We start from the raw sequence: 57,671 nt of genomic DNA, 5'->3' as shown, positions 1-57,671 counted from the left end.
ACCTCTTGAGACGACTTTCCAGCCTAATCCTCGGGCGAATACTCCTTCCTTTGGATGGCGTGGTGCACGTTTCATCACATTCTCCTCCGGCTGGTCCAGTCCCAATGCCATCGCAGGCAGTCCATCTGTCACAAGGTTCACCCACAGGATTTGTATCGGCACTAATGGGAGCGGCAAGCCAAGGATCATCGCGAATAGCATGACCAAGATCTCTCCCACATTGGACGCAAGGAGGTACCTGATGAACTTCCTGATATTTTCATAGATGTTCCGGCCCTCTTTAATGGCTGCTTTTATCGTTGCGAAGTTATCATCCAGGAGTACGAGTGAAGAGGCTTCTTTTGCTACATCTGTACCTGTTATCCCCATCGCGACCCCTATATCCGCAGCTTTAATGGCTGGCGCATCATTGACGCCATCACCTGTCATCGCAACGATGTGTCCTCTATTTTGCAATGCCTTGACAATCTTAAGTTTATGCTCAGGCGAAACCCTTGCAAAAACCGAGACGTCGTCGACGATATCCTCGAGTTCTGATACGGACATTTCTGATAATGCCTTACCATCCAGAACTTTGCTGTCCTTCGTTAATATACCTAACTGACTGGCAATCGCCTTCGCGGTGATGACATGGTCACCAGTGATCATCACTGTTTTTATTCCTGCATCGCGGCATTCTTTTACAGCTGTTTTCACTTCAGGACGCGGCGGGTCGATCATCCCTTGTAATCCGATGAAAACCAGGTCCTTTTCGGCTTCATTTTCATGGAGCACTACAGTGTTTTGCGGAATTGGCTTGAAGGCAATTGCAATCGTACGTAATGCATTGCCAGCCAGTTCATCAATAGCCCCCTGGACTTTAGCAGTCAAGTCTTTTGTCAGGCGCTGTTGTCTTTCGTCCCACAGAATCGAATCACTCAATCCAATCAGGACATCCGGAGCACCTTTTACAACGGCGAATTTCCGGCCCGTTTTATCTTTTACGATCATACTCATCATTTTCCGCTGGGAATCAAATGGGAACTCGTTCACAATTTCAAATTGTTCCAGCAGGGTTTCCCTCCTGTAACCTGCTTTCATCGCGGCAACCAGCAGCGCTCCTTCAGTAGGGTCACCGTCAATTGTGTACTCACCATCTTTATCCACCATTTCTGCGTGATTGCAGAGCATACCGAACGTCAGCAGCTGCTGCAATGATTTCTCACTGTGCGGATCAATGCTTTTGTCTCTGTGGAAGAACAATCCTGTCGGCGAGTATCCTACTCCATCGACAGTCCAGGTTTTATTCCCGCTCCACAAATGGGTAACGGTCATTTTGTTTTGTGTCATCGTTCCCGTTTTGTCAGAACAAATGACAGATGCACATCCCAGAGTCTCCACTGCCGGAAGCTTCCTGACGATTGCATTCTTCCTGATCATTCTCTGGACACCAAGCGATAACGCAACAGTAACGATTGCCGGCAGTCCTTCAGGAATGGCTGCTACCGCCAAACTGACACCTGCCAGGAACATCGTATATAGGTCATGCCCTTGAAGCACACCAATTCCTACTACCAATAAGGTTAAGAAAAGTGCAGCAGTAATCAGGATTTTCCCTAATTGTTCAAGCCTGCGCTGAAGTGGTGTTTCCTGGGCTTCAGCCGTTTGCAGCAGGTCAGCAATCTGGCCCATTGCGGTTTTCATTCCTGTTGCCACAACCACACCAGTTCCGCTTCCCCTGGTGATCATCGTGCCCATGAACGCCATATTTTCCATATCACCCAGTCCCGGGTTAGGTATCCTCAAAGGACTTGTGTTTTTTTGCACCGGAACAGATTCACCCGTTAAAGCTGACTCTTCAATTTCCAGGCTTCTTGACTCAATCAAACGAATATCCGCACCAATTCTGTCCCCACTTGTGAATTTAAGGATGTCACCAGGCACGACTTCTTTTGAAGGAATCTTTGTCCACTCACCATCCCGCAATGCATGGACTTGCGGTGCAGAAAGCTCTTTGAGGGCATCAAGTGATTTTTCTGCCTTCCTTTCCTGGAAAAATCCCAGGATACCATTTACGAGAACAATGGCTATGATGGCAATCGCATCAACTATTTCGCCAAGCAAGCCTGAAATCAACGTCGCTGCAAGCAGCACCAGTACCATGAAATCCTTGAACTGGCTGAAAAATAATAACAGGGCCGATTGTTTCTCCCCCTCGGCCAATGCATTATATCCATGCTGTTCACGTCTGCGTTTTACTTCCTTTTCATCCAATCCTTCTGTAAAATCGGTTCTTAAGGCACTAACTATTTCATTTTCATTCATCTCATGGAACTTCATGGGGCCATCACACTTCCTCCTTGTTTGTCCTACTCTAAAGAAAGCTTATTCAGCCCTGTCCAAAAAAATGATAAGATGTTAGATATAAAAGCGGAAGCGCCTTGGTCTGCCCCGACAAGGTTTTAGATAAATAGAAAAGGATGTATTTCTTATGTCATTTGACGGATTGTTTACAAGAGCCATAACAAACGAACTTTCTTCCCTACTTAAAGGGGGACGAATTAATAAAATTCATCAGCCGTATAAAAATGAAATTATCCTGGCTGTGAGGGCAAACGGTGTTAACCATAAGCTGCTTTTGTCTGCTCACCCGAGCTACGCCAGAGTCCAACTCACAAACGAGCAATATGATAACCCTAATGAACCGCCAATGTTCTGCATGCTCCTGCGCAAGCATCTTGAAGGTTTCATTATCGAAGACATCAAACAGGCCGGCCTTGATCGGATGATCATTTTTGAAGTGAAAGGCCGAAATGAGATCGGCGATATATCCTATAAACAATTGATTGTTGAAATCATGGGACGCCACAGCAACATCATCATCGTCGATCAAAACAGGAATATGATTCTCGATAGCATCAAGCATGTTTCATTTGCCGTAAATACACACAGGGCCATTATGCCCGGGCAAGAGTATGTCATGCCCCCTCAGCAGGAAAAAATGAATCCTTTCGAGGCACAGGAAGAAGATGTTTTAAGGTTGATTGATTTTAATGCAGGCAAAATCGATAAGCAGCTAGTTGCAAATTTTGCTGGGGTTTCGCCTGTATTGGCGAGGGAAATCGTCTTTAAAGCAGGTCTTGCCAACCGAACGACCATTCCAAATGCGTTTATTTCAATGATGAATGAGCTCAAGGAACATCACTACAAACCTTCCATTACCAATGGCAGCAATAAAGAGGCTTTTTACCTATTTCCACTTGAGCATTTGAAGGGAGAAACGAAGTCCTTTGATTCTCTGAGCAGCCTTCTCGATCGCTTTTATTTCGGAAAGGCAGAACGCGACAGGGTCAAGCAGCAGGGAAATGATCTTGAGCGGCTGATTGCAAATGAAAAGGAAAAAAATGAGAAGAAGATCAAGAAGCTCGAGATGACACTTGAAGATGCGAAAAAGGCTGAGGAGTATCAATTATATGGAGAGCTGCTTACCGCCAACATCTTTATGGCCAAAAAAGGCATGAAGGAAATCACCGTTGTAAATTATTATGATGAAAATGGAGCTTCAATCAGTATACCGCTGGAGCCGCGGAAAACACCGTCGGAAAATGCCCAAAGATACTTCACCAAATATCAGAAGGCAAAGAACTCTGTGAATATTGTTAAAGAACAAATTGAAATAGCAAAAGCTGAAGTTTCCTATTTCGACTCTCTACTGCAGCAAGTGGAGGCGGCTTCTCCAAAGGATATTGAAGAAATAAGGGAAGAATTGATTGAGGGTGGATATATCAGGGCCCGGCAGAAAAAAGGCAATAAGAACAAGCCAAACTTAAAGCCGCTGCTTGAAAAATACCAATCCTCTGATGATACCGAAATACTCGTCGGAAAAAATAATAAACAAAATGATTACTTAACAAACAAGGTCGCGGCACGCGATGAAATATGGCTCCACACAAAAGATATCCCGGGATCGCATGTGGTTATCCGCAGTAAAGAGCCATCCGAAGAAACGATTTTCGAAGCTGCACAGATTGCAGCCTATTTCAGCAAAGCCCGGAATTCCAGCTCTGTCCCTGTCGACTTCACCAAAGTGCGCCATGTGAAGAAACCAGCCGGGGCAAAACCTGGTTTCGTCATTTATGAACAACAGCAGACCGTATACGTTACGCCGGATGAGGATTTGATCCTGAAATTGAAACAGTAAAAAGTAAAACCCGCTAGTTATTATCTGGCGGGTTTTACTTTTTATTCCGTGCCTGTTATTATCCTTTGCAGTCAGGCAACCGCTTCTTTTTTCTTTTTATATTGTTTTACGAAGCCGAGGACCGCAGGTATCAATGCCGCTGAGGAGACCATTATCAGCGTAAGAGATAAATTCTCTTCTACCCATGAAATATTTCCAAGGATGAATCCCGCAGTAAGCCAAAAAAATGTCCAGAGTAATCCTCCTAAAAGATTGTAGCCTAGAAATGTTTTGTATTCGTATCCAGTGAATCCTGATACAAAAGGTAAGGATGTTCTCATGAGCGGCACAAACCTTGAAGCAGTAATGGCTGTCCTTCCATAATCAGATAAAAAGTCTTTTGCCCTGCCAATTGATCTACTAGGCATAAAACGGTATAGGAAATAGTTATCTGAATTTAGCTTGCCAAGCTGCCTGCCAATGAAATAATTCTGGCTGTCACCTAATATAGTTGCAGCTGCAAATAGCATAAACAAGCTTTTGATATCTAAATCTCCAATTGCCGCGAGGGTTCCGCTCGCAAAGACCATTGAATCCCCTGGTAAAAATGTCAGGATTACAAAAGCCGTCTTAAAATAAACGATCAAAAATAACATTATATAAATTGCTGCCCCATATTCATCAATATAGTAATGGAGACTACTATCTATGTTTTTCAGCAGCTGAATGATCTGTTCCATATGATTTCCCCCTACTATATTATCATCATGAAAAGTAAAAACTGTCTAAACCCGTAAAGGACGGAAAATAAGAAAAGCTTATATTTATATTGAAACATATTTATAGGTTAGTTTACCAAATGGTTTCCCTTAAATATCTTTGCTTTCACTAAAATAGGAAAAGCGCATCCTTATGTGGATACGCTTCAGTAAAATTCTATTCTTCATTTGATGTAACATAACCGCTTACGGCTTGTTCCAAATCTTCTTCCTGGTCTGTATAAAAGTGTAAATTCCCGAGTCCCCACTTACTGTCTTGATAGCCAAACCACAGGGACACATCCTTGATGAGTGTTTCCTTCTCATCGCTTTTCACCACTAAATCAACCGTCCCTATCGGATATGTATCATCGAGTTCCACACTCAGATTTTTGTAGTCGACGATATAAGTGCCCTTCTCCTTTAAAGACCTGACCCGTTCACTCCAAATTCCTTTTGCTTCTTCATATGGGATCGTTGGGGCTAAATCCGATGCCTCATCATAAAAATGGATCCCATCAAATGCAGTTTCATAATTTTGTTCTATTAAATTTTCCAATACATGTTTTGCCGCCTTTTTACTTTGCAGCATGTCGGCAAAACCAGGAAGAATAAATGCACTTAAAAGACTAAATCCTGCCATGATCGCTATAATACCAAATATTTTCTTCATATTTCGCACCTCGTTATTATCAGAAAATTCCATCGGTTAATTTTAGCATATTCTGCAGGTATTTAACCATATTTTTCTAAAAAATCAAAATGCAGCCAATTAGGCTGCATATGATCATACTTTTTTAGCTGCTCTCCATTCAGATGGATCCTTCCGCCATTCTGAGAGACTATCAAGATTATTCTTTGTAATTAATCCTTTTTCTTCAGCCAAGCTTGCTAGAGTTGTAAAGTCAGTGAGAGAATAAGAGGAGATATTTGCAGAGCCAAGCTGCTGCTTCCCTTTTTCCAATTCATATGTAAAAATCGAGACAACCCCTAATACGTCGCATCCAGCTTCTTGCAATGCCGCGACGGCCTCTATGACGCTGCCTCCAGTTGAGATTAAATCTTCAACAACGACGACCTTCTGTCCTTGTGTCACTTTTCCTTCAATTTGATTCCCTTTTCCATGTCCTTTTGCTTTTGAGCGGACATAGCTCATCGGCAAATCAAGAAGTTCACTGACCCAGGCAGCATGAGGTATTCCGGCTGTAGCCGTTCCCGCGATCATCTCAACATTCGGAAAATGCTCAACAATCAAGGTTTTCAGTCCTTCAGCAACCCTTCTGCGAATAGAAGGATAAGACAGCGTGAGTCGGTTATCGCAGTAGATCGGTGACTTCATTCCCGAAGACCATGTAAATGGATTGTCAGGCTGAAGGCTAACGGCTTCGATTTCCAGCAATGCTTCTGCTATTTCTCTTTTCATTGATAAACACCCTTCCATTCATTTTTTATCTTCAGGTAGCTTTCAAACGGATTTAGAGCACGGGTAATTGGCCTGCCGACGACGATCGCTGATATCCCTTGTTCTCGTGCAAATTCAGGCGTTGCCGCACGCTTCTGGTCCTGCGAACTGCTGTCCGCCGGGCGGATACCCGGTGTTACGGTCAAGAATTCTGTACCCAATTGGCTGTGAATGAACCTTCCTTCATGAGGGGAACAGACAACTCCATCCAGACCAGACTTTTTCGCTAATGCCGCATAATTCATTACCGACTCTTGTAACGTCACACTGACCAGCTGTTCAGAATTGACCTGGATTTCTGATGTACTTGTCAGTTGAGTGACTGCAATGCAAGCTGGACGCTTAAACCCTGCAGGAGTACCTGCATCAAGTCCTTCGATTGCTGCTGCCATCATTTCCGAACCTCCTGCGGCATGGACATTGACTAAGTCACACCCCGAACCAGCGAGTACCTTCATCGCACTTTTTACAGTATTAGGGATGTCATGGAGTTTCAGGTCAAGGAAGATTTTATGATTCTGCTTCTTTAACTCATCAATGATTGACGGCCCCTCGGCATAAAAAAGCTCCATTCCAACCTTCACAAAAAGCTGTTCATTTCCAAATGGTTCAAGGAACTCAAGCACCTGTCCCTTATTCGGGAAATCAAGGGCGATAATAAGCGAGTCTTTCATTCTTCTTCCAGCTCCTTCCGGTTAATTCTGAAATATGCTCTGCACCAAGCTTGGCAAGATATTCAGGCAATTCTTCAATGATTTTCGGGCATACAAAAGGGTCCACAAAATTCTGGGTTCCCACAGCTGCCGCACTGGCTCCGGCAAGGAAAAACTCAATGACATCTTCCGCTGACTGTATTCCTCCCATTCCAATGATTGGGATCGATACGTGCTGGCTGACTTCATAGATCATCCTGATGGCAACAGGCTTCACGGAAGGCCCTGACAAGCCGCCGGTTTTATTCGCAAGGATTGGCTGACCTGTTGCCAGTTCAATCCTCATGCCCAGCAATGTGTTGATCATTGTGATTCCGTCCGCTCCTCCATCCTCAACAGCCCTGGCGATTTTGACAATGTCAGATACATTCGGAGAAAGCTTCACATATACTGGCACTTCAGATACTTCTTTTACCTTTCGGGTCAGCGCCTTTGCCATTTCCGGGTCCGTGCCGAATGCGATTCCGCCAGTCTTGACATTTGGACAGGAAATGTTCAATTCAAGAGCATTGACATTCGGAGCCTTGGATAATTGTTCTGCAACCTTTACATAATCATCTTCTGTCGAACCAGCAATGTTCGCAATGATAGGCACATCAAATTGGTCAAGCCATGGAAGTTCTTCAGTAAGTACCTTTTCGAGTCCGGGATTCTGCAGTCCGATGGCGTTGAGCATCCCTCCTGGAGTCTCGGCAACCCTAGGTGTCGGATTTCCGAATCGAGGTTCCGGCGTCGTAGCTTTTACCATGATTGCTCCTAAGAGACTCAAGTCGTACAATTGGCTGAACTCCCTGCCGAAACCGAAGCAGCCTGAAGCAGGCATGACTGGATTTTTCAGGTTCAACCCTGGCAGCTGAATCGATAGCGAACTCATATGACAACCTCCCCTGCTTGAAAAACTGGTCCATCGCTGCAGACCTTTTTATAGGTATATCCCTGTGGATCTTCCTTTGTATGGCAGACACATGCGAAGCAAGCACCAATTCCGCATCCCATCCGCTCTTCAAGTGATAAATAGGTTTTTCGTGCATCATTCCTGTTTTCGATTGCCCTCAACATCGGTGTCGGGCCACAAGCAAAAACAAAGTCTGCCTCGAGAGCTAATCCATCGAGAACATCGGTGACAAACCCTTTTTTTCCATATGATCCATCCACAGTGGCCACATAGACTTCCCCAAATTCAGCCAGCTCTTTTTCGTAAAATACATCATGAGCTGACTGGAATCCGATAATGGTCATAACATTCGCTCCTTTACGGGCCAGCTGCTTAGCCAGCTCATACATGGGAGGAACACCAACACCGCCGCCGACAAGGATAGCTGTCTGTCCCGGTTTTGCTTCATCCACTGGGAAACCATTGCCTAAGGGTCCTAGTACATCAACTGTCATGCCTGTCGACTTACCGGCTAGCAGGGAGGTTCCTTTTCCCTGCCTGCGGTAAACAATCGTGAACGAGCCCTCATTGATTGAAGCGATACTGATCGGCCTGCGCAAAAGCGGGTCAAAACCATCTGCCACCTTTACATGGACGAATTGTCCGGCTTGTTTCATTTCAGCGGAAAGCTCACCAACGAGAACCATTTCAAAGATGTTTTTGGCAATCTGTTTATTGCTCACTATTTTGCAGTTTTCCTGCCTGATCATATGGTAACACCCTCTCTTGCTGGCTCCATCGGCTTTAGGGCATCTGCTGAAAATGTCATAGATTCAATGACTCTTAAAATCGCTTTCGCTGTATCCAGTGATGTCAGGCATGGTACACCATTTTCAACAGATTCACGGCGGATCCTGAATCCATCACGTTCAGGCTGCTTGCCTTTTGTCAGCGTATTGATGACCATCTGCGCCTCACCCCTGCGGATCACATCAATCAGGTTCGGTCCGTCAGCGCCAATTTTTCCGACTGTCTTCACCTTTATGCCGGCATTCTCTAGATATTTCGCTGTCCCCTCTGTGGCCATCAGTTGATAGCCAATGCCCGAGAACCTCTTCGCCAGCGCCAGGGCTTCTTCTTTATCCTTATCTGCTACTGTGAGCAGTACTGTGCCGAACTCCCTGAACTTCATACCAGCTGCAACCATTCCTTTGTACAAGGCTTTTTCCAGAGTGGTATCTTTGCCCATAACTTCCCCGGTAGACTTCATTTCGGGTCCGAGTGTGATGTCAACCCTGCGTAATTTTTCGAAAGAGAACACCGGTACCTTCACATAAACTCCATCCTGCTCATGAACAACTCCTGTTTCGTAGCCTTGTTCTGGCAGGCTCTGGCCAAGAATGACCTTGGTAGCAATCTTTGCCATCGGAACATTCGTGATTTTGCTCAAGAATGGTACCGTACGGCTGGAGCGCGGGTTGACTTCGAGCACATAGACTTCTTCATTAGCAATGACATATTGAATATTCAGCAGCCCGACAATGTTCAATCCCCTGGCAAGATCGATCGTATAGTTTACCAGCTTTTGTTTGACTTCCTCGCTGAGGCTTTGAGGCGGGTAGACACCGATTGAGTCGCCAGAATGGACGCCAGCTCTTTCGATATGCTCCATGATTCCCGGAATCAATACGTTCTCACCATCGGAAATCGCATCGACCTCCACTTCTTTTCCAGTCAGATAACGGTCGATCAGCACAGGATATTCTGGATTGACTTTCACTGCGTTTTTCATATAGTGCAGGAGCTCTTCTTCTTTATAGACAATCTCCATCGCCCTTCCTCCGAGTACGTAGGATGGACGTACAAGGACTGGGTAACCGATTTCCGTTGCAATCAACGCAGCTTCTTCGACTGATTTCGCGGTACTTCCCTTTGGAAGCGGGATCTGGAGGTCGGATAATGCATGCTCAAACTTATCTCGGTCCTCAGCCCGATCCAGGTCCTCAAGGCTTGTTCCGAGTATTTCCACTCCCCTGTCTACAAGCTTTGAAGCCAGGTTTATCGCAGTTTGCCCGCCGAATTGAACAACTGCTCCAACTGGTTTTTCGAGATTGATAATGTTCATGACATCCTCGATGGTTAATGGTTCAAAGTACAATTTATCCGAGATGCTGAAATCGGTAGAGACCGTTTCAGGATTATTGTTGACGATGATGGCCTCGTAACCCGCTTCCTTGATGGCTTTGACGGAGTGAACAGTTGCGTAATCGAATTCAATTCCCTGTCCGATCCTGATTGGTCCAGAACCAAGTACAATGACGCTTTTCCTTTCTGTCACTGCTGATTCATTTTCTTCTTCATATGTGCTATAGAAGTATGGAGTTTCTGATTCGAACTCAGCGGCACAAGTATCGACCATTTTAAATACCGGAGTCAGGTTTTGCTCAAGTCGCCACTGATATACTTCCTGTTCTTCCACATTCCACAGATCGGCAATGACCTTATCGGAAAATCCTTTGCGTTTTGCTGATCTGGCTGTTTCAAAGTCAAACTTCTTGTCAGCAAGCTCTTGCTCAAAAGCTATCAATCTCTCTAATTTATGAAGGAAGAATAAATCAATTTTGCTCCAGCTATGGAGAGTTTCAATCGTAATGCCTCTCCTGATTGCCTCTGCAAGGTAAAATAATCTTTCGTCTCCTGCCTTGCGGATTCTCTTTTCGAGCAATTCATTGCTGATTTCACTTTGATTATTCAAAGAAAGGTGGATCACGTCAGCTTCTAAAGATCGGATCGCTTTTAACAGTGATTCTTCAAAAGTGCGCCCAATTGCCATAACTTCACCAGTTGCTTTCATCTGAGTTCCAAGTGTCCGGTTTGCCGATTCGAATTTATCAAATGGCCAGCGTGGGATTTTGGTTACGACATAATCCAGCGCAGGTTCAAAGCAGGCATATGTTTTGCCTGTTACAGGATTCAGCATTTCATCAAGCGTCAATCCTACAGCAATTTTCGCTGCAAGCTTAGCAATTGGATAGCCTGTCGCTTTCGATGCCAGAGCAGACGAGCGGCTGACCCGAGGATTCACTTCGATGACATAATAGTTAAAGCTGTCAGGGTCGAGTGCCAGCTGGACATTGCAGCCACCTTCGATTTTAAGGGCCCTGATGATTTTCAAGCTGGCATTCCTAAGCAGCTGGTACTCGCGGTCGCTCAATGTCTGGCTTGGTGCCACTACAATGGAATCTCCTGTGTGGACACCAACTGGATCAAAGTTTTCCATATTGCAGACAACAATGGCATTGTCATTGCTGTCACGCATTACTTCATATTCGATTTCCTTGAAACCGGCAATACTTTTTTCGAGCAAGCATTGTCCTACCGGGCTGTTTTTAATCCCGCTAGTCACAATTTCAATCAATTCTTTTTCATTGCTGCAGATGCCCCCGCCTGTTCCTCCCATCGTAAAAGCTGGGCGGACAATCACTGGATATCCAACTCTCTCAACAAAGGTGTAGGCTTCATTAAGGTTGTGGATGATGTCACTGTCTGGTACCGGCTGTCCTAACTCGTTCATCAGGCTCCTGAACAGCTCCCTGTCTTCTGCCTGGTTGATCGCTTCAAGTTTCGTGCCGAGAATTTCCACGTCGCATTCTTCCAGTACGCCGGCTTTCGCTAGTTCCACAGCCAGGTTTAAACCTGTTTGTCCCCCAAGTGTCGGCAGGATTGCATCTGGGCGCTCCTTGCGGATGATCCTTGCCACAAATTCAAGAGTAAGAGGCTCTATGTATACCACATCTGCGATTTCCGTGTCAGTCATGATAGTTGCAGGATTCGAGTTGACGAGGATTACCTTATAACCTTCTTCACGCAATGCGATACAAGCCTGTGTTCCTGCATAATCGAATTCTGCTGCCTGGCCGATGATGATCGGGCCTGACCCAATAACTAAAATACTGTGAACATCTTTACGCTTTGGCATATGTGACATCCTCCTTTTTTTCTGCTTCAACTAGCTCGATGAATTGGTTGAATAGTCCGTTCGCATCCTCCGGTCCTGGTGACGCTTCAGGGTGATATTGGACTGTGAATGCTGCCGCGGTCTTATGGGCAAGCCCCTCAACAGTTCCATCGTTCAAAGCTATATGCGTAACCTCAAGCTCTGTTCCTGTGACAGAGTCTTCTTTAACGGTATATCCATGGTTCTGGGACGTCAGTGCTACCTTCCCTGTTCGTAAATCCTTTACAGGATGGTTCGAACCGCGATGACCGAACTTCATTTTCTCTGTATCTGCTCCGCAGGCTAGCGCGAACAACTGATGGCCGAGACAGATTCCGAACATAGGAACCTTACCCAGCAACCCCTTGATCATTTCAACTGCTTCTGGCACATCCTTCGGGTCCCCAGGTCCATTTGACAGCATGATGCCATCCGGACTAAGACTTTGAATCTCGTCGGCAGTCGTATTAAAAGGGACTACAACCACATCACAATTACGATCATTCAACTCTCGCAAAATGCCGTGCTTCAAGCCGAAGTCGACCAGGACCACCCTGTGGCCGCGGCCAGGACTCGGATAAGCTGTCTTCGTTGATACTTGCTTCACCTGATCATTTGCCAGGCTTTTGTTCTTTAATGTGGCAATGACTTCATCAGGCTTTTCATCCAACCCGCAGATGGATCCTTTCAATGTCCCATGCTGGCGAATGATCTTTGTCAACTTTCTGGTATCGATCCCGGCAATGCCAGGAATGTTTTTCATTTTAAGGTAAGCGTCCAGAGGAAGTTCAGAGCGCCAATTGGATGGAAAGTCAGCATTTTCCCTTACGACAAGACCACGGACAGCCGGACTGATCGATTCAAAATCATCCCGGTTGATTCCATAATTTCCAATCAGGGGATAGGTAAGAGTCACAATCTGTCCGCAGTATGATGGGTCTGACAGGATTTCCTGGTAGCCTGTCATTCCTGTGTTAAACACCACTTCCCCAATCGTCGCCTCTTCACTCCCAAAGCCTTCTCCAATAAAAACCGTGCCATCTTCCAAGATCAACTGCTTTTTCATGCGGTCACAACTCCCTTTTCCCAGACTATTTTTCCTTCAGCGATCGTTAGTACTGGCCATCCTTGGCAGGTCCAGCCAGCGAATGGTGTATTTTTTCCTTTCGATAAAAATTCATCTGGATTGATTTCTTTTTCTTCATCAAGATCAATCAATACGATATCTGCTGGTGACCCTGCCTTCAGCTCACCATAAGGCAGTCCGAATGCTCTCGCGGGTTTGACAGTCAAAGATTCAATCAATTGCTTTAAGGTAATGACATTTGTTTTGACCATATGTGTATACAAGAGAGGAAATGCTGTTTCCAGCCCGACAATCCCAAAAGGAGCAAGTTGAATTCCTTCTGCTTTTTCCTCAATTGTATGAGGGGCGTGGTCGGTGGCGATAAAATCGATGGTCCCGTCCAGCAGCCCTTGTATCAATGCCTCCTGGTCTGCCTTGCTCCTCAGAGGCGGATTCATCTTGTAGTTGGCATCATTGCCGGTAATGTCATCTTCATTTAAAAGCAGATGATGCGGTGTTACCTCTGCCGTAACCTTTATGCCATACTTCTTCGCATCGCGAACTGCCCTGACCGATTCTTTCGTGCTGATATGGCAGACGTGGTAATGGCAGCCTGCCTCTTCGGCAAGTAAAATGTCCCTTGCTATATGTACTGATTCGCACACTGACGGGATACCGTTGATGCCCAGTTCAGCGGCTTTCCTTCCTTCATGAAGTGAGCCCTTATTGATCAATGTATTGTCTTCGCAATGTGCAACGATAGCCATATCGAGTTTTGCTGCCCTTTTCATTGCCTCAAGCATCATTCCTGCAGATTGGACACCCACACCATCATCCGTCAGTGCGAAAGCTCCGGCTTCTTTTAGTCCTGCGAAATCAGTCAGCTCCTGGCCAAGCTCCCTGACTGTGATCGATGCATAGGGCAAAACTCTTGCGGAAGCTGTTTGCTTTATTTTTTCCTGAAGCCATTCCATCTGTTCTTTTGAATCAGGAACAGGCCTCGTATTCGGCATTGCAGCAACAGTTGTGAATCCTCCTCTTGCAGCCGCCAGTGTACCAGTAGCAATCGTTTCTTTCTTTTCACCGCCCGGTTCACGAAGGTGGACATGCAGGTCTACAAACCCCGGTGCAACCAGCTTGCCGCCAGCGTCAATGATTTGTTCAGCTTCAGTAGATAAACAAGATTCGATCTTGGTAATTTTTCCGTCCTCTATTAAAATATCTTTTACTTCAGTTCCTGCTTCAGTAAGCAATCTGCCATTTTTGATCAACATTGTCATTTTTCATTCCTCCATTCCTATTTTCAAGAGCTCTTTTCAACACTGCCATCCTGATGTACACGCCATTTTCCATTTGCTTAAAAATCCTTGATTTCGGACTTTCAACCAATTCATCTGCGATTTCCACTCCGCGATTGACTGGTGCCGGATGAAGGATGATGCTGTCTTTTTTCATCATCTTTTCTCTTTCAATAGTTAAACCATAGTTCCGGTGGTATTCATTTTTATCAAATAGCAGCTTGCCGTCATGCCGTTCATGCTGGACTCTCAGCAACATGACCACATCCGCCAACAGAATCGCCTCGTCTACTGACATATAGGAGCAGCCATGTGGAAGCTGGTTTTGGTCCACCCAGTCCTCAGGACCTGAAAAAACAACCTTTGCTCCGAGCCTTACAAGTGCGTCTGCATTAGACCTTGCAACGCGGCTATGGAGGATATCACCGATGATCGTGACCGTAAGCCCTTTGAAGCTTCCGTATTCTTGCTGTATTGTCATCAAGTCAAGCAAGGATTGGGTAGGATGATGGCCCTTCCCATCGCCGGCATTGATGATTGGAATCGAAATCCCATTTTCAAGTTCAGAGAAATAATTGTCCGCACTATGCCTGATCACCACTGAGTCGGCGCCGATTGCTTCAAGTGTTTTGACGGTGTCATACAATGTTTCTCCTTTGAGGACACTTGACGTCTGGACCTCAAATGGAATCACCTCAAGTCCCAGCTTGCGTTCAGCCACCTCAAAGCTAGATTTTGTCCTGGTGCTTGGTTCGTAAAATAAGTTGCTGATAAACAACTTTTTATCAGGCTGCCAGGTCTTCCCGCTGGAAAATTCACTAGCAGACAATATGATTTCATTTATCTCTTTTGTACTGAGTTGTGATGTTGTCAGTAAATCCCATTTCATGTCAAGTTCCCTCCTTTTTTCAAGAAAAAAGCACCCTGTTTTATGTTCAACAGGGTGCTTAACCATGAGCTGGCCGGCGTAAACCCGTAGTGTTCGGGTTTACGTGCATCTTGAATAAGCCGGTTCGCTCATAACACCCTTCTAAGCCTCTCTGGACTTTTTTAAAAGGTGGTACTATGCTACATCGTTCTTTTGCTCAGTTTTTTTTCAGTTTCCATTTCAAACATGTCTTCTTCTAGTTCTGGACGTCCAGGAAGCACTAGGTTAAGGATGACACCAATCAGGGCTGCTAAAGCCATACCATGGATTTCGAAGTTTTCATTCAGCTTAATGAATGCTCCGCCAATCCCGATTACAAGGATGACCGATGAGACAACCAGGTTGCGCGTGTTGCCAAAATCGATTTTGCTGTCCACAAGCATTCTCAAGCCTGATGAAGCGATGATCCCGAACAGCAGGATGGAGACGCCGCCCATAACCGGTGTTGGGATTGAGCTGATCAATGCCGTAATTTTACCGATGAATCCAAATACCGTCGCGATGATGGCTGCGCCAAGCAGGACATATACGCTGTACACTCTGGTAATCGCTAGGACTCCGATGTTTTCGCCATAAGTCGTCTTTGGCGGTCCGCCGATCAAACCGGAAATCATTGTCGCCATACCATCACCCATGATGGAGCGGTGAAGACCCGGTTCTTTTATATAATCTCTGCCGACAACTTTGCTTAGTACAAGCTGGTGGCCGATATGCTCGGACAATGTGACGATTGCGACCGGAACCATCAGCATGACGATTTCCCAGCTGATGCTTACATTATAATGAACGAATGGGATGATAAAGTCAGGCATCTCAAAAACGTTCGCTTCTCTTACTCCACTTAAATCCACGATGCCAATTGCCATTGAGTATAGATAACCGACAATGATGCCTGCAAGGATCGGGATCATGCTGAGCATGCCCTTTCCGTAAATCGAGAAGACGATTGTAGCTGCCAGCGTTACCAGAGCTGCCGAGAAGTGAATCAAGCTGTACTCAGTAGTGCCTGGGACATTCATTGCCATGCTGACCGCTGTGCCAGCTAGTGAGAGACCGATGACAATGATGACTGGGCCGACTACGACTGGTGGCAGCAAGCGCATGATCCAGCGGTAGCCTGCCTTTTTAATGATCAAGGCGACAACTCCATATACAAGTCCTGCCAGGAAAGTTCCGATCATCGCCGCACCTGGACCCCCGCCTGCTTTAGCGGCAATGACTGGTGCGATGAAAGCGAAGGATGAACCAAGATAGGCTGGAACCTGGAATTTTGTGATGATCAGGAAGGCGATCGTTCCAAGTCCGCTGGAAATCAAAGCGATTGCCGGGCTTAAGCCGACCAGGTAAGGTACAAGGATTGTCGCGCCGAACATGGCGAATAAGTGCTGAAGGCTAAGTGTGAACCATTGGAATGGTGATGGTACATCTTTTATGTCTAGGATTGGTTTGTTCATGTTTATTCCCCTCTCTCTTTGTATAAAAAAACCCTCTTTGCCAGTAGATACAAAGAGGGTATGGGTCTAAAAAAACCCGCACAAAGCCATCAGCCATGTGTTCCCCCTTTTCAGCCTCTCTGGACTGCATTTAAAAGGGCATTATTTATTTTTCAAAAATGCTTACGCGTTCTTCTTCATCTACTTCCTGAAGCTCGACGACGATTCTTTCCGAGCTTGATGTCGGTATGTTCTTCCCTACAAAGTCTGCCCTGATCGGCAGCTCCCTGTGGCCTCTGTCGACCAGCACTGCAAGCTGGATTGTCGCCGGACGGCCAATATCGATCAAAGCATCCATACCAGCGCGTACTGTCCTGCCTGTATAGAGGACATCATCCACCAGGATCACCTTTTTATTCGAAATGTCGACCGGAATATCCGAACCTTTTACTTCAGGCTCCTGGTCATTCGTCTTCTTTGTCAGGTCATCGCGATATAATGTAATGTCGAGCTCACCTACCGCGATTTCTGCGCCTTCAATCTCGCGGATTCTTTCGGCAAGCCTCTTCGCGATATAAATTCCTCTCGTACGGATCCCGACTAGGACACAATCTTCAATTCCCTTGTTTCTTTCAATGATTTCATGGGCAATCCTCGTCAGTGCCCTGCGGATTCCCTGGTTGTCGAGCACGACCGCTTTTTCTGCCATTTGTTTTCACTCCTTCTCTATTTACGATTGAAAACGGAAATACATTCGCAAAAAAACCCTCTTGTCTGTTTAGGCAAGAGGGTAAACGTGTAGTATTAATATGCAGCAGGGCATATCAAATGCCTGTTGCAAATCCGTTTCCTTCTCAGCCTCACGGGACTGTCTTTAAAGGACTTATTAAACTATAGTCATCTTAAAATAGATGTTGAACTTTGTCAACGATTTTCTCTTAAATCGTCTAAAAGCTTTACGAAATACTCAGGCATTGGTGCTTCAAACTCCAGATACTCGCCTGTCCTTGGATGCTCAAAGCCAAGAAGCCCGGCATGCAATGCTTGTCCGCCAAGATCGAGCGTTTTTTTCGGACCGTATTTCGGATCTCCTGCCAAAGGATAACCAATATATTTCATATGCACACGAATTTGGTGTGTCCTGCCTGTTTCAAGCTGGCACTCAACAAAGGTAAAATCCTTAAACCGTTCGAGAACATTAAAATGCGTGACAGCATGTTTGCCATTATCAACCACTGTCATGCTCTGGCGGTCTTTTTGATCCCGCCCGAGCGGTGCATCGATCGTTCCATGATCATGGTGGATATTTCCATGAACGAGCGCCTTGTATTTGCGAGTAACACTTTTCGCTACAAGCTGGTTTACCAGGCTTTCATGTGCCATATCATTCTTCGCCACCATCAGGAGCCCGGATGTGTCTTTATCAATCCTATGGACGATTCCCGGGCGAAGCACACCATTAATGCCTGATAAGTCCTTGCAATGTGCCATCAGCCCGTTAACAAGCGTCCCAGTCATATGTCCAGGCGCGGGGTGGACAACCATTCCCTTAGGCTTGTTCACAACAAGGACATCTGCGTCCTCATAAAAAATCTCAAGATCCATTTCCTCAGGAATGACATCCAGTACTTCGGGATCAGGGATGCTGATTTCAAGCTTGTCATCCAAACTGCATTTATAATTTGTTTTGATTTGTGCACCATTTACAAGAACGTTTCCATCCTTGATCCATTGCTGTACCTGGCTCCTCGACCAATCAGCGTCGAGTGTCGAAACTACTTTATCTATTCTGTCACCAGCCTGTTCCTCACTGATGATGTGTTCCATTTTCTCCATAAGCTTTTCTTTTCGCCTCTCTCTCTTCCCTGATCATGTCAATCATCAGCAATCCTACACCGATCACCAGCGCAGAATCCGCGATATTGAAGATAGGGAAATCGTATCCAAAAATATAGGTGTTGATGAAATCCACCACTTCTTTTCGGTATACCCTGTCGATGAAATTCCCAATCGCCCCGCCCAGCATAAAACCAAGCGAAACACCCAGCAAAAGCTTGCCTTTTGCGGCTTTTTGAATATAAATGACAAGGCCAATAATAACTATCACAGTGATGACATAAAAGAACCACATTTGCCCCTGAAGGATTCCCCACGCAGCACCGCGGTTTCGGTGCGAAGTGATATATAAGAAATTCTCTATGACCTTTATGCTCTCACCAAGCTCCATGTTTTTGACAATAAACCATTTAGTAACCTGGTCAAGCAAGATAACAAACAGTGCAATTATGTAATAAAACACAAAGGTAACCTCCACATCCACAGCAATTCATTACCTTTGCATTTTAGCACATATGTGATTAAAACGACAGATTTTATAAGTTTTAGTGATGTTTCTGACTTCGAAAGGTGGTAAAACACTTACTAACAGAGAAATTTCTATTATGTAAGTGGTTTTGGGTGATGAGTATAACATGTATTGAAGTGTCCAAATTGTTTATTGGCGAAAAAATATTTTTATTGGCGATTTTCGATTTTTATTGGCGATAATTTTATTTTATTGGCGATAATGTGCTGCTTATTGGCGAAAATCGATTTTTATTGGCGACTTGGAAATTTTCAATATTGTTTTCCAATAAATCCAATCTTTACCTTTAAAAGAAATCTTGGAGATCATATTTCAACTCCTCCGCCATTCCGGATTGGCATGAAAACTCACGAATAAATAGGTTTCCGGTAGTATTGCTCAATATCGTCCAGTTCGACAGCAGATCTTGCTGTTGGGATGGTCTGCAAAAACTCATATGGCAAGTATTCTCCGGATATTTCACATTTCCCGTACTCGCCATTTTCCATTTTTTTCAGTGCTGCTTCGATATCGCGAAGCTCATCTTTAATATAATGTAAAATCCTTTCGTCTCTCTGTCCGTAATTCAGGTACGTTAACAATTCTGTTTTCGTTTCGCGGAGCTCATTGTAAATGTAATCAAGATTACTTTCCATATATCTGCCCCCGTTCCTGTTTACAGCTATTATTTCCCGTAACTTTTTACTGACTCAGTTAAAGTTTTTACATGTACTGCAGGATTTCCCAAGCATAGAAAAAACTCCGGGCATAAACCCGGAGTCTCATTTTAGCGTATTAGTAATTTTCTTTGACTACAGTTGCACATCGCTCACAAAGTGTTGGATGTTCTTCGACTTTACCGACCTCTGGTGTAACGACCCAGCATCTTTCACATGTCTCACCTTCAGCCTTTGTAACAACAATCGCAGTGTTTTCAAGCTTGATTGCGTTGTCAGGGGCCTGGGCGTAGCTTCCAGCCACTTCGAAGCCTGAAACAATGAACAGTTGGCTAAAGTTTTCAGAGATTGAATCCAGAAGCTCTTTTGTGCTGTCATTGACATATAGAGATACCTTAGCTGTCAGCGATTTGCCGATCACTTTTGAGTTTCTCGCTTCTTCAAGTGCCTTGAGGACATCATCACGCAGCTTCATGAACGCATTCCATTTATTTTCAAGCGCTTCTGCATTTTCGATTTCCTTCGCTTCAGGCATATCTGTCAGCTGGACGCTGTCTTCTTTAGTTGAAGGAATGAATCCCCAAACCTCATCAGCAGTATGAGAAAGGATTGGTGCAGTCAGCTTAACCAATGCAAGCAGGCTTTCGTGCAATACGGTCTGGATTGCGCGGCGATCAGAATGATCTGCTGCTTCGATGTAAAGGACATCCTTTGCAAAATCAAGATAAAACGCACTCAAGTCAAGCGTACAGAAGTTATTGACCGCATGGTAGACACCTGCGAACTCATAATTGTCATATGCATTGCGCACATATTTGATCAGTTTGTTCAGCTTCACAAGCATGAACTGATCAACTTCACGTAGCTGTTCGAATGGAACTGCATCTGTTTCAGGATTGAAATCAGAAAGATTACCAAGCAAGAACCTGAATGTGTTGCGAATTTTACGGTATACTTCAGCAACCTGTTTAAGGATCGCATCAGAAACACGTACATCGGATTGATAATCGACGGAAGCAACCCATAGACGGAGGATATCTGCACCCAACTGGTTCATGACCTTTGCAGGAACGACAACGTTGCCGATTGACTTACTCATCTTGCGGCCTTCGCCATCAAGTGCGAAACCATGGCTCAGTACACCTTTATAAGGAGCTTTTCCTGTTACCGCCACTGCTGTTGATAATGATGAGTTGAACCAGCCGCGATATTGGTCAGAACCTTCTAGATAAAGGTCTGCCGGACGCTGAAGATCATCACGCTCTACAAGTACTGCCTGGTGTGATGAACCTGAGTCGAACCAAACGTCCATGATGTCTGTTTCTTTTGTAAACTGTCCATTAGGGCTGCCAGGATGGCTGAAGCCTTCAGGGAGCAATTCTTTCGCTTCTTTTTCAAACCAGATATTGGATCCATGCTCACGGAAAAGGTTTGAAACATGTTGTATTGTTTCATCGGTGATGATTTCCTGGCCGTTCTCAGCGTAGAATACCGGAATCGGAACGCCCCATGCACGCTGACGGGAAATACACCAATCACCACGGTCACGGACCATATTGAATAGTCTCGTTTCGCCCCAGGCCGGAACCCATTTTGTTTCTTCAACCGCTTTTAGCAATTCTCCGCGGAAATCCTTGATGGACGCAAACCACTGTGCTGTTGCACGGAAGATGACAGGTTTCTTTGTTCTCCAGTCATGCGGATAGGAGTGAGTGATAAAGCTTAGCTTCAGTAAGGCACCTGCTTCTTCCAGCTTTTCTGTGATTGGCTTGTTTGCCTGATCATAGAATAAACCTTCGAAGCCTTCAGCTTCAGCTGTCATTACACCTTTGTCATCAACAGGGCATAAAACTTCAAGACCATACTTCTGGCCAACATGGAAGTCATCTTCACCGTGTCCAGGTGCAGTGTGGACACATCCTGTACCAGCATCGGTCGTTACATGGTCACCTAGCATGACAAGGGAATCGCGACCGTATAATGGATGCTTGGCAAGAACACCTTCAAGTTCTTTACCAACAACTTTCTTAAGTGTCGAAGCATTTTCCCAGCCGATTTCGTTCGTAACAGCCTCAAGCAGTTCTTCGGCCACAAGGAATTTTCTTCCGTCAGCTTCTACTACAACATAAGTCAAATCAGGATGTACGGAGATTCCAAGGTTAGCTGGGATCGTCCATGGAGTAGTCGTCCAGATGACGATTTCAATATCCTGGTCTAGAACTCCTTTGCCGTCTTTTACAGGGAAGCCAACGTAGATGGAAGCTGAACGCTTATCCTGATACTCAATTTCAGCTTCTGCAAGTGCAGATTCACTTGATGGAGACCAGTAAACAGGCTTCTTGCCTTTATAGATGTATCCCTTTTTCGCCATTTCTCCGAATACTTTGATTTGCTGTGCTTCATATTCTGGCTTCAAAGTGATATATGGGTTTTCCCAGTCACCGCGAACGCCCAAGCGCTTGAACTGTTCACGCTGGTTGTTGATCTGCTCGTAGGCATACTCTTCACAAAGCTTCCTGAATTCAGCGACAGTCATTTCTTTGCGTTTTACACCTTTGTTCGTCAATGCCTGCTCAATAGGCAATCCATGAGTGTCCCAGCCAGGTACATATGGCGAGCAAAAACCGCTCATTGATTTATAGCGGACGATAAAATCTTTGAGGATCTTATTCAATGCGTGACCCATATGGATATCACCGTTTGCATACGGAGGTCCATCATGCAGGATGAACAGCGGGCGATCTGCCGTGTGTTTTTGAACTTTTTCGTAAATATTCATTTCTTCCCATTTTGCCTGGATTTCAGGTTCCCTGTTCGGCAAATTTCCGCGCATTGGAAACTCGGTCTTTGGCATGAGTAAAGTGTCTTTGTACTCCATTCGATTGATCCTCCTATTTTTACCATTGCAACCATGAAAGAGAACGATTTTGGAAAATAAAAAAAACCTCCTCATCCCTGAAAAGGGACGAGAAGGTTTATATTCCCGCGGTACCACCCTAAATAGACAAGACATTATCATCCTGTCCTCTTAGCATTCTTAACGCGAATGTCACGCCTGCACTTACTGATCCTTCCTGGATGTTCAGCTCGGAACTATCGGGTGATTTTCTGGCAATCCGCTTGTAATGGGCTCTCACCTTCCCCATTTCGCTGATAAACAAGCAACTGGAACGCCATACTGTCCCTGTCATCGTTTCTTTCATCTATTGCACTTTGTTATGAAATTATATGCGAAACAGCGTGCCTGCGTCAAGCCAGTGAGTCTTCTTCTTCTCTTGCTGTCGCTTTTAATTCTGTTGAATCCAATTCATATTCAAGCAAGTGATCCCAATCATCCGTATTCAGCATATCAAGCTGGGCTTCGATCAACATCTTGAATCTTGTCCTGAATACTTTCGATTGCTTCTTCAGTTCCTCAATTTCGAGTGCGATCTTGCGAGCTTTTGATAATGACTCGTTAATGATCCTGTCAGCGTTCTTTTCCGCTTCCTTGATGATCAGCTTCGCTTCCTTCTGCGCGTTGCGGCGGACTTCTTCTCCTGCTTCCTGCGCAATAACAATTGATTTATTCAATGTTTCTTCAATATTTGTAAAATGGCCAAGCCTTGAATTCATCTCATTCAGCTTTTCTTCCATTTCTTTTTTCTCTCGGATAATTAGTTCATAGTCCTTGATCACCTGGTCAAGAAATTCGTTGACTTCATCTTCATCATACCCGCGAAATCCCTTATTAAATTCTTTGTTGTGTATATCTAACGGCGTTAAAGGCATGACGCCACCTCCCATTTAGTTATAATCCTTTATGTACTTAAAGCTATGATTCGACAAATAAACTAAAAATCCTTCTACTATTACTATATAATTATTTTTTCCGTCCAGCAATAACTCGATATTTATCTTTTTTTGTTTTCCCTTCGATTGTGATGATTTTCGCACGGCCATAACCCCGAGCAGAGATGACGTCCCCTTCACCGCATTCAAAGGCTGTGTTTTCAATGGCTGTCCAATTGACTTTAACATGCCCATGCTGGATCAGCAGCTGGGATTTTTGCCTGGATAGATTGAATAGAGCGGACATGACAGTATCAAGTCGCATTGAGGAAACAGTAGTCGTCACTTCATTCCATTCTTCAGCAATGCCCACCGCTTTTTCAAGCGGGAGTTCTGACAAGCCAATCGATGCTCTGCCGATTGATTCTAATTGAAGCCTTATGTAATCAGCTATTTCCTCAGCAGCAAAAAATTGCACGGTATCTCCTTCAATCAGGATATCTCCGAATTTCCCACGCTTCAAACCGAGTGACATCAGGCTGCCCAAAACTTGACGGTGTTCAATATTCACAAATTTCTTTGCATAATCAATCCCAAAAAGCTTTACCTGGAAATCCTCATCTTTAGCTTCCAGGTACTCTGGAAAAAGAAATGCCCTTTTTCTTTCGGTCCCTGGAGCACCGCCAAACAGCTCCCATTTCACATCATGATGCTTGCCGATGACTGTTGCAAGGATCTGCTGTTCACGCGGATCCAAAAAATCAGTTAGTTTCGGAGCATAATTTTGCTCAACATATTCTTTCCAGTTAATCACCTGATCGATAAATTCCCGTTCCTCTGGACGGAAATGCTGGTAAATACTCATTACTGTACTCCTTTTTGTTGACTCGATATAAGAAAAGCGGAAGCGCCTTGGTCAGCCCCGACAAGCGCTGGAGGGCGTGACAGTGAAGTCGTTCTTTGACTTCATTGGCAGGACCGAAGCGTCTCGAGGGGCTAGGCGCTGGAGCTGGACAATTCTCTAAGTTGAAATGATATAAAATCTGAAATTATAAAATAAACAGGGCCTGATTCAGACCCTGCAAGAGATAAGAATGATCCTTATTAAAACCATGCTGCCAGCTGATACAAGCCAGAGACAGCAAAACGCAATACAAGGAATGCAACGATTGGTGAAATATCAATCATGCCGATTGAAGGAACAATCCTTCGGAAAGGCTCCAGGAAAGGTTCGCAAATCCGCGCTAAAAATTGTCCGATTGCCGTTTCCCTGGCGTTAGGGAACCATGACATGAAAATATAAATAATCAGGGCCCACTGATAAAGATTGACTAGCTGAGCAATTATGCCTATTACTAAATCCATTTAATCTACCACCTCGACTCTTGGTAATCCCGCTCCTGCATCAGCTCAGAAATATTCCCTGTGACTTCTACATTATCCGGGGTACATAAGAATATATTCATGCCGATCCGCTGGATATCACCGCTGATCGCATAAACTGTTCCACTGAGGAAATCGACAATACGCCTTGCCTGATCCTGTTCAATGCGCTGCAGATTCACAACGACCGCCCGCCGATTTTTCAAATGGTCGGCAATTTCCTGTGCTTCTGCATACATCCTTGGCTCCATCAGGATCACCTTGGATGATTTTTGCACACTCTGCAGGCTTACCACATTCTGCTTTTGCTGGACAGGCTGTTTATTGGGCTTGAAGGGTTCAGCTTCTTCCTCGAGCATTTCCTCATCATTATAGTCATATTCATCTTCCAGGAAAAAAAATGTCTTAATTTTTGATTTTAAGCTCATATTATTGCACCTCCGATTCGTTCCCTACCAATGCAGTGCCAATGCGCACCATTGTGGATCCTTCTTCAACAGCTATTTTGAAATCATTTGACATTCCCATTGACAATTCATCACATGGTGCATTTTCCAGTTGCAGCGATTGTATTTCTGCTTGGAGCTTTTTCATTGTCCTGAAGCAATCCCTGATCACCTGCTCGTCTTCAGTGAATGGTGCCATTGTCATCAATCCGCTTACTTCAATATTTGGATACTGCTTCAATTCATGAACAAAACCAGTAACATCATCAGGTCTCAATCCATGCTTGCTCTCTTCACCGGATGCATTGACCTGAATCAGGCACCGCACTTTCGAATCGGAGCGCTTGTTTATTTCCTTTGCAAGCGACAGCCTGTCCAATGAATGGATATATGTAACATGTTCGATGATATTTTTTACTTTTCTCGTTTGCAGTGTCCCAATGAAATGCCATACAGGCTTGTCCTCTAAGTGGTCTATTTTATGAAGCAGTCCTTCTTCCCGGTTTTCACCAAGATGGATGACACCGGCATCTATGGCCTCCTGTGCCCGTTCGGGTGAGACATACTTAGTAACCGCTATAATCTTGATTTCTTCCGGATCCCGCCCGGCTTTCTTGCAGACATCTGCTATTTGATTCTGGATAACCTCCAGATTATCTCTGACTTTCATTATGGATGGCTATCCTCCTTCCAGCCGATATAAGCCATCATTCGCCCAGCATTTCCCTTATCCCGCCTATGCGAATAGAAATGCTTACTATGGCAGCTTGTGCAATAATCGGTAACCTGTATATTCCCGTCTGCCACACCTGCTTTTAACAGGATCTGTCGGTTCAATTCCTTTAAATCGAGAGAATATTGGCCTTCACTAACTTGATTATATGGTAATATATCGACACCATCTAGTATATTTTTCACTAAATTGATGACTCTCTCATCAACAATATAACATTTTTTGCATATTGATGGGCCAATAATGGCAGAAATTTTTTCTATTTTTGCTCCATTTTGCTGAAATTTGCTGACCATCCCGGCTGCAATGCCATGCACAGTGCCCTTCCATCCAGCATGAGCGACGCCAATCAGCCTGCTCTCCGGTTCAATAAAATAAAGAGGTACACAGTCAGCGTAACAAAGTGTCAAGAGGATTCCCTGCTCGTTTGTCAAAAAGCCATCCGTTCCTGCAAACGAAGAATCATAAGACGTTGATCCTTTTCCTTGATCTGCTTTTTCAATCCTGGCAATGTTGATATCATGAGTTTGTTCTGCTTCAACCCAACTGGAGAGAGGGAATGCGATTTGATCCGCCAGGAGGCGACGATTTTCGCAAACCGCATTCTGTTCGTCTCCAACATGAAAACCGAAATTCAGGCCTGTGAAAGCATCCTGCTTGCTCACACCGCCATTCTTTGTAGTGAACCCCGCTTCAAGTCCAGGATAACGTTCCATCCACTCTTTTATGACAAAGTATTCCTGGCTTTTTAAGATGAATGGCTCCATGGCTTTTTACCTCACATGTTTTTTGTCTAGTTTATCACATACAAGCCGCAGTACAACAGTTTGACGGCCTTACTCATCACTTTCATTATGCTGCAGATACTCCCCGCTGTCTTTATATCGGACCAAGATGACGTCCTCGCCTATTTTCAGGATATTCCTCCAGGGAATGACAACCTCTTCTTCCTTTCCGAAGAATCCAAGCACCTTACCGGAACTTCCAATGACAACTGCTTCAATTTTACCGGTATTCAAATTTATCTCAAAATCCTCTATATTGCCAAGCCTCTTGCCATCCGAAACATTCACGACATCTTTAACTTGAAATTCTGTTACCTTAACCATACAGATCCCTCCGGATTTCACTTTGGTAGGTGTTAGCCCTTATAAATTATATGATGGGGATACAGATGTATGATTTCTTCAGTCAATCCTGCTGTTCAAGAAAGTGCCATGTTGTGGACTATATCCTCTCTGTGGCAGTAGAAATGAAAAAGCTGCCCAAATAGGCAGCTTAACTTTGAATATTCTTATTCATTTGCTTGATCGCCGCTTTTTCGAGTCGGGACACCTGGGCTTGTGAGATGCCAATCTCATCAGCGACCTCCATTTGCGTTTTACCCTGGAAGAATCTCTTCCTTAAGATCAATTTTTCACGCTCATTCAGGCGTCTCATCCCTTCTTTCAGGGCGATCTCCTCTATCCAGTTACTATCCTTATTCCTTTCATCACTTAGCTGGTCCATCACATAGATAGGATCACCGCCGTCATTATAAATCGGCTCGAACAAGGAAACTGGATCCTGGATGGCATCAAGGGCGAAGACAATTTCTTCGTGCGGCACTTCAAGCACCTTTGCAATTTCTTCTGCAGTCGGTTCCCTGGACGCCTCACTCATAAGCTTCTCTCGGACTTGCAGGGCCTTGTAGGCTATATCCCTTAACGATCGGGAGACTCTAATTGGATTATTATCTCTTAAATACCTTCTGATTTCACCAATGATCATTGGGACAGCATAGGTTGAAAACTTAACATTCTGTCCGAGATCGAAATTATCAATGGACTTCATAAGGCCAATACATCCGACCTGAAAAAGGTCGTCAACAAACTCGCCCCGGTTGTTAAAACGCTGGATCACACTTAAAACAAGCCTTAGGTTGCCATTCACAAGCTTCTCTCTTGCTGTAATGTCACCACTTTGCATTTCTCTGAAAAGTTTTCTCATTTCCTCGTTTTTTAGAACGGGAAGCTTTGATGTATCAACACCGCAAATTTCAACTTTGTTTCGTGTCAATCTTTTCCCTCCTCACAGGAGCTGCTGTCAAAAATCAGTATCTCCGCAAGAAGGAAAAATATGCACTATTTACCTGAAGCCTGGACAGGTTTCAGAAAGAATCCCCCAGTAAAACCGCTGATTTATCACGGTTATCAACGATAAAAATATTTTTATTGAAAATTTTTCTGCTATACCATTTTATTGAATTCTTTACGCAAACGTTTAATGATTCTTTTTTCGAGACGTGAAATGTAGGACTGTGAAATACCCAGCATATCCGCGACATCCTTCTGTGTCTTCTCCTCACCGCTGCCCAGCCCGAAACGCAGTTCCATGATCTGCTTTTCTCGGTCAGAAAGCTGTTGCAGCGCTTTGACCAGCAATTTTTTGTCAACATTCGATTCGAGGTCTTTAGTGATAATATCAACATCTGTACCAAGAACATCAGACAAAAGCAGTTCATTTCCATCCCAATCAATATTCAGCGGCTCATCAAAGGATACTTCAGAGCGAAGTTTATTATTCCTGCGCAGATACATGAGGATCTCATTTTCAATACATCTGGATGCATAGGTTGCCAGCTTGATTTTCTTCTCAGGGTTAAAAGTATTCACCGCTTTAATCAATCCGATGGTACCAATACTGATTAAGTCTTCAATATTGATACCTGTGTTTTCGAATTTGCGTGCGATGTAGACAACAAGCCGCAAGTTCCTTTCAATCAGGATCGATCTCGCTGCCTTATCCCCATTTGGAAGTTTGTTCAACAGCACTTCTTCTTCTTCTTTCGTTAAAGGAGGTGGCAACGCTTCGCTACCGCCGATATAATATATTTCATCTGTTTTCAAGCCTAGTTTCATTAATAATTTATACCAGTAATAGGATAACCGAAGCCGCAAATTTTTCATTGATTGTCCTCCTTCTAAATTATGTATTTCTGAGTATAGTAATATTAACTTACCTTCACGCCCTGCTCTGTCTTTGCCATTCCCGCCAGCATTTTAGGGTGAATAATGCAGTGGAAACTGCCATCAGCCGATAATTCTTGTGTCGTAAAGGATATCAATCCTTTCTCAGCAATAAAAGTACCTTCGTTAGTGGCGATCTTAATGCTGTCAGGCTGAAAGGCAATGATTAATTGATGTTCTTGTCCGACTACCTTGCATGGTATGATTCTCATTCGATTTTCCAGTTTAGGCGAAAAATTCCCATCTCCTGTTAAAACGCTGTCAGGGTTTTCCGCAATCCTTCTGATTTCACTTGGCATATGATCCAAACAATTTGCAATGGATAAAATCATGACCGGCATTTTGGAAATAGGATCATAAAGCTGGTTGCCACTGTCGATTAATCCTTTTACGCTGAAATCAATCTCCATGAACCTCACCTCCACATCTGCCAGTGATTCATATTGAATCTTGGTCATTTCGAATTGTTCAATATTCCTCTTCGAAAAATGCCAGGCGAGCGGGAATCCAAGCAATACAAACAGCCAGCTGATTGGATCGCCAAACCCTTTAATATGATTCATGGCAACATTCGATGCCAGGTCCATATCAAACTGGATAAAGTAATGCACTCCTGTTAAAGTTCCTCCCATCAGAAAAGTCGTTACATAAAAGGTCATGAGTGACTTAATGAAGAAACGGAATCTTTTATATCCAAAGGCTGCCAGGACCATCATGATCGAAAAGAACAGCTTCCCTGCCGGGTGACCCGCAGCAGCATGTAAAGGAGTAATCGTTAATATAATGAGCAATGAACCAATTGCCCCTCCCAAAGCCAATCTCCAAATCTTAACCTGCCTTTTCAGGATAATGGCAGTCAGGTACAGAAGGAATGCATCAAATAATAGATTCAAAGCCCAGATGACATCCAGATAGACCTTCACCTCTCATCCTCCTAAGAAAAGCGTAAGCGCCTTGGTCAGCCCCGACAAGCGTTGTAGGGCCGACCAGTGAAGTCGTTCTTTGACTTCATTGGGCGGACCGAAACGTCTCGAGGGCCTAGGCGCTGGAGCTAGACACTAATCTAAGTGTATAAACTCTGTACGCTTATACAGGTACAGAATTTCCTGCCCCGGTGCGCTGAGCGAGATTCCCAGTATTCCGTTTACTACAAAGGGTTCAAACATTCGATTTTTCAAGCGCTGACCCTTTTAAACTGCTGATGGTATCCTAAAATAAACTGGCGCCAAGCAATCACCGCACAAGCACTTTCTAACGGTTTGCTCTTGCTCTATCATTCCGTTACGGAAAAGTATATCGTCATTGGCCTATGAAGTGTGTCACATTCTGGCAACAAAACAACAGAGATTTTCACTTTTACCTTCGGATTTTGTCAATTTTCAGTTTTTTCTTCCAAAGATTAAAATGGGGCCGGTTTTAATAGGATGCTATTGTTTTTCTCAGACAGCCACAAAGAATTTGTTTAGTAGTTTTATGGAAAACATAAAAAGGGCATAGCCGTTTCGGCTATGCCCTTATACAGTAAAAATTAGCGTCTTCTGTTGCGGTTGCGAAGGAATGTAGGAATATCAAGAGCATCCTCACCTTGTGGTGGCTGATTGCTTCTTGGAGCTTCCTGCTGGATCTCTTCACGTTTTGGCTGTTCGCGCTTGATTGCACCCATACCTGGTTTTTGCTGTCCGCCGAAACCAGGTCTTGTTGGCTTTGGCTGGATGACTTCCTCATTGAAGCCTGTCGCGATGACAGTAACAATGATTTCGTCTTTCAGATTTTCATTGATGACAGAACCGAAGATCATGTTCACATCCTGATCTGATGCAGAAGCGACAATATCAGCAGCTTCCTGGACCTCATAAAGGCTCAAATTCGTTCCGCCTGTGATGTTCATCAAGACACCCTGCGCTCCGTCAAGAGATGTTTCAAGCAATGGAGATGAGATGGCTTTCTTTGCTGCTTCAGTTGCACGGTTTTCACCCGAAGCCACACCGATACCCATCAAAGCTGAACCCTTATTGGACATGATTGTTTTTACGTCAGCAAAGTCAAGGTTGATCAAACCAGGTGTTGCAATCAAGTCAGAAATACCCTGGACACCCTGGCGAAGAACATTATCCGCTTCACGGAATGCTTCAAGCATAGGTGTACTTTTGTCGACAATCTCAAGCAAGCGGTCGTTTGGAATGACGATCAGTGTGTCTACCGCTTCCTTCATTGCACCTATTCCACCGCCAGCTTGTCCAGCACGCTTGCGTCCCTCAAATGTAAATGGACGGGTTACAACACCTACGGTCAATGCTCCAAGGTCTTTCGCGATTTGAGCGATGACAGGAGCTGCTCCAGTACCTGTGCCTCCACCCATACCAGCCGTAACGAAGACCATATCTGCGCCTTTCAGCACTTCTTCAATTTGTTCTTTGCTTTCCTCGGCAGCTTTTTTTCCTACCTCCGGATTAGCACCTGCACCAAGTCCGCGCGTTAATTTTGCGCCGATTTGCATTCTGATTTCAGCTTTGGACAGGTTAAGCGCCTGTGCGTCTGTATTGACCGCGATGAATTCAACGCCTTGTACGCCGTGCTCGATCATTCGGTTAACCGCATTATTTCCGCCGCCGCCAACACCGATAACTTTTATAGTTGCAAGTGAATCTAAATTCGTATCAAATTCCAACATGACAAATCCTCCTAATTCGCCGACTTCCTGTTAGCTCTGATTATTCAAAAAAGTAGCCAAGAAATTTCTTCATTCTTGAGGTGACTTTTTCTTCAGGCTGTTTCTCAGGCTTCGATTTTGGATGCGGCTGTTTTTGAACTCTCTTTTCTTTCGGTTCGATTTCACTAAAAGCTTCTTCCATTTTCTTTCCTTTTAATTTCGCGTTCTTATATGCAAATTGGATTAATCCGACCGCTGTCGTGTATTGGGGTTCTCTCACACCAATATAATCCGGAATCGCAATTCTTACCCGACTTTGGAAAATATCCTGTGCAAGCTCCAAAACTCCTTGCATATTTGCTGTTCCACCTGTTAGGACAAAACCGCCTGGCAAGTCCCTTATGTTCATGTGTTTCAACTCATCCTGGACAAGGGAAAAGATTTCCTCCATCCTTGCCTCGATGATATCGGCAACTTCCAGCTGATTGAACTGCTGCTGCTGGTCACTGCCTATGATTGAAACCTCGAATAATTCATCTTCTGATGCATGGTCATAAAAGGCATGTCCATGCTTCAATTTCAATTTATCCGCTTCTTCTGTTGTTGTACGCAGACCAATCGATAAGTCTTTAGTGATATGGTCCCCTCCGACCGGAATGACAGATGTACCTCTTAAGTGTCCATTTTCGAAGACGGCGACTGTGGACGAACCACCGCCGATATCAATCATTGCGACACCCATATTCTTTTCATCCTTTGAAAGAGCGAATGCTCCTGCAGCAAGCGGCTGCAGGCCGATATCCACAATTTCAAGTCCAGCGCGCTCAACACAACGAAGAGTATTATGTAAGATTGTCTTTGATCCGGTAATGATCGTACCTTCCATTTCAAGCCTAACGCCAATCATGCCTCTTGGATCATTGATCTCATCAAGACCGTCCACGATAAATTGCTTTGGAATCACGTCTATTATCTCTCGCTCAGGGGGAATCGATACCACCTGTGCAGCATCAATGACTCTCGCTACGTCCTCATTTGTGATCTCGCGATTGTCGCTGGAAACTGCGACCACGCCATGGCATGGCAATAAGGAAACATGATTGCCGGTTACACCTACAATCACCTGGTTAATCTTTAAACCTATCATTCTTTCAGCTTGTTCGACTGCCCTTTTAATAGAATGAACGGTTTCATCTATATCAACAATGGAGCCTTTCCTTAACCCTTCAGACTTCACATTGCCAACACCAATTATATTTAAAGTGTCATTGACCATTTCCCCAATGATTACTTTCACACTGGATGTACCGATGTCAAGACTGACAAATATATCATTGCTGTTCATTCTGTGGCACCTCCTTTAAAAATTCCTAGTGTTTGAACAACAATTCCTTGCACCATTTAATTGCGTTTCATTTTTAATTACATTACTTTATTCGTCACAATTAAATATTTCCCTTTTAAAATATCATTTTTTTTTCTACTTTTCACTGGTAGTTGACCATTTTGTCAATATTATTCTCCTGATGACGGCTATGTTCTGGAACAGCCTTACCCCAAAGGCAAAAACTGCTGCTAAGTACAAGTCTACACCAAGATGGACACCTAGAAAAGCTAAACTTGCTGCCAATACTATATTAAAAAAGAAACCAGATACGAAAACTTTTTCATCATATATATTTTGCAGCTGGGCGCGGATCCCGCCAAACAAAGTATCGAGGGCGGCAAGGATTGCGATTGATAAATAGTTGGAATATTCTTCCGGAATTCGGATGTCGGTCAACAGTCCAATGATGACACCGATGACCAAACCCATGATTGGAAGCCACATTATCCGTTGCCTCCCCCTTTTTCTGTTTTAGCGGATTCCATGTATCTGATCCTGATTGTATCCTGGTATCCGGGCACAATCAGATCGCCAACAGGCCTGTTAACCTTGACTTCCAGGTTATCAATGAAGAAATCCTCAGCAACCGTGGAAACCTTCATGCGATTGTAAAGCTTTTCGGCTGCGTCGCCATTTTCCGTGATCACTTTAACCTCTATCGGAAATCGATTCAAGGAATGGCCATTGATTTTAGTCACCCTGTTTATATCCCTGATGACCGTTGTGTTAATAACCCTTTCGCCATCTACGGATACATGCTTGGCACCGTAAAGGTTCAATTCATTCAATAGCCTTTTGAGCATGTCCGGTGAAACGGAAGGCGGATTGTCACCTTCAACAATAAGGCTGAAAGCAGGTTCAATCGAGAGGGTGATTCCTGGCCCTTTCACCTCTGTGAGTCCTGCTTCTTCCTTAAGTTCAGCGAGTGTATCACGAAGCACTTCTTCCTTGCTTTGCTGCCTCTCAGTTTCATACTTAGCAATTTTCTCTTCATTCGACCTGATTTCGAGAAGCAGCTTGGACTGTAATTCCTTCTCCTTCATTAAATCTTCCCGAAGCTGCCAAGTGTCACGTGTATCCCTGACTTCCGGTTCCTTCACGGTTTGAAACTGTATGGCGACCATTAAACCAATAATTGCAGCGATAATGCTAAAGCTGAGATTTCTAGGTCGGCCCATTGTCTTCACCTTGCTTTCTAAAAAACCAGTGCAGATTCTACACTGTTTATTCCTTTATAAAATGGCCTGATCATGCATTTTCTTTTTCATTCAATCTACTATTCGGAAATGAAAAATGATCATCATTTACCCAAGATCGGATCAATCTTGATGTCTTCCTTTTGTTCCAAAGAAAAGACGATTTGGTCATTCACAAGCTGATCTTTTACCCCACCGGTAATATTGAGAGCGGAGGAAAGAACATCGGGGTCGCCAATAGCAGTGATTTCAAAGGGGGCAGGATGCTGGTAGCCATCAACAGTAATAACAGGGCCTGTACACAATATATAAGAATTGTGTGAGATACGCTGACCATTCACAGCAATAGCTGCTGCTCCTGAAATGTACAGTTCATTGATCACCTTGAAAACATGATGTTCGTGGACAAGATAATTATTGATATTCTTTTCATCAGGATCGTACTCTCCATCTGCAAGAGTTACTTTTACACCTTTGCCGCTGACCTTTACCTTTCCAAGATACATACGGTATTTTTCTGCGTCTTCAGCCATGTTAAAGAAAACCTGCGCTTCTTTGGAAAGACTGGCTTCGATCTCCCTCACCTTTTCCTGCTTGGCATTCAACTCTTTCTGAAGCTCCCGATTTTTTTCTTCCTGTTGAATTAAATCGTTCCTCAGACTTAAGTGCTTCTCCCACTGCCTGTCCGTAAGCCCTTGACTTTTGTCGCTCTCATCTTGCGTGACGCGGAATGAAAAAGCGACCATGAAGCCTAGCACCAGGAACACAATCGAAAGAATGACACGGTTACTGTTCACTTTCTTTTTCAATTTCAACTTCCTCAGCTTCCTCTGCTTCATATGCTTTAAAATAAGAACCAACCTCAAGGTCGATCACGCCCTTCTTGGAAGGGTCAAGCTGACTGACAATTGATGGGTAATGTGCCATTTTATCAGAAAAAGTCCTGAGCGTAGCATTTACCTCGAAACCATCATTCATATACAGCTTAATGAGATATTGGTCGGTCTTTATAGGCTGTGAATGGATTTCAGAGATGGAATTCATGACGACATCAGGAAGTTCCTCTAATGAAGCAAGCATCTCATCCAGGACCTTCCCTTCCTTAAATCCAATTAGGATGGGCGCGTTGACAGGAATTTCGTCCATCTGCTTCTCACCTAGGATATTTCCATTTTCAAGGACCGGATAAAAATTCTTACCCTTTGAAATGTAGGCTAATCTGCTATACTCTTCAAGTTTGATGTTGACTGAGTTAGGCAGCTTGATGTTCACATCAGCTTGTTTGATTTCCTGGATTTTTTCCAGTTCATCCTCGATTTCAGCCTTGCTGATTTTCCACACATTTGAGTCAAAGCTGAGCCCGCTCTTTTCAATGATATATTCATTTGAATAGGATTCATTTCCTGAAACAGTAATGTCCTTCACCTTGCTAAGCGGTGATTGAAAATAGATAACACCAGCTATCAATACAAAAAACATAGCCAGCAGTATGATAAGCCTTCGGTTGGCTTTCTTGCGCCTTTGATGTTTTAACTTTGGAATCCGGTCTTCAATTGAGACGATTTTCCTCTTGTCCATTTCAATCCCCTCTTTATCGGCTGAACCCATTTCCTAAAGATAACTCCCTTTTGTTGCTTCTAGCAGGTTAAAGCCATCGTAATAAATTACTAATAGATCAGGAGCTTCCCCATGATAATTACTCAAGGTATGTACAGCACATAGTAAAAAAGAAGAGTCAACGGCATGAGAATTTTGGACATGCCGTATCTATAAGGTAAGCATCCTAATCTAATGAATTATTATATCACAGAAATTGACAGCTTGAACCTCTTTCCTGCTATTTCCGTCCGATAATTTCTACCTCTGTCTCCATTTTCACACCATGTAAATCAAGGACTGTGTCTTTTACATGCTGGATTAGACCGAGTACATCCTCAGCCTTTGCATTTCCTTTGTTTACAATGAAGTTGGCATGAAGCTCAGAAATTTGGGCTCCGCCGATTTGATGGCCTTTTAAGCCTGATTTCTCAATTAAATTACCAGCATAATTTGGCAGAGGATTCCGGAAGACGCTGCCGCAGCTTGGAAAATTATATGGCTGGGTTTCTTTACGATAATCCTTGTTCTTTTGAAGTTCCGCCACAATATCATCTTTATTTCCTTCTGTGAGCTGGAATACAGCTCCTACGACAATCCCAGGTCTCTCTTTCTGGAGTACAGATGTGCGATATGAAAATTTCATTTCTTCATTTGAGAGCCATTCAAGAGAGCCATCCTCAAAGAGCACATAGGCTTTCTCCAGAATTTGAGAAATATCCGACCCATGAGCTCCTGCGTTCATATAAACGGCGCCGCCGATCGACCCAGGGATTCCGCCTGCAAACTCCAATCCTGAAAGCCCTTTGCGGCTGATAGTGATGGCAAAGTTGACCAGTGAAAGGCCTCCGCCAGCTGTCACTCTCGTTCCGTCAATCTCCAAATCATCTAGGCCGGAACCCAGTTTAATCACAACACCTTCAATGCCTTTATCTGAAACGAGCAGATTAGACCCTCTGCCGATTACTGTCCATTTCACACCTGAATCCTTAATAACTTCAACCGCTTTTTTTAGATTTTCTATTGATGAAGGTTCAACAAGTATGTCAGCAGGTCCGCCTATTTTCATCGATGTATGGTTTGCGAGCGGTTCGTTTTCTTTAATCGAACCGATGCTCATTTCTCTAAGTTTGCTAGCTAGATCCTTCATAATTACCTTCCTTTCACGATACAGCTATTTTGAACATTTTATGCAGCTGCATGCCTATAGGCTACTTTTTCGCCAATTCCTCCATGAGACGATACAGTCTCTGTGCAGCGTCAGGGATGCCCAGTTTTTTTGCGGCCTTCTTCATTTCTGCCAGCTTCTCCTCACGACCAAGAATCTGGTCAATGCTTTCTACCAGTTTAGGGCCTGTGAGATCTTTCTCGAGCAGCAGCTTCGCTGCTCCATTCTCACTTAAAGCCCGGGCGTTTTTTTCTTGATGGTTGTCGGTAACATATGGGCTCGGGATCAAAATGCTCGGAATACCCAATGAAGTCAGTTCAGCGAGTGTAGTCGCCCCTGCCCTTGCTACGGTTAAATCCACCCCGGATAATACCTCTGGCATATTGTGTATAAATGGTTTGATAATGACATTGCCAGGATTTCCGACAAGCTCAACTTCCTTCCGGACATCTTCAAAATGAACATCTCCCGTAACATATAGAACCTGATATGGTTTGCCGCTTAATTCTGTCAGACTTTTTACGACCGCTTCATTAATTGGCCTTGCCCCCCTGCTTCCGCCAAAAATGAGAACAGTCGGAATCTTGAGCTTCAGGCCGGCGGACAATCTTCCTTTGACCCCATCCTGCCCCAATACCTCGGAAGCCCTCGGGTTACCAGTCAACACTACTTTTTGCTCAGGGAAGAATTGCCTTGCTTCCTCGAAACAGATCGCAATCTTATCAACATAACGGCTCAGGAACTTATTCGTCAAACCTGGAACACTATTTTGTTCATGGACAATTGTAGGTATGCCCATTTTCGCAGCCGCATAGACCACCGGCCCGCAAACATAGCCGCCAGTACCAATGACCACATCTGGTTTGAAATCCTTGAGCATTTTTTTACTGTCCCGGACTCCTTTAAGGAACCTCAAGACCGTTTTTACATTTTCAAATGAAATCTTTCGTTTGAAACCTGTGATATGTATGGATTTAAAAGGGATATTCTCCCTCGGCACAAGCTTGCTTTCAAGGCCTTTTTCTGTTCCTATGTAAAGAAACTCGACATTTTCATCCTTTTTTTGAATTTCCCTTATTAGTGCGAGCGCAGGATATATATGTCCCCCTGTGCCGCCCCCGCTAACTGCAATCTTCATTTTCCACACCTCAGCAACTTATCTCTTTTTTTATGCTCTTTTCATAAGCTTTGTTGCTTTCAACACGAAAGGTAAAAACCGGCACTGGCTTTTTACTGGTACTAAAGCAATCCTTTTAAGAAATTCCTCAAAAAGTGCCTCAATACCTTCCCAAATTCGGGTCCAAATACCCGTTCACAAAGCAACAATCAATTCGAAAACAGCCTTTTAAATCACGTATCCACACCGCAAACCTGGACTGCCTCACGTGGATTTCGATTGTGAAAGAAGCCTATAAAAAGGCACTCCCCGGTTTTACCCTATTCTACTATATTCTAAACTCAAGAACAGTTTTTAAAGATATTGTTATTTAAATGTAATATAGCATGAACAGCAGTATATTCCTATTCATATTCACATAGAAGCCTCGACTCCAACAAATAAAAGACCCTTCACCAGGGTCTTTTATCAGTATCGAGAATGTCGACTTATATTCAGCAGCACTCCGACTGCCATCAGCATCAATGTCAGGGATGAACCGCCGTAACTGAGGAACGGGAGAGTGATTCCAGTAACAGGCATAAGACCCGTTACAACTCCGATATTAATCATCACCTGGATGGCGATCATTGCGATAATCCCTGTCGCAAGGAAAGTCCCGAATAAATCTGGGGCTCCCAGAGCAATCCTTATTCCCCTCCAAAGCAGTAAGGAGAATAATAGAAGAATCAATGAACCGCCAATGAACCCTAGTTCCTCAGCAAGAATCGCAAAAATAAAATCTGTCTGCGGCTCAGGCAGGTAAAAGAATTTTTGCCTGCTCTGCCCAAGGCCAAGACCGAACAATCCACCTGGTCCAATCGCATACAGCGATTGAATCATTTGGAAGCCGCTTCCGAGCGGATCCTGCCATGGGTCCAGGAACGAAGTGATCCTTTTCATCCGGTACGGAGCGGAAATGATCAGCCCGACAAAACCTGCAACCCCCAATAGCCCGAGGCCGACAAAATGACTGATTCTGGCTCCTGCAATAAAGATCATGACCACAGAAGTGCCTACCATGACTGTTCCTGTACCTAAATCAGGCTGCAGCATGATCAGTCCAAATGCCAGAAACACAAGACCTAAAGAAGGGAAAAGTCCTTGCTTGAATGAAGTGATCGCCTTCTGGTTCTCTGACAAAAACTTTGCCAGAAATGCAATCATCGCGATTTTCATGAACTCTGATGGCTGTACAGAGAAGGCTCCGACTCCGATCCAGCTCCTCGAACCATTCCGCACATTGCCGATTCCGGGAATCAATACAAGGATCAGAAGGACAAAACAAATAATCAGTATGACCTTTGCCCAGGTCCTCCAAGTCCAGTAATCGATATTCATGATAAAGAACATTGCGATGATCCCGACGCCCGCAAACAGCATTTGCCGTTTCGCAAAAAAGAAAGAATCATTAAACTTATAGTCCGCCCAGACAGCACTGGCACTGTAGACCATGATCAAACCCACTGCCAAAAGCGTAAAGGTTACTATCATCAGGAATATGTCTGGAGTCGTTTTTTTCGTTGGCAAAGCAATACACCTCGGCTGTATGATTTAGGGCTCATATGCCGCTTCCCATCCAGCCTGCTATGAGGCCAAGCATCGAGAGTCATGTTGTTCAAGACAAGCCCTTACTTAAGCTTATGCACTGCCTCGATAAACATGTCTCCTCTGACCTCAAAAGTTTTGTACTGATCCCAGCTTGCGCATGCAGGAGACAACAGGATGACATCACCGGGTTCTGAATGTTCAAATGCCACGGGAACGGCCTTTTCCACATTATCGGCCCTTAAAATCGTTTTTATTCCTGCATCTCGTCCAGCCTGTCCAACTTTTTCAGCTGTTTCACCAAAGGTAATCAGCGTCTTCACATTTTTCAGGGCAGGAACAAGTTCATCAAAGGAATTGCCTCTGTCAAGACCGCCGGCCAGCAAAACAATTGGCGCCTCGAAAGCCGCCAGGGCATTTTCAGTAGCCAAAATATTGGTCGCTTTTGAGTCATTATAAAATTTCCGTCCATCGATCGTATCGACATACTGGAGCCTATGACGAACACCAGCAAAGGTGGTAAGCACTTTATGGATGGCATCTTTGTCCGCCCCTGAAAGCAGTGTCGCCGCTACGGCCGATAAAATATTCTCCAGATTATGCTTTCCGGGCAAAACGATGTCCTTCGTTTCAATAATCTTCTCCCCATTAAAGCAAACCCAGCCATCCATTACATAAGCACCGCTCTCCAGCACCTTTTTAGTTGAAAAAGGAACAATCTGCGCTCGTGAATTCCGGGCGATTTCCATGACTTCCTCCTGATCAGCATTGACAATCAGGAAGTCTTCCTCAGTCTGGTTCTTTGTGATAAGAGCCTTAGCTCCAATATATTCTTTCCTCGTCCCATGATAATCAAGGTGTGCATCATACAGGTTTGTAATAATGGCAATACGAGGTTTAAACTGATCAATTCCCATCAATTGAAAAGAAGACAGTTCGATAACGATCGTGTTATCAGTTGTTGCATCCTGAGCAACACCTGATGCAACCGTACCGATATTGCCTGCAATCAATGGGTGTTTATCCCCTGCCTCAAGCATTTCAAAAATGAGTGTAGTCGTAGTTGTCTTTCCGTTAGTGCCTGTTATTCCTACGAGTGGTGCTTCCGAAATCTGGTATGCCAATTCCACCTCAGTAATGATCGGAATTTCTTTTTCAATCGCCTTTTGAATCATAGGATTATAGTAAGGAATCCCGGGATTCTTGACGACCAGTTCAAATCCTTCGTCCATCAATTCGATAGGGTGGCTTCCACAAACAACCTTGATCCCCTGCTCGAGCAAACCTTGTGCTTCCGGGTTTTCATCAAGAGGCTTGCTGTCGTTGACCGTCACGAATGCCCCTAATTTATGTAGTAGAGCCGCTGCGCTGACTCCACTCTTGGCAAGGCCAAGTACAAGTATTTTTTTATGTTGATATGTTTTGATATTTTTCATTTAGATCCACACCTCAATATAAATTCCTAGGATCGCAAATAGCAGGCCAACAGTCCAGAATGTGACGACAACTCGCCATTCTGACCACCCAATCAACTCATAGTGATGGTGAAGAGGACTCATCCTGAAAATTCTTTTGCCGGTCGTTTTAAATGATATGACCTGCAGGATCACGGATAATGTTTCAATCACGAAAATACCGCCAATGACGATCAGGATGATTTCAAGCTTCGCAAGGATAGCAACAGTTGCGATCGCACCTCCAAGAGCAAGTGAACCTGTGTCTCCCATGAACACTTTAGCTGGATGCGCATTAAATACTAGGAATCCCAATACTGCGCCTACAACCGCGACAGAAAAAATGGACAATTCATATTGAGATTGACTCCAGGCAAGAACTGCAAATGCACCGAATGCAATGGCAGCCGTACCGGAAACCAGCCCGTCAAGCCCGTCCGTCAGGTTAACAGCATTCGAAAACCCGACCATCCAGAAAATAATGAAAAGGGCATATCCCCAACCAAGATCAAAAGAGATATCGGTTAAAGGAATGCTGATCTCTGTTGAAAAATCACTTTGCTTGAATATGAAATAAAAAATAACAGAAATAATGATTTGTCCAAGGAGTTTTTGTTTGGAAGTCAATCCAAGGTTCCGCTTCATGACAACCTTTATGAAGTCATCCATAAACCCTAGTAAGCCAAAGCCTAAAGTAACCAATAACAATAGATACGTTTCCACTGAGGGTTGTGAGAACTTCCCTGTCATCACAAGTGTCGTGATTGTGATTGAGATTAAGATCATGACACCGCCCATCGTAGGTGTACCTGTTTTTTTCTGATGTGATTTCGGACCTTCTTCTCTGATGCTTTGGCCGAATTTAAGCCTTCTCAAAAAAGGAATAAACACTGGAGAAAGCAGAACTGTGATTAGGAAGCCCATTAATATTGTGAAAAAGATTACTTGCTCCAGCATTCTATTCCTCACCTGCCTTATTCTGATTGCTGCCAAGACTATTGATGTTTTCAGCCATCACAGCTATATCATATGTTTCATCAGATTCATTAAGAAGTCCTTTGTTCTGGAAAATGAATTTAGTTCTTTCTTTGATGTTTTTATTCTGTGTTAAGTAATCATAGTATGAGTTCATAATTATCTCTAAGCCTTTCAAATTATCTTGTGTGTAAAAAATCGGGAAGTGGTTTGGCGCATATGCTGGCACCTGCTCGCCTTCTGGCCAAACAGCTGCCACGGCACCATTCGAAATTGCTTCCTGTAAAGTACCGGAATCAGTCGATACCGGGACAAAAAGCCCTTTAGGCTGTTTTGCGCCAGCGAGACTGCTTACAGTTTGAAAGCGAATATTCTCATCCCTTATTCCAGTTGTTCTTGAAAATAGACTTAAAACATCCTGGTATGTCAGCATATTACCTCTCCTCTATCGCCTCGCGTGCCACAATCCGGTCATCAAAGTCAAAGGTCCTGTCACCAATTTGCTGGTATGTTTCGTGGCCCTTGCCCGCAATCAGGATGACATCTCCTGACTTCGCATTTTTCACGGCATGCTGGATAGCTTCCTTCCTATCAATGATCGCAGCATAAACTTCGCCCTTAACTCCTTCTTCCATATCCTTGATGATTTCTGCCGGATCCTCGCTTCGCGGGTTATCCGATGTGAAAATGGCATCAGTAGAATATTCGCAAGCAATTTTCGCCATGAGCGGACGCTTTGTTCGATCACGGTCACCACCACAGCCTACTACACAGAACACCCTTTTCTGGGCAAATTGCTGTATGGTCTTCAGGACATTTTCAAGACTATCCGGTGTATGGGCATAGTCAACAATCACTGAGAAATCCTGACCTGCATCGACTACTTCAAACCTTCCTGATACTCCTTTGACACCTTCTACAGAGGTGATGATATCATCTAAGGATAAGCCGGAAACCAGGGCAGCACCGATGCTTGCAAGTACATTGTAGACGCTGAACTTGCCAATCAATTGGATGTTCACCTTTTTCACGCCAAATGGGCTGACCAGATCAAATGATGTACCGCTAGCTGTCATTGCGATGTTGATTGCCTGCAGATCAGCATGGTTATCAATGCCATAAGTCAAAATATGGGCAGATGTCAGCGTAGCAAATTCTTCGCTTGCAGGATCATCGGAATTCAGTACGGCGAATTTTGGTTTTTCATGGTTGAAGGCATTACCGAGCTGTGAAAAAAGAAGCCCTTTTGCTTTCCTGTATTCTTCCATTGTCTTGTGGTAGTCCAAATGATCCTGCGTCAGGTTTGTGAAAACCGCTACATTGTAATCTGTACCGTGGACACGGCCATATACCAGCGCATGTGAAGATACCTCCATCACAGCTGTATCAACCTGTTCGTCAACCATTCTCTTGAATGTCTTTTGAAGGGTCAGGCTTTCCGGTGTCGTATTTTTCACTTCAAAGATTTGCTCGCCGATCTTTGTGTACATTGTTCCAATCAGTCCGGTTTTCTGGCCTGCATCCTTAAAGATCTGTTCAATAATATGGCTAGTCGTCGTCTTACCATTTGTACCTGTGATTCCTACCATATGAAGCTTTTGGCTAGGCTGGCCGTAAAACGCATCAGCAAGCACTGCCATTGCCCGAACAGTATCCTTGACCACGATCACCGGTACATTCACAGGCAGTTCCCTTTCGGCCAGAACGGCTGCAGCTCCGTTTTTCACAGCTGCCCCAGCGAAATCGTGACCATCAACTGTATAACCTTTTATACATATGAATAAACTCCCGGGAGTCACTCTGCGGTTATCATTTTCAATTGAAGTAATTTCGGGATTTTCTCCCTTGTAATCCACGAATGGGTGCAAGTAACCGATCAATTCGTGTAATTTCATAAATATCAAATCCTCTCAAACAACATGGCGACTCTTATTTTACATGATTAGGCTGAAATTAGCCATTGTGGAGATGAAAAGAACAAGCCCTTTTTGCGTTAGGAATTGCTCGACAAAAGAAATGGCCGGCAGCCTAAAGCAGGCGGCGGATGATTATCCTGCCGCCGCCTGCTTCCCAGAGATTATATATCATCTGAAATTCTTGAAGTTCAGATTTAGTTATTCATTCATATAAACCCTAATGGTTGAACCTTCCTTGATTTTCACCCCTGGCGAAGGAAGCTGTTTCACAACCTTCTCTCCATCACCGGCAATATCAAGCTTGAAGTTGATCAATTGCTGCCTGAGTTCCTGTTTGGATAATCCAACAAGGTCAGGGACTTCAACCATTGGTGTGTCGAGCCATGTCAATTCTTTTTCAATTTGGTCCTTCCGAGGAGGTACCTCCATAGCCCGCAGGCTATCTTCCATAATATCACCAACAATAGGTGCTGCCACTACCCCACCGAACTGGACTGTTCCCTTAGGATTGTCAACCGCTACATAGATTACGATTTGCGGGTCATCAGCAGGGGCAAAACCTATGAAGGAAACAATATGGTTATTTTCAAGATAGCGTCCATCTTTCGCCTTTTGGGCAGTACCTGTTTTGCCGCCAACCCTGTAAGAGTCAACATATGCATTTTTCCCTGAACCTTTGGCTACTACACTTTCAAGGGCATGCCTGATTTCTTTAGAAGTTTCCTCAGAAATCACCCTTCTTTTTGCTTGCGGGGATTTCTTCATCACAACTTCCCCAGTAACCGGATCTATCAATTCTTTAGCAATATAAGGTGTATAAAGTATTCCGCCATTTACTGCTGCTGAAACCGCAGCAACCTGCTGGATCGGTGTCACAGATACACCCTGACCGAAAGCGGTGGTTGCCTGTTCGATTGGACCGACTCTGTCCAGGTTGAACAGGATTCCTTTGCCTTCTCCCTGAAGGTCAATGCCTGTCTTCTCACCAAATCCGAAATCCTTCACATATTTAAATAGTTTTTCTTTTCCGAGTCTGTCACCGAGCTCAACGAAGCCAGGGTTACAGGAATTCTCGACAACTTCAAGGAATGACTGGCTCCCGTGTCCACCCTTTTTCCAGCAGCGAATTCTCGCACCGGCCACTTCAACAGAACCAGAGTCATGGAAATGATCTTTTTCAAGATCGACTTTCCCCTCCTGTAGTGCAGCTGCGAGGGTCACGATTTTAAAAGTGGATCCCGGCTCATAGGTACTCCATATCGGCAAGTTCCGGTTATACACTTCAGGTGCCACGTTACGGAAGTTAGCAGGGTCGAAGTCCGGCCTGCTCGACATTGCCAAGATCTCTCCGTTATTCGGATTCATGGCAATGGCAATGATGCCATCTGGATTGTATTTTGCCTGGGCAATATCCAGCTCCCTCTCAACAATGGTCTGTACCCTGCTGTCAATAGTCAGCTTTAAATCAAGCCCGTCCACTGGAGGTTCATAGTCATCTGCCATATTGTTCATCCGCTGCTGCTTAGCATCCGCATAAAACTGGACAGATCCCTTTTGCCCTTTCAATTCTTTATCATAATAAAGCTCTAGGCCCATCAAGCCTTGATTATCGACTCCTGCAAACCCCAGTACATGGGAAAGATAGCTTCCATAAGGATAATGTCGCTTTGAATCCTCGCCGATGTAAACACCCTTGATATCCAGTGCCCTTATTTCCTTCGCTTTCTCGTGAGAAATTTTCCTTCCCTCTGGAATTCTCTCAATCATCGCTTTTTTCGTGATATGTTGATAGGCTTTTTCTTTAGACATATTCAAAGCTTTCGCCAATATTTCTGCAGCAGCTTCAGGGTCCTTTACCTGACGCGGCACGACGTAAACAGTAGGCGCACTGATATTTGTCGCCAACGCCACTCCATTCCTGTCCGTTATTTCCCCCCGCTGCGGTTCAAAGGGAACGTTCCTGCTCCATGAATCCTTTGCTTTACCCGTCAAGAAATCTCCCAGCATAAACTGCACATAGCCAAGCCGGACATCTATGATCAAAAACACCAAAATACCGATTACCAAAACGAGAGCAAGCCTCTTTCTGACCGTCACATTTGAAACACGCATATATTGAACAAACCTCCCCTATTGTCGTTCCGATACTAAACTAAGATACTCTTAGACACTCGTTCAAATATATGCTTGTACGAATAACAATATAACAAGAAGTAGAGACAAGCTGAGGTATATGCCGGGAGAGAGGGTGAGGGTGTCCTTTGGGTAAGTTTGTCTGTCTGGAAAATTGAGGAGGCTCTGCTCATTTTGGGCTACTTCAGACAAAACAAGGAGCTACAGCTACGGTTTTGTCCGAACTCTGGGTTACTTCAGACAAAATGAGAACCACCGATTACGGTATTATCCGAACTTGCTCCTACTTCAGACAAAATAAAGAGTTCCGGCTACGATTTTGTCCGAACCATCTATCACGACCGAAACGGCAAGTAAACAAAAAAAACAGAGGAAGGGCTCAACCGCCAACTTCCTCTGCTTCTTCACTTTCTTCCTCTGGTTTCATTGATTTCTCAAATTGCTGTAGCGGGGTTTCCAGCTCGACGATCAGGTTTTCCCCTTCATTGATCGGTATTCCCGGCTTCAGGCTTTGTTTGGTGACATACCCGCTGCCCGCTTTATTTAGCTTAATATCAGCAATCTGTGCCAGCTTCATGACATCCCTGAGTGACCAGTCTGTCATGTCTGGATAGGTCATGACTCCTGACGCTCTGATAAAGACCTTCTCTCCTTCGAGCGCCAAAACATCAGCCTTTGGCAACTGGTCCTCCACCTGGCTGCCGTCACCGATCAACACTGCCTCAAACCCTTTTGATTCAAGCAGTTTCTTTGCTTCTGCTGCATTCAGCCCTGTTATATCTGGAACCGGACTGGAGTCAGCTTTTTCCAAGGATGCAGGTTTAATATTCAAATACTGAAGACTGCTTTGCATTACAGATTTAAAAATCATTGAAGTTGGGATAGACCCTTTAAAGTAATGGTCGATTTCCGGCTGCTGGACAGCTACATAGACAATCAGCTTAGGATCATCCTTCGGCGCCATTCCAAGGAATGAGAAGAGGTAATCATTAGCTCCACCGAGATAACTCCCGTTAGCTGTCAGGTTCGCTGTACCTGTTTTACCAGCAACCTCGTAGCCATCGATAGCGTAAGACTTCCCTGTGCCGTGCTCACCCGTTACAACAGTACCAAGCACTTCTCTGACTTCCTTTGCAGTCTCTGCTGAGATAGGCTGGCCTACAGATTCAGGCGCATCCTGTTCAATGATCTCGCCTGTATTCGGATCAACTATCTTGTCGATTACTCGAGGCTTCATCATTTTTCCGTCATTCGCTACTGCTGTTGCTGCCTGAATCATTTGAATCGGTGTTACCGTTGAGCCTTGACCATATGAGGTAGTGATTTTCTCAATCGGCCATCGATAGACTATGGTTCCGGACGCTTCATTTGGCAAATCAATGCCAGTAGGCTCATCAAATCCAAATTTCGTCAAATATTCACGGAATTTTTCCGTACCGATTTTTTCATTCACCAGCTTAGCCACTGCGACATTCGAGGAGCGCTGAATTCCTTCTAGATAGGTAATGGAGCCCCAGCCACTTCCGTTGTGGTCACTAATCTCTCTGGAATTTTCAGTCACTTTATATTTACCTGATTTATACCGCTCATTCGGATTCCATTTATTCTCTTCAATGGCCGCTGCAAGCGTGAAAATTTTCATCGTTGAACCTGGCTCAATCGGTGTTTCTACCACCTCGTTATGCCAGCTGTTATCCAGCCCTTCCCTTGTTGTCGGATGGAAGCTCGGACGCTGAGCCATCGCAAGGATATCACCCGTCTTAGGATCAGCTACAACCGCAATGATTTTCTTTGGCTTATATTCCTCATCAACCCGATCGACAGCATCCTCCACGAATGTTTGGATCTTTTTATCAATTGTTAAAAACACATTGCTGCCATCTTTGGCAGGTGTGACTTTTTTCTCTCCATCTGGTAAAAGGAATCCCCATAAATCACTTTCGAAAGAAAGAGTGCCATTTTCCCCAGTCAATTCGTCATTAAGCGTTTTTTCAATACCCAGTTGACCGGTAGTAACAGATTTCTTGTCCTCATTCTCTTCTTTCTCCACAAAGCCGACTAGATGAGACGAAAAAACACCATTCGGATAAAACCTCTTTGAATCTCGTAAAAAAGTAATTCCCGGAAGCTTCTCCTCTTCGATTTGCCGCTTGGTTTGATTAGTAATATCACGGCCGGCCTTTCCGAATTCAACCTGCCATGCCCCTTTTTTTGTCAGCCTTTTATATATTTCCGATTCGCTCATATCAATATATTTCGCCAGCACAGCAGCAGTTTTCGCGGGATCGCTCACATGCTTCGGCTTCTTTTTATTCGTTGTGACTGAATCATTCAGGATTGCGACTAGCGTATAAGCTGTAGTGTCCTCGGCAACTACCTCGCCTTTACGGTCAAAAATAGTTCCCCTGGTCGCTTCGATTACTTTTTCATTCGAGTACTTTTGCTGCGCCCTGGCAGCCAGGGCTTGTCCATGTACCTCTCCCGTAACCTGGATGGAAATGAACCTGAAAATCAAGATAAAAAAGAGCAGGCTGAATATTACGAATAATACCGCTGCTCCTGCATTCATATTTGGCTGTTTCTTGATCATCAGTTTTCCACACCTTTAACATTGTCTTCGTTCAATGTTAAACCAAGCTTTTCGGTTACCTGTTTGATTCTTTCATAGGTACTTAATTCGCTAATCTGGACTTCAAGGTCACTGTTAATCTTTTGCTGCTCCTGAATGTTGCCTTCAATGATTTGGATTTCTTTGTTGACTTCGTAAATGGCTGCCTGTTTTGAAACCATGAATGTTGCGCCGAAGCAAACCATTGCTCCGAATACGAACATCAGGATTTTTTCGCCGGGCGTCAGTATCGAACTTCGTCTTGCCGGTGCTTTTGCCGGTGCCTGAACAGTTTGCTGCTGCTGTTCTTGCTGCAATTTTCTAGCCAGATTGCTCATCATTTTCCCTCCTGAAAATTATATTTTATATTTTATTTTTTTACTTTTTCAGCGATACGCAGCTTTGCGGATCTTGCCCGATTATTGAATTCCAGCTCTTCCTCAGAAGGAAGGATTGGCTTTCTAGTGACCAGCTTTAACTTAGGCTGGTATTCCTCTGGAATGATCGGCAATCCCGGAGGCAACGGTGGTGTTTCGCTCGCTTTTTTCAAGGTTACCTTACAGATCCTGTCTTCGAGTGAGTGGAAGGTGATAACACTGATCCTTCCGCCTACGGAAAGAAGATCGATTGCCTGCTCTAGTGATTTCTCAAATACACCAAGCTCATCATTAACCGCAATCCTGACTGCCTGGAAAATCCTTTTTGCAGGATGACCGCCTTTTCTCCTCGCGGGTGCAGGAATCGCCTCCTTGATCAACTCGACAAGTTCACCGGTGGTTTGAATTGGTTCATTTTCCCTTGCTGCCTCAATCTTGCGGGCAATTTGCTTTGAAAACTTCTCTTCTCCATACTGGAAAAAGATTTTGACCAATTTTTCATATGGCCATTCATTAATGACATCGTAAGCGGACAATGGAGCGTCCTGGTCCATCCGCATATCAAGCGGAGCATCGTGGTGATAACTGAAGCCGCGTTCCGGAGTATCCAGCTGCGGGGAGGAAACTCCCAGATCATAAAGAATTCCGTCAACTTCTGTTACACCCAACTTTTCAAGCTCTTCCTGTAAGTAAAGGAAATTGCTTTTGATGATCGTCAGCCTGTCGCCATAAGCAGCAAGCTTTTCTTTTGCATTCGCAATCGCGATATCGTCCTGGTCAAACGCGTATAGCTTTCCTTTTTCCGAAAGCTTGGACAAAATCAATTCACTGTGGCCTGCGCCACCGAGAGTGCAATCCACATATGTACCGTCAGGCTTGATATTGAGCCCGTCTACTGTTTCTTCCAGTAAAACTGTTGTATGTTTGAACATCATGATCCACCTTTCCAATCGAGGAGCAGGTAATATTATATCAGAATAATGTTACCCTTAAATATCAAATCCAATCATATTTTCCGCAATTTCAGCAAAAGATTCCTCAGATTCTGCGAAATATTCTTCCCAGATGGCTTTGCTCCAAATTTCAATCCGATTGGAAACACCTAAAATCACACATTCTTTCTCAAGCTTGGCGTATTGCATCAGCGGGGAAGGAATATTGACTCTCCCCTGTTTGTCAATTTCACTCTCGGTAGCACCCGAAAAGAAAAAACGGGTAAATGCTCGTGCATCTTTTTTAGTCAGCGGAAGTCCTTTGAGCTTTTCTTCGATCACTGACCATTCAGAAACGGGGTAACCAAATAAACACTGGTCAAGTCCACGGGTAAGAATGAACATTTCTCCCAAGTTTTCACGGACCTTGGCAGGGATGATCAATCGGCCTTTGCTATCAACATTATGATGGTATTCACCCATGAACATGCCACTACCCCCACTTTCTAAATACAATGTACCACATTCCCCCACTTTTCACCACCTTATTTTAATTATTCTCCCCACGCCTTTAAAATCCTCCTGAAAAAATCCATTTCCATGAATTTCTTTCATTTCTAAAAAGTTGCTTTTACTGTATCTAATCGCTTCTGTTCCTTTCGGGCAATGCAGAAGTGCTGCTTTTACCGTAAAACATCTAATCCCCTCATTTCAGGCAAAGAAGAGCCTCTGCTTTTTCCGTAAAATCTCTTATCCCCACATTTCGGGTAATGCAAAAGCGGTTAATTAATTCACAAATGAAAAAAGCTCCACCCTAAAAGGATGAAGCCTAAAGTTACAACTTTATAATTTTATGTGTTCCATCGAATTCAAAATGCAGCTCTAACAGGTCAGGTATTAGCTCCAAACCGTACTTATTAAGATAGTAGAATGGGTTCCAGACTCTTTCCTGCGGGGAGCCGCCTGGTCTTAACGCATTTTCTACTCTCGTGAACTTTCGGAGGATATGGTCATGCTTCCGGCAAATGGCCTCTACTATTTTATCCTCCATGAATTCAACCTGCTTGATCAGGATGGATTCGTTCTTCTGGAGCATGGGCATCAATACCGGATCAATGCCATTTGATTTGTCTCGAATGACTTTATATTGATCTGCGAGCATGGTCTTTACATTCTCGAAAAGCTCTTCTACTTCGCGATCCTTCAGGGAATCGATGAATTTCAGCTCATGTCCATTTGTGCCGGAAATTAAGACCTCTTTTAAATCTAGGTTCAGTTCTTCGAGATCAGATTCAATTGACCTTTCGAGCAATGTTATATTGAGTCTTGGAACAAGTGGCGGCATTTTAAGGCCAAAATGTTCAAAAGCAGTTTTCAACTCAGCCCAATAGGCAATTTCCCCAGGACCGCCAATGAATGCAAGCGTAGGGAACAGCCACTCCTGCATTAACGGACGGGTTACTACATTATTGCTGAGTTTTTCGGGATATTCGCCGGCAATCTCCACCAGCTCATCATATGTGAAGCTGACTTCACCATTCTTGCCTGAAAACCCTCCACTTTGTGGGTCAAATTGGAGCAGAATCCTTTCATTCACTTTTTCATCGTAAAAGAAAAGGTTCGCTGCATTCTCGCTAATATCGATCATATTCGCAAATCCAGCACCAGCTGTGCGTTCTTGCTGCCCAAGAACAGCAGATGTGATTTCACGATGATTGTTGATTTGATTGATAAAATATTCTTTTTCCAGCTTGCGCAGCTCTTTATTACCGGAATCAACAATCAGCAAGCCTGATTCCTTGAAAAGCTCCATGATGATCCTTGCAAAAAAATCAACGAAGGATTCTGCAGTCTTCAACGATTCTAGGGCAAATTCCAATACCTCTTTAGTGTGCTTTGTTTCACCATAGGTTTCGATGATTTCTTCAACCCAGGAATAGCAAAGGTCCCTGTTGATACAAACTTCTGAAATCATTTTTTTCTCGAGATTTTTTTCTGGATAAATCCACTTTTCCTGCTTATTGTTCTTCATGACGTACACATGGTTAACTTCCTGGTAGTCATGGTCTTCTCCGGCAATCCAGAATACAGGTACGACCGGAACGCCAAGCTCCGCCTCTTTTTGTTCTGCGAGCTTGATAATTGAAATCACTTTATGGATTGTATATAGCGGACCAGTCAGAATGCCGGCTTGCTGCCCGCCGATGACAGCGACGCTATTTTCTTTTCTCAGCTTATTGATATTTTCAGTGATTTTTTCAGTGTCCGCAAAACGGGACATGAAGGACTGAATATGGTCAGCAAGCTCATTCCTCATAAAGCTTCTGTTTTTCAATTCATCCAGGCGGTGAATATAAGAGTTTTTATCTAAAAAATTATAATGAAAGAAGCTCTGCAGGCCAGGGCTCCCAGTTAGGTAATCTGTCGCAAACCGGTTCGCTGCCGGAAGAGAGAGATTCAACATCTCCATTAACTTGTACTTCCTTTCTCGTAAGCAATTTTCACTGTTATGAGTATAGCATTGTTTGAATTGAAAAGAAAAAAACTTTGCCTTTCGAAATTTCTAAAATCAAGATTGTTTAGATTTGGTTTATTCAGTTTGCGGGTAGACTGTTGCATTTCGATCGCAGAAGCTCTTTTCGAGGAGAATTGTAATGAAAGTTTCTTATAAAACCCGTAAAACTCTTGTTGATTTCGAAAAGAACCAAAATAAAAAATGCTGGACCCTCTTTTTAGACGGTCCAACACGAGATTAAGCAAACAGGAATGTCAGTCGCTTGAACAAACCATATAACACAAGGACGATGTAGGCAGAAAAGAAAAGCAGGAAATTGAAACGCCAAAATCCCTTGAATACTTTCGGCAACACTATTTCCTCTTTATATTTCCAGTGAATCAAAACAAAAATAGCACCAAGTCCAAACAAGATGATCAGGATCAGCCATAGGAAGGACTTATGCCAAATGGTGATGATTAAAAAATGGACAGACAGCACCAGCAAAAAGGTGCTGAAATCAAGAGCCATATTGACTGAGCGCCGATGATTTCCTGTAATTTGCTTACTGATGATGAACACAGTGAGGTAGCCAATCATTGGAACTGTAATCAATGTGGCAACAAGTGCAGAGAAGAATCCCGGCATCATGCTCCCTCCCTTTCGTGCTCCTTCCCCTTGATGCAGTGATAGTAATTATGTATTAATGGAGCTTTTTTATTTTTGCTTCTGGCTAATTCGAGCAAATACCCAAGGATGGCATCAACTTCTGTTTGCCTGCCAATTTCAATATCCTTATACATAGATGAATGGTTATTTGCTGTTTTTTCGCAAACTCCCATAAGGTTGTTGAAGTACTGCTCCTTATCAGTCAGTTCAAGTATACATGCACATTCTTCGAACAATTGCTCAAAAATTTTAAAATAAAATGGGTTCTGGACCAGTTCACCATTTTTCACTTTAAGGATTGCCGTCAATGGGTTGATCACTGCATTGACCACAAGCTTTTTGATGAGCATTTCTTTATAGTCAGGTTCCAGGATAAATGGAAAACCTGAAGGAGCCTTATTAGATAATTCTCTAAGAGTGTCCGGATCTCCTTTAAATACTGCAGTTCTTGTTACACCCACGCCATTATGTTGGACTGTAAATCCGTTCAATCTAACAGCTCCATGTTCAACGGAGCCGACATAGATTTTATTAGTCGCCAACTCCGAGAGCCATTTTATATGGCCATAGCCGTTCTGGAGGAAAAGGATGCTTCCCCTGGCCTTATCTTTTAGATTGGATATTAAGCTAGGGAGCTGATACTGTTTCACCGCAACAACTATGAATTCTTCGTTCCCGCTCCAATCTTGGATCGGGGCAGCATTTACCCGGGCCGGCCCCTGTTCTATTCCACCTTTTACAAGATGAAGTCCGTTTTCATTAATTTCGTCTGCTTGTTCCTGTGTCCTAGTGTAGATAGAGACCTCATGTTGCCCGCTTAGGTGATAAGAGAATAATAAACCTATTGAGCCTCCACCGATTATTCCTATTTTCATAAATATCCCTCATTTTGGCCTTTTAAAAAAGGACATTTCTAGCTTGAAAGTTTATATAACAGGCTAAAACAGCCTTAATATAATTCATCGGTATGTACATGACTTTAGTCATATTTTAGCAGAAACAATTGCTTCTTAGGAAGAAGGGATTATGGTAATTTCAATTTAATTTAATAGAGCTTTAGTTTTTGTTCCTCAAAATGAAAAGGAGACCCAAAATGGATCTCCTTTTTGCTTTTATACTGGATAAACAGGGTGTTTCCTGACACTGAATTCCAATTCTTTCGTTTCATATAGTTTGAAACGATCGATCAGTGCATTCCTTAAATCATTGGCAGCAACGATGTCGTCAACGATCAGTTCAGAGGCTAGCTTATAGATATCAATACTTTCTTTATATTCCTGGTGTTTTTCCTGAACAAATGCGATTTTCTCTTTAGGGTCCTCGATTTGATTGATTTTGTTAGAGTAAACTGCATTGACAGCAGCTTCCGGACCCATAACCGCAATTTGGGCAGTCGGCAGGGCGATACAGCAATCTGGCTCGAATGCCGGTCCTGCCATAGCATATAATCCCGCTCCATATGCCTTACGGACAATAACAGAGATTTTCGGTACGGTTGCAGAGCTCATCGCAGCAATCAGCTTCGCGCCATGGCGGATGATACCTGCTCTCTCCACCTTCGTTCCGATCATGAAGCCCGGGACATCAGCAAGGAAAAGCAGCGGAATATGGAAGGCATCACATAACGTAATGAATTTCGCTGCTTTGTCCGCAGAATCAACGAACAATACTCCACCTTTTACCTTCGGCTGGTTGGCGATAATCCCGACAGCACGGCCATCGATACGAGCAAGTCCGGTGATGATTTCCGGTGCAAACAGCTTTTTGATTTCAAAGAAGCTGCCTTCGTCGATCAGCGCATCTATGCCTTCATACATATCGAAAGGTGCGTTCTGATTCACCGGAACAATTTCTTCTAGCGTTCTGCCAGCCTTTGGTGCAATGCCTTCAACCAATTCAGTTTTGGATTTGAAGTTTGCAGGGAAGTAGCTTAAATAGCGCTTCGCTGATTCAATAGCCTCTTCCTCGCTGTAAACGAGCATATCGCCTACACCACTAACAGAGCAATGCATGCGGGCGCCGCCCATTTCCTCAAGCGTTACCTTCTCACCAATAACTTTTTCCGCCATTCTTGGAGATCCGAGGTACATGGACGCATTTTGGTCCACCATAATCACAATGTCGCAGAATGCAGGAATATAAGCTCCTCCTGCTGCAGATGGCCCGAATAGAAGGCAGATTTGCGGTATCACTCCGGACAATTTCACTTGATTATAAAAAATCTTGCCCGCTCCGCGCCGGTTCGGGAACATATCAAGCTGATCCGTGATCCGGGCACCAGCTGAATCGACCAGGTACAATAAAGGCACCTTCAGTTTTTCAGCTGTTTCCTGGATCCTGATAATCTTTTCGACAGTCCTGGCACCCCAGGATCCCGCCTTTACTGTTGAATCGTTCGCCATGACACAGACTGTTTGCCCGCCGATTTTTCCGGTCGCCGTTACGACGCCATCCGCTGGAAGGTCACCAGCCTGGAAGTTGGCGAATTTGCCATCTTCCTCATAGACTCCGTCATCGAATAATAGATTCAAACGCTCACGCACAAATAATTTATTTTGCTCAGCCAGCTTGTCATGATATTTCTGCTGTCCGCCAGCCTCGATTTGTTGAACTTTTTCCTGTAATGAATCAGTTAAAGTCTTCGCGGTAGTCATCCTTCTCCTCCTTAAAATCTATTATTCTAGTACAAGCAGGACATCGCCTTCGTTTACAAAATCACCGATGTTTACCTTTACTTCTTTAACACTTCCATTACCCTGGCTTTCAACAGGGATTTCCATCTTCATTGATTCAAGCATCAGGACCTCCTGCCCCTCTGATACTGCATCTCCTGCTGCTACCATCACATTAAGTACTGTCCCTGCCATATTTGCTGTAATTTCTTTCATGTCTTTTCCTCCTCTATTTAGATGCCATTTTTCTTTCTGTTAAATAGGCTGTTGTATAATTGCCGGATTTGAAGCCCTCTTCGGTTAATATCTCTGCAAACAATGGGGCATTCGATTTAATGCCTTCTAGTTTCAGCGTTGCGAAAAATTCCTGTGCAAGCTGGATTGCTTCTTCCCGGGTATTGCCCCCTACTATGCATTTGGCAACCATAGGGTCATAAAATGGTGTTACAGTCGAACCGGATTCATATCCAGAATCAACTCGAACGCCTTCTGCCTCCAGCCAAGAAAACTCGCTGATCTTGCCGGGTGAAGGCAGGAACCTTTCAGGATCTTCTGCATATAAACGGAATTCAATGGCCCAACCTTCCTTTTTGATTTCATCCTGAAGCAAAGGAAGTTTTTCACCGCGCGCAACGAGGATTTGCCACTTAACAAGATCCTGGCCTGTGATCGTTTCTGTGACTGGATGTTCAACCTGCAGTCTGGTGTTCATTTCAAGGAAATAGAAGTTTTCGTCCTCATCCACAATGAATTCCACAGTTCCTGCGTTGACATAATCCATTGCCTTAGCAGCTTTAACAGCCGTCTCATACATTTTTTGCCTTGCTTCTTCCTTAAGGAATGGCGATGGTGCCTCTTCAATCACCTTTTGATGGCGTCGCTGTACAGAGCAATCACGTTCAAACATATGCACATGGTTGCCATGAGTATCGCCAAAAATCTGCACCTCTACGTGACGCGCATTTTTGATGTATTTCTCAATGAATACTTCATCAGAGCCAAAATAAGCCTTTGCCCGTCCTTTCGTTGAATCATAATTCTTAGCGAGCGCTTGCTCATTTTCACAGAGCACCATGCCAATGCCGCCCCCGCCGCCGCTCGCCTTCAGCATGACCGGGTAACCGATCTCTTCTGCAAGCCTGACAGCATCCTCCAGTGTCTTTAATCCCTGGTCACTGCCCGGCACGACTGGTACACCAGCTGATTCCATCGTAGATCTTGCGACAATTTTGTCACCCATTTTTTCAATCGTATCAGGAGCAGGACCAATGAAAGTCAAGCCAGCTTCCTTCACTTTACGGGCGAACTCTGCGTTTTCCGATAAGAAACCATACCCAGGATGGATTCCGTCGACATTTTTTTCCTTTGCGATTCTTAAAATTTCATCTGCATTAAGATATGATTTTTGAACAGGTGGCTCGCCAATCCGGTAAGCGCTGTCAGCTTCTTTAACAAATGGCAACTCTTGATCCGCATCCGAATAAACAGCCACTGTTTTAACCCCAAGCTCGCGGCACGTTCGGATAATGCGAAGCGCAATTTCTCCTCTGTTTGCAATTAATATTTTTTGCACGCTCTTTCCCCTTTCCCGTAAAAAAATACGCTCACTATATAAAATTCTACAATATTCTGTATCTTTCCTGCAAAAATTGGAACCGCTTTCTAAAATTCAAATGCAGAATTTTTCATG

At 44.1% G+C, this 57,671-nt stretch carries 52 protein-coding genes and 1 other annotated feature (1 of these 53 cut by a window edge); of the genes, 1 reads left to right on the top strand and 51 read right to left on the bottom strand.

Annotated elements, in window-relative coordinates; all coding sequences use genetic code 11:
* A protein-coding gene (locus tag RH061_RS08035) for a calcium-translocating P-type ATPase, SERCA-type (RefSeq protein WP_311075230.1) crosses the window boundary here: on the bottom strand, window positions 1–2,319 show its 5' portion. It extends 372 nt beyond the left edge of the window; 2,319 of the gene's 2,691 nt are visible here — the first part of the coding sequence; its start codon is at window positions 2,317–2,319; its stop codon lies beyond the left edge, outside the window.
* A 151-nt stretch (window positions 2,320–2,470) separates the two neighbouring features.
* On the opposite strand from RH061_RS08035, the gene RH061_RS08030 reads away from it, so the two are divergent.
* On the top strand, window positions 2,471–4,180 hold the full coding sequence (locus RH061_RS08030) for an Rqc2 family fibronectin-binding protein (protein ID WP_311075229.1): 1,710 nt from the start codon (window positions 2,471–2,473) through the stop codon (window positions 4,178–4,180).
* Between the two features lie 71 nt (window positions 4,181–4,251).
* Here the strand turns inward: RH061_RS08030 and RH061_RS08025 are convergent, their stop codons facing one another.
* From RH061_RS08025 to RH061_RS07780, 50 genes are all read right to left on the bottom strand, one after another.
* The gene (locus RH061_RS08025) at window positions 4,252–4,899 is read right to left on the bottom strand and encodes a VTT domain-containing protein (RefSeq protein ID WP_311075228.1); all 648 of its coding nucleotides are present in this window, start codon (window positions 4,897–4,899) and stop codon (window positions 4,252–4,254) included.
* A 196-nt stretch (window positions 4,900–5,095) separates the two neighbouring features.
* Window positions 5,096–5,590, bottom strand: coding sequence for a hypothetical protein (locus RH061_RS08020; protein ID WP_311075227.1), 495 nt, complete (start codon window positions 5,588–5,590; stop codon window positions 5,096–5,098).
* A gap of 114 nt (window positions 5,591–5,704) precedes the next feature.
* A complete protein-coding gene (pyrE, locus tag RH061_RS08015; RefSeq protein ID WP_311075226.1) occupies window positions 5,705–6,340 on the bottom strand; it encodes an orotate phosphoribosyltransferase in 636 nt (211 codons plus the stop codon).
* Window positions 6,337–7,053, bottom strand: a complete 717-nt coding sequence (gene pyrF / locus RH061_RS08010) for an orotidine-5'-phosphate decarboxylase (RefSeq protein WP_311075225.1) — start codon at window positions 7,051–7,053, stop codon at window positions 6,337–6,339. The genes pyrE and pyrF overlap by 4 nt, the downstream gene beginning before the upstream one ends.
* The gene (locus RH061_RS08005; protein WP_311075224.1) at window positions 7,025–7,966 is read right to left on the bottom strand and encodes a dihydroorotate dehydrogenase; all 942 of its coding nucleotides are present in this window, start codon (window positions 7,964–7,966) and stop codon (window positions 7,025–7,027) included. The genes pyrF and RH061_RS08005 overlap by 29 nt, the downstream gene beginning before the upstream one ends.
* Window positions 7,963–8,736, bottom strand: a complete 774-nt coding sequence (locus tag RH061_RS08000; protein WP_311075223.1) for a dihydroorotate dehydrogenase electron transfer subunit — start codon at window positions 8,734–8,736, stop codon at window positions 7,963–7,965. The genes RH061_RS08005 and RH061_RS08000 overlap by 4 nt, the downstream gene beginning before the upstream one ends.
* Complete coding sequence (gene carB, locus RH061_RS07995) at window positions 8,733–11,945, bottom strand: carbamoyl-phosphate synthase large subunit (RefSeq protein WP_311075221.1); 3,213 nt, start codon at window positions 11,943–11,945, stop codon at window positions 8,733–8,735. The genes RH061_RS08000 and carB overlap by 4 nt, the downstream gene beginning before the upstream one ends.
* Window positions 11,932–13,029, bottom strand: a complete 1,098-nt coding sequence (locus RH061_RS07990; protein WP_311075219.1) for a carbamoyl phosphate synthase small subunit — start codon at window positions 13,027–13,029, stop codon at window positions 11,932–11,934. The genes carB and RH061_RS07990 overlap by 14 nt, the downstream gene beginning before the upstream one ends.
* Window positions 13,026–14,309 (bottom strand): dihydroorotase, encoded by a 1,284-nt coding sequence (locus RH061_RS07985; RefSeq protein WP_311075218.1) that lies wholly within the window; start codon window positions 14,307–14,309, stop codon window positions 13,026–13,028. Before RH061_RS07985 ends, RH061_RS07990 begins: the two co-directional genes overlap by 4 nt.
* On the bottom strand, window positions 14,272–15,216 hold the full coding sequence (locus RH061_RS07980) for an aspartate carbamoyltransferase catalytic subunit (RefSeq protein WP_311075216.1): 945 nt from the start codon (window positions 15,214–15,216) through the stop codon (window positions 14,272–14,274). Before RH061_RS07980 ends, RH061_RS07985 begins: the two co-directional genes overlap by 38 nt.
* A 179-nt stretch (window positions 15,217–15,395) precedes the next feature.
* Window positions 15,396–16,709, bottom strand: coding sequence for a solute carrier family 23 protein (locus tag RH061_RS07975; RefSeq protein WP_311075214.1), 1,314 nt, complete (start codon window positions 16,707–16,709; stop codon window positions 15,396–15,398).
* Window positions 16,710–16,854: 145 nt separating this feature from the next.
* Window positions 16,855–17,397: a bifunctional pyr operon transcriptional regulator/uracil phosphoribosyltransferase PyrR gene (gene pyrR, locus RH061_RS07970; RefSeq protein WP_311075213.1), complete on the bottom strand. Its 543-nt coding sequence runs from the start codon at window positions 17,395–17,397 to the stop codon at window positions 16,855–16,857.
* Between the two features lie 215 nt (window positions 17,398–17,612).
* Complete coding sequence (locus RH061_RS07965) at window positions 17,613–18,524, bottom strand: RluA family pseudouridine synthase (protein ID WP_311075212.1); 912 nt, start codon at window positions 18,522–18,524, stop codon at window positions 17,613–17,615.
* Window positions 18,496–18,987, bottom strand: a complete 492-nt coding sequence (gene lspA / locus RH061_RS07960) for a signal peptidase II (RefSeq protein WP_311075211.1) — start codon at window positions 18,985–18,987, stop codon at window positions 18,496–18,498. The genes RH061_RS07965 and lspA overlap by 29 nt, the downstream gene beginning before the upstream one ends.
* A gap of 413 nt (window positions 18,988–19,400) precedes the next feature.
* On the bottom strand, window positions 19,401–19,688 hold the full coding sequence (locus tag RH061_RS07955; protein WP_311075209.1) for a TraR/DksA C4-type zinc finger protein: 288 nt from the start codon (window positions 19,686–19,688) through the stop codon (window positions 19,401–19,403).
* Between the two features lie 139 nt (window positions 19,689–19,827).
* Window positions 19,828–22,587 (bottom strand): isoleucine--tRNA ligase, encoded by a 2,760-nt coding sequence (gene ileS / locus RH061_RS07950; RefSeq protein WP_311075208.1) that lies wholly within the window; start codon window positions 22,585–22,587, stop codon window positions 19,828–19,830.
* A gap of 80 nt (window positions 22,588–22,667) precedes the next feature.
* Window positions 22,668–22,909, bottom strand: a binding site (T-box leader).
* A 49-nt stretch (window positions 22,910–22,958) separates the two neighbouring features.
* The gene (locus RH061_RS07945) at window positions 22,959–23,480 is read right to left on the bottom strand and encodes a DivIVA domain-containing protein (RefSeq protein ID WP_214735926.1); all 522 of its coding nucleotides are present in this window, start codon (window positions 23,478–23,480) and stop codon (window positions 22,959–22,961) included.
* A gap of 91 nt (window positions 23,481–23,571) precedes the next feature.
* The gene (locus RH061_RS07940; RefSeq protein ID WP_311075205.1) at window positions 23,572–24,345 is read right to left on the bottom strand and encodes a YlmH family RNA-binding protein; all 774 of its coding nucleotides are present in this window, start codon (window positions 24,343–24,345) and stop codon (window positions 23,572–23,574) included.
* 239 nt (window positions 24,346–24,584) lie between these two features.
* On the bottom strand, window positions 24,585–24,845 hold the full coding sequence (locus RH061_RS07935; protein WP_311075204.1) for a YggT family protein: 261 nt from the start codon (window positions 24,843–24,845) through the stop codon (window positions 24,585–24,587).
* Window positions 24,846–24,850: 5 nt separating this feature from the next.
* Window positions 24,851–25,291 carry a cell division protein SepF gene (locus RH061_RS07930; RefSeq protein ID WP_102262124.1) on the bottom strand — a complete coding sequence of 147 codons (441 nt, stop codon included), beginning with the start codon at window positions 25,289–25,291 and terminating at the stop codon, window positions 24,851–24,853.
* Between the two features lies 1 nt (window position 25,292).
* Complete coding sequence (locus tag RH061_RS07925; protein ID WP_311075202.1) at window positions 25,293–25,979, bottom strand: YggS family pyridoxal phosphate-dependent enzyme; 687 nt, start codon at window positions 25,977–25,979, stop codon at window positions 25,293–25,295.
* A complete protein-coding gene (gene pgeF / locus RH061_RS07920) occupies window positions 25,979–26,809 on the bottom strand; it encodes a peptidoglycan editing factor PgeF (protein ID WP_311075200.1) in 831 nt (276 codons plus the stop codon). The genes RH061_RS07925 and pgeF overlap by 1 nt, the downstream gene beginning before the upstream one ends.
* Before the next feature lie 69 nt (window positions 26,810–26,878).
* A complete protein-coding gene (locus tag RH061_RS07915; protein ID WP_311075198.1) occupies window positions 26,879–27,151 on the bottom strand; it encodes a YlmC/YmxH family sporulation protein in 273 nt (90 codons plus the stop codon).
* 169 nt (window positions 27,152–27,320) lie between these two features.
* A complete protein-coding gene (gene sigG / locus RH061_RS07910) occupies window positions 27,321–28,100 on the bottom strand; it encodes an RNA polymerase sporulation sigma factor SigG (protein ID WP_311075196.1) in 780 nt (259 codons plus the stop codon).
* 170 nt (window positions 28,101–28,270) lie between these two features.
* On the bottom strand, window positions 28,271–28,990 hold the full coding sequence (sigE, locus tag RH061_RS07905) for an RNA polymerase sporulation sigma factor SigE (RefSeq protein ID WP_311075194.1): 720 nt from the start codon (window positions 28,988–28,990) through the stop codon (window positions 28,271–28,273).
* A gap of 44 nt (window positions 28,991–29,034) precedes the next feature.
* Window positions 29,035–29,973, bottom strand: coding sequence for a sigma-E processing peptidase SpoIIGA (gene spoIIGA / locus RH061_RS07900; protein WP_311075192.1), 939 nt, complete (start codon window positions 29,971–29,973; stop codon window positions 29,035–29,037).
* A gap of 605 nt (window positions 29,974–30,578) precedes the next feature.
* Window positions 30,579–31,721 carry a cell division protein FtsZ gene (gene ftsZ / locus RH061_RS07895; protein WP_311075190.1) on the bottom strand — a complete coding sequence of 381 codons (1,143 nt, stop codon included), beginning with the start codon at window positions 31,719–31,721 and terminating at the stop codon, window positions 30,579–30,581.
* Window positions 31,722–31,761: 40 nt separating this feature from the next.
* Window positions 31,762–33,045 carry a cell division protein FtsA gene (gene ftsA, locus RH061_RS07890; RefSeq protein ID WP_311075189.1) on the bottom strand — a complete coding sequence of 428 codons (1,284 nt, stop codon included), beginning with the start codon at window positions 33,043–33,045 and terminating at the stop codon, window positions 31,762–31,764.
* Window positions 33,046–33,180: 135 nt separating this feature from the next.
* Window positions 33,181–33,531, bottom strand: a complete 351-nt coding sequence (locus tag RH061_RS07885; RefSeq protein WP_023614986.1) for a small basic family protein — start codon at window positions 33,529–33,531, stop codon at window positions 33,181–33,183.
* Window positions 33,531–34,265, bottom strand: a complete 735-nt coding sequence (locus tag RH061_RS07880) for a DUF881 domain-containing protein (protein ID WP_311075185.1) — start codon at window positions 34,263–34,265, stop codon at window positions 33,531–33,533. Before RH061_RS07880 ends, RH061_RS07885 begins: the two co-directional genes overlap by 1 nt.
* Before the next feature lie 122 nt (window positions 34,266–34,387).
* On the bottom strand, window positions 34,388–35,122 hold the full coding sequence (locus RH061_RS07875) for a DUF881 domain-containing protein (protein ID WP_167831971.1): 735 nt from the start codon (window positions 35,120–35,122) through the stop codon (window positions 34,388–34,390).
* Window positions 35,070–35,861: a cell division protein FtsQ/DivIB gene (locus RH061_RS07870; protein WP_311075184.1), complete on the bottom strand. Its 792-nt coding sequence runs from the start codon at window positions 35,859–35,861 to the stop codon at window positions 35,070–35,072. The genes RH061_RS07875 and RH061_RS07870 overlap by 53 nt, the downstream gene beginning before the upstream one ends.
* A gap of 259 nt (window positions 35,862–36,120) precedes the next feature.
* On the bottom strand, window positions 36,121–37,029 hold the full coding sequence (gene murB / locus RH061_RS07865) for a UDP-N-acetylmuramate dehydrogenase (RefSeq protein WP_311075182.1): 909 nt from the start codon (window positions 37,027–37,029) through the stop codon (window positions 36,121–36,123).
* A 61-nt stretch (window positions 37,030–37,090) separates the two neighbouring features.
* Complete coding sequence (murG, locus tag RH061_RS07860) at window positions 37,091–38,185, bottom strand: undecaprenyldiphospho-muramoylpentapeptide beta-N-acetylglucosaminyltransferase (RefSeq protein ID WP_311075180.1); 1,095 nt, start codon at window positions 38,183–38,185, stop codon at window positions 37,091–37,093.
* 447 nt (window positions 38,186–38,632) lie between these two features.
* Complete coding sequence (gene spoVE, locus RH061_RS07855; RefSeq protein ID WP_311075178.1) at window positions 38,633–39,733, bottom strand: stage V sporulation protein E; 1,101 nt, start codon at window positions 39,731–39,733, stop codon at window positions 38,633–38,635.
* Window positions 39,734–39,834: 101 nt separating this feature from the next.
* Window positions 39,835–41,187: a UDP-N-acetylmuramoyl-L-alanine--D-glutamate ligase gene (gene murD / locus RH061_RS07850; protein WP_311075176.1), complete on the bottom strand. Its 1,353-nt coding sequence runs from the start codon at window positions 41,185–41,187 to the stop codon at window positions 39,835–39,837.
* Window positions 41,188–42,162: a phospho-N-acetylmuramoyl-pentapeptide-transferase gene (gene mraY / locus RH061_RS07845; protein ID WP_311075174.1), complete on the bottom strand. Its 975-nt coding sequence runs from the start codon at window positions 42,160–42,162 to the stop codon at window positions 41,188–41,190.
* Window position 42,163: 1 nt separating this feature from the next.
* Window positions 42,164–42,613 (bottom strand): hypothetical protein, encoded by a 450-nt coding sequence (locus RH061_RS07840; RefSeq protein ID WP_311075172.1) that lies wholly within the window; start codon window positions 42,611–42,613, stop codon window positions 42,164–42,166.
* A gap of 1 nt (window position 42,614) precedes the next feature.
* The gene (locus tag RH061_RS07835) at window positions 42,615–44,075 is read right to left on the bottom strand and encodes a UDP-N-acetylmuramoyl-L-alanyl-D-glutamate--2,6-diaminopimelate ligase (protein ID WP_311075170.1); all 1,461 of its coding nucleotides are present in this window, start codon (window positions 44,073–44,075) and stop codon (window positions 42,615–42,617) included.
* Window positions 44,076–44,294: 219 nt separating this feature from the next.
* Entirely contained in the window at window positions 44,295–46,208 is a 1,914-nt protein-coding gene (locus RH061_RS07830; protein ID WP_311075168.1) for a stage V sporulation protein D, read from the bottom strand.
* Between the two features lie 400 nt (window positions 46,209–46,608).
* Window positions 46,609–48,819, bottom strand: a complete 2,211-nt coding sequence (locus RH061_RS07825; RefSeq protein ID WP_311075167.1) for a penicillin-binding protein — start codon at window positions 48,817–48,819, stop codon at window positions 46,609–46,611.
* A complete protein-coding gene (ftsL, locus tag RH061_RS07820) occupies window positions 48,819–49,178 on the bottom strand; it encodes a cell division protein FtsL (protein WP_311075166.1) in 360 nt (119 codons plus the stop codon). The genes RH061_RS07825 and ftsL overlap by 1 nt, the downstream gene beginning before the upstream one ends.
* A 29-nt stretch (window positions 49,179–49,207) precedes the next feature.
* Complete coding sequence (gene rsmH, locus RH061_RS07815; RefSeq protein ID WP_311076318.1) at window positions 49,208–50,146, bottom strand: 16S rRNA (cytosine(1402)-N(4))-methyltransferase RsmH; 939 nt, start codon at window positions 50,144–50,146, stop codon at window positions 49,208–49,210.
* A gap of 57 nt (window positions 50,147–50,203) precedes the next feature.
* On the bottom strand, window positions 50,204–50,635 hold the full coding sequence (gene mraZ, locus RH061_RS07810; protein ID WP_102262102.1) for a division/cell wall cluster transcriptional repressor MraZ: 432 nt from the start codon (window positions 50,633–50,635) through the stop codon (window positions 50,204–50,206).
* Between the two features lie 346 nt (window positions 50,636–50,981).
* Window positions 50,982–52,616 carry a bacillithiol biosynthesis cysteine-adding enzyme BshC gene (gene bshC / locus RH061_RS07805; RefSeq protein WP_311075165.1) on the bottom strand — a complete coding sequence of 545 codons (1,635 nt, stop codon included), beginning with the start codon at window positions 52,614–52,616 and terminating at the stop codon, window positions 50,982–50,984.
* A gap of 282 nt (window positions 52,617–52,898) precedes the next feature.
* The gene (locus tag RH061_RS07800; RefSeq protein ID WP_311075164.1) at window positions 52,899–53,291 is read right to left on the bottom strand and encodes a DUF3397 domain-containing protein; all 393 of its coding nucleotides are present in this window, start codon (window positions 53,289–53,291) and stop codon (window positions 52,899–52,901) included.
* Window positions 53,288–54,184: a 2-dehydropantoate 2-reductase gene (locus RH061_RS07795; protein ID WP_311075162.1), complete on the bottom strand. Its 897-nt coding sequence runs from the start codon at window positions 54,182–54,184 to the stop codon at window positions 53,288–53,290. The genes RH061_RS07800 and RH061_RS07795 overlap by 4 nt, the downstream gene beginning before the upstream one ends.
* A 237-nt stretch (window positions 54,185–54,421) precedes the next feature.
* The gene (locus RH061_RS07790; RefSeq protein ID WP_311075160.1) at window positions 54,422–55,963 is read right to left on the bottom strand and encodes an acyl-CoA carboxylase subunit beta; all 1,542 of its coding nucleotides are present in this window, start codon (window positions 55,961–55,963) and stop codon (window positions 54,422–54,424) included.
* A gap of 21 nt (window positions 55,964–55,984) precedes the next feature.
* Complete coding sequence (locus RH061_RS07785; RefSeq protein ID WP_311075158.1) at window positions 55,985–56,197, bottom strand: acetyl-CoA carboxylase biotin carboxyl carrier protein subunit; 213 nt, start codon at window positions 56,195–56,197, stop codon at window positions 55,985–55,987.
* A gap of 13 nt (window positions 56,198–56,210) precedes the next feature.
* A complete protein-coding gene (locus RH061_RS07780) occupies window positions 56,211–57,554 on the bottom strand; it encodes an acetyl-CoA carboxylase biotin carboxylase subunit (protein WP_311075157.1) in 1,344 nt (447 codons plus the stop codon).
* Between the last annotated feature and the right edge of the window lie 117 nt (window positions 57,555–57,671).

Origin of the sequence: Mesobacillus jeotgali (assembly GCF_031759225.1) — a bacterium.
Lineage (GTDB): Bacteria > Bacillota > Bacilli > Bacillales > Cytobacillaceae > Mesobacillus > Mesobacillus jeotgali_B.
This window is presented reverse-complemented; position numbering and strand designations above follow the sequence as displayed.

Bases quoted from the DNA above. Each gene is read 5' to 3' on its own strand.
- RH061_RS08030 (WP_311075229.1), top strand. From the start codon at position 2,471: ATGTCATTTGACGGATTGTTTACAAGAGCCATAACAAACGAACTTTCT.
- RH061_RS08025 (WP_311075228.1), bottom strand. From the start codon at position 4,899: ATGGAACAGATCATTCAGCTGCTGAAAAACATAGATAGTAGTCTCCAT.
- RH061_RS08020 (WP_311075227.1), bottom strand. From the start codon at position 5,590: ATGAAGAAAATATTTGGTATTATAGCGATCATGGCAGGATTTAGTCTT.
- pyrE (WP_311075226.1), bottom strand. From the start codon at position 6,340: ATGAAAAGAGAAATAGCAGAAGCATTGCTGGAAATCGAAGCCGTTAGC.
- pyrF (WP_311075225.1), bottom strand. From the start codon at position 7,053: ATGAAAGACTCGCTTATTATCGCCCTTGATTTCCCGAATAAGGGACAG.
- RH061_RS08005 (WP_311075224.1), bottom strand. From the start codon at position 7,966: ATGAGTTCGCTATCGATTCAGCTGCCAGGGTTGAACCTGAAAAATCCA.
- RH061_RS08000 (WP_311075223.1), bottom strand. From the start codon at position 8,736: ATGATCAGGCAGGAAAACTGCAAAATAGTGAGCAATAAACAGATTGCC.
- carB (WP_311075221.1), bottom strand. From the start codon at position 11,945: ATGCCAAAGCGTAAAGATGTTCACAGTATTTTAGTTATTGGGTCAGGC.
- RH061_RS07990 (WP_311075219.1), bottom strand. From the start codon at position 13,029: ATGAAAAAGCAGTTGATCTTGGAAGATGGCACGGTTTTTATTGGAGAA.
- RH061_RS07985 (WP_311075218.1), bottom strand. From the start codon at position 14,309: ATGACAATGTTGATCAAAAATGGCAGATTGCTTACTGAAGCAGGAACT.
- RH061_RS07980 (WP_311075216.1), bottom strand. From the start codon at position 15,216: ATGAAATGGGATTTACTGACAACATCACAACTCAGTACAAAAGAGATA.
- RH061_RS07975 (WP_311075214.1), bottom strand. From the start codon at position 16,709: ATGAACAAACCAATCCTAGACATAAAAGATGTACCATCACCATTCCAA.
- pyrR (WP_311075213.1), bottom strand. From the start codon at position 17,397: ATGGCAGAAAAAGCGGTCGTGCTCGACAACCAGGGAATCCGCAGGGCA.
- RH061_RS07965 (WP_311075212.1), bottom strand. From the start codon at position 18,524: ATGGAGAAAATGGAACACATCATCAGTGAGGAACAGGCTGGTGACAGA.
- RH061_RS07955 (WP_311075209.1), bottom strand. From the start codon at position 19,688: ATGGAAAGTAATCTTGATTACATTTACAATGAGCTCCGCGAAACGAAA.
- ileS (WP_311075208.1), bottom strand. From the start codon at position 22,587: ATGGAGTACAAAGACACTTTACTCATGCCAAAGACCGAGTTTCCAATG.
- RH061_RS07945 (WP_214735926.1), bottom strand. From the start codon at position 23,480: ATGCCTTTAACGCCGTTAGATATACACAACAAAGAATTTAATAAGGGA.
- RH061_RS07940 (WP_311075205.1), bottom strand. From the start codon at position 24,345: ATGAGTATTTACCAGCATTTCCGTCCAGAGGAACGGGAATTTATCGAT.
- RH061_RS07935 (WP_311075204.1), bottom strand. From the start codon at position 24,845: ATGGATTTAGTAATAGGCATAATTGCTCAGCTAGTCAATCTTTATCAG.
- RH061_RS07930 (WP_102262124.1), bottom strand. From the start codon at position 25,291: ATGAGCTTAAAATCAAAAATTAAGACATTTTTTTTCCTGGAAGATGAA.
- RH061_RS07925 (WP_311075202.1), bottom strand. From the start codon at position 25,979: ATGAAAGTCAGAGATAATCTGGAGGTTATCCAGAATCAAATAGCAGAT.
- pgeF (WP_311075200.1), bottom strand. From the start codon at position 26,809: ATGGAGCCATTCATCTTAAAAAGCCAGGAATACTTTGTCATAAAAGAG.
- RH061_RS07915 (WP_311075198.1), bottom strand. From the start codon at position 27,151: ATGGTTAAGGTAACAGAATTTCAAGTTAAAGATGTCGTGAATGTTTCG.
- sigE (WP_311075194.1), bottom strand. From the start codon at position 28,990: ATGAAAAATTTGCGGCTTCGGTTATCCTATTACTGGTATAAATTATTA.
- ftsZ (WP_311075190.1), bottom strand. From the start codon at position 31,721: ATGTTGGAATTTGATACGAATTTAGATTCACTTGCAACTATAAAAGTT.
- ftsA (WP_311075189.1), bottom strand. From the start codon at position 33,045: ATGAACAGCAATGATATATTTGTCAGTCTTGACATCGGTACATCCAGT.
- RH061_RS07885 (WP_023614986.1), bottom strand. From the start codon at position 33,531: ATGTGGCTTCCAATCATGGGTTTGGTCATCGGTGTCATCATTGGACTG.
- RH061_RS07880 (WP_311075185.1), bottom strand. From the start codon at position 34,265: ATGGGCCGACCTAGAAATCTCAGCTTTAGCATTATCGCTGCAATTATT.
- RH061_RS07875 (WP_167831971.1), bottom strand. From the start codon at position 35,122: ATGAAGCAGAGGAAGCTGAGGAAGTTGAAATTGAAAAAGAAAGTGAAC.
- RH061_RS07870 (WP_311075184.1), bottom strand. From the start codon at position 35,861: ATGGACAAGAGGAAAATCGTCTCAATTGAAGACCGGATTCCAAAGTTA.
- murB (WP_311075182.1), bottom strand. From the start codon at position 37,029: ATGAAGGATCTAGCTAGCAAACTTAGAGAAATGAGCATCGGTTCGATT.
- murG (WP_311075180.1), bottom strand. From the start codon at position 38,185: ATGAAGATTGCAGTTAGCGGGGGCGGCACAGGGGGACATATATATCCT.
- murD (WP_311075176.1), bottom strand. From the start codon at position 41,187: ATGAAAAATATCAAAACATATCAACATAAAAAAATACTTGTACTTGGC.
- mraY (WP_311075174.1), bottom strand. From the start codon at position 42,162: ATGCTGGAGCAAGTAATCTTTTTCACAATATTAATGGGCTTCCTAATC.
- RH061_RS07840 (WP_311075172.1), bottom strand. From the start codon at position 42,613: ATGCTGACATACCAGGATGTTTTAAGTCTATTTTCAAGAACAACTGGA.
- RH061_RS07835 (WP_311075170.1), bottom strand. From the start codon at position 44,075: ATGAAATTACACGAATTGATCGGTTACTTGCACCCATTCGTGGATTAC.
- RH061_RS07830 (WP_311075168.1), bottom strand. From the start codon at position 46,208: ATGCGTGTTTCAAATGTGACGGTCAGAAAGAGGCTTGCTCTCGTTTTG.
- RH061_RS07825 (WP_311075167.1), bottom strand. From the start codon at position 48,819: ATGATCAAGAAACAGCCAAATATGAATGCAGGAGCAGCGGTATTATTC.
- ftsL (WP_311075166.1), bottom strand. From the start codon at position 49,178: ATGATGAGCAATCTGGCTAGAAAATTGCAGCAAGAACAGCAGCAGCAA.
- rsmH (WP_311076318.1), bottom strand. From the start codon at position 50,146: ATGTTCAAACATACAACAGTTTTACTGGAAGAAACAGTAGACGGGCTC.
- mraZ (WP_102262102.1), bottom strand. From the start codon at position 50,635: ATGTTCATGGGTGAATACCATCATAATGTTGATAGCAAAGGCCGATTG.
- bshC (WP_311075165.1), bottom strand. From the start codon at position 52,616: ATGGAGATGTTGAATCTCTCTCTTCCGGCAGCGAACCGGTTTGCGACA.
- RH061_RS07800 (WP_311075164.1), bottom strand. From the start codon at position 53,291: ATGATGCCGGGATTCTTCTCTGCACTTGTTGCCACATTGATTACAGTT.
- RH061_RS07795 (WP_311075162.1), bottom strand. From the start codon at position 54,184: ATGAAAATAGGAATAATCGGTGGAGGCTCAATAGGTTTATTATTCTCT.
- RH061_RS07790 (WP_311075160.1), bottom strand. From the start codon at position 55,963: ATGACTACCGCGAAGACTTTAACTGATTCATTACAGGAAAAAGTTCAA.
- RH061_RS07785 (WP_311075158.1), bottom strand. From the start codon at position 56,197: ATGAAAGAAATTACAGCAAATATGGCAGGGACAGTACTTAATGTGATG.